We start from the raw sequence: 53,164 nt of genomic DNA on the forward strand, positions 1-53,164 counted from the left end.
ACCTTCGCCTATGACGAGAACGGCCCCAAGGGCCTCGCCGGTGGCAAGAAGGTGGTGATCGTCTCCACCGCCGGTGGCATCCATGCCGGCCAGCCCAGCGGCCAGGCCCATGAGGCCTACCTGGTGCAGGTGCTGAACTTCCTCGGCATCACCGACATCGAGATCGTCCGTGCCGAAGGCCTGGCCTACGGTGAAGACCCCCGCGCCAACGCCATCAAGGGCGCCCAGCAGCGCATCGGCGAGCTGTTCGTCGCCGCCTGAGCCCGCTGAAAACACGAAGCCCCGCATGTGCGGGGCTTCGTCGTTTCTGAAGGCTTGTCGTCAGCGGCGGACCTGTTTCAGCGTCTCGGCGATGAGGAAGGCCAGCTCCAGCGACTGGTCGGCGTTCAGGCGCGGGTCGCAGTGGGTGTGGTAGCGGTCGGAGAGGCCGTCCTCGGTGATCGGACGGGCGCCGCCGATGCATTCGGTGACGTTCTGCCCGGTCATCTCGATGTGGATGCCGCCGGCATGGCTGCCCTCGGCCTGGTGCACCTGGAAGAACTGCTTCACCTCGGAAAGGATGATGGCGAAGTCGCGGGTCTTGTAGCCGCTGGAGGCCTTGATGGTGTTGCCGTGCATCGGGTCCGAGCTCCACAGCACCTTGCGGCCTTCGGCCTGCACGGTGCGGATCAGCCGCGGCAGGTGCTCGCCGACCTTCTCGGCCCCCATGCGCACGATGAGGTTGAGTCGGCCCGGGTCGTTGTCCGGGTTGAGGATGTCGATCAGGCGGATCAGGTCTTCGCTCGGCATGCTCGGGCCGACCTTGACGCCGATGGGGTTGCCGACGCCGCGCAGGAACTCGACGTGGGCGCCGTCCAGCTGGCGGGTGCGGTCGCCGATCCAGAGCATGTGGGCGGAGCAGTCGTACCAGCCGCCGGTGAGGCTGTCGCGGCGCACGAAGGCCTGTTCGTAGTTCAGCAGCAGCGCTTCGTGGGCGGTGAAGAAGCTCGCCTCGCGCAGTTGCGGGGCGCTGTCCAGGCCGCAGGCGCGCATGAAGGCCAGGGTCTCGTCGATGCGGTCGGCGAGCTGGCTGTACTTCTCCGTCAGCGCCGAGTTGGCGATGAAGTCGAGGTTCCACTGGTGCACCTGGTGCACGTCGGCGAAGCCGCCCTGAGCGAAGGCGCGCAGCAGGTTGAGGCTGGCGGTGGACTGGTGGTAGGCCTGCAGCAGGCGCTCCGGGTCCGGTGCGCGGCTGGCGGCGTCGAAGCCGATGCCGTTGACGATGTCGCCCCGGTAGGCGGGCAGGGTGACGCCGCCGATGGTCTCGTCATCGGCCGAGCGCGGCTTGGCGAACTGGCCGGCCATGCGCCCCACCTTCACCACCGGGCAGCCGGCGGCGAAGGTCATGACGATGGCCATCTGCAGCAGCACCTTGAAGGTGTCGCGGATCTTCGCGGCGGAGAACTCGGCGAAGCTCTCCGCGCAATCGCCCCCTTGGAGGAGGAAGGCGCGGCCTTCGGTGACTTCGCTGAACTGGCGGCGCAGCTCGCGTGCCTCGCCGGCGAACACCAGGGGCGGGTAGCTGGCCAGGGTCTGCTCGACCTGGGCCAGGCGCGCGGCGTCCGGGTAGGTCGGCTGTTGCAGGATCGGCTTGGTTCTCCAGCTTTCCGGGCTCCAGTCTGCGCTGGACGACAAGTTGCTCATCAGGGTCTCGATCAGGGCTGTGTGGCGGATGGCGCATGGTAACCGAAAGGCCTCGCGCTGCCAGCGCTTCAGGCACGCCAGGCGAGCAGCACGCCGCAGAGGCACAGCAAGAGGTGGATGGCGGTGCGGAAGTACCGTTCGGCCACGCGGTGGTGCAGCCACTCGCCCGCCAGCACGCCGATGGCCAGCAGCGGCAGGTAGAGCGCCAGGTGGGGCAGGGCGGGCACCAGGCGGCCGTCCACCAGGAAGGCCAGGCTGAGCAGGCCGTTGAGGCCGAGCCAGACGCAGGCGAGGGTGGCCCGCAGGCGCGCCTTGCCCAGGGGTGTCGCGGCCAGCGCGTAGACCAGCAACGGGCCACCCGAGGCGAACAGGCCGTGGCAGAGGCCGCCGGCGCCGATCTGCAGGCGGGTCATCCAGAGGGGCGTGCGGCCCCGGGGACGCTCGTGCCTCTGCCGCCACAGCTCGCGCAGGGCGAACCCGAGGATCAGCACGCCGAAGCCCCGCTTCAGCGCGCCGCCATCGAGCCAGGGCAGCAGGGCGTAGCCGAGCAGGGTGCCGACGAGCATGGCCGGCAGGATGCCGCCCAGCAGCAGCGGCCAGTCCGCCAGGTGCCGGTAGCGCCAGGCGAGGTAGCCGCTCATCAGCAGGTTCAGCGGCACCAGCACCGGCAGCAACCGGTCGATCGGCAGCAGCAGGGCGCCGAGGGACAGGGCGACCACCGTGCTGCCGAAGCCGGTGACGGCTTCCAGGCCATAGGCGAAGAGGATGAACAGGCCCAGCCAGAGCCAGGCATCGCCGGCCACCTCAGGCCAGCGCGGGGGCGTCGGCGGGCTGTTCGCGCAGGTCGCGGCGCAGCTCGTCGATATGCCGCTTCACGCGGCTGCGGTAGCTGTCCTTGTGCACGTAGTAGGCCATGCGCTCCAGCTCCAGGTAGGCGTAGCCGCCATCCAGGCGCTGCCCGGCGCGCTCGGCCTTGAGGCGACGCAAGCCTGCGGCCGAGGCGCTGCCGGCCCGGCACTGGCGGATGAACAGCGCCACCAGCTCGGCCTGCTCGGCGCGGCCCTGCCAGCCGAGGCCCGACGCTTCCACCATGCCCATCATGAACAGGTCGTCGTACTGCGGATGGAAGATGTTCAGGTACAGCTGCGGGGCCCCGGCGCGCTCGGGCCAGTTCAGCTCCTCGCGGGCGATGAAGGGGTAGTCCAGCTTGTAGCCCGTGGCCTGGAGGATGAGGTCGTAGTCCGCCCGGCTGCCGTCGCAGAACACCACCTGGCGGCCTTCGACGCTGGCCAGGTCGGGCCGCGCCCTGATGTCCCCGTGGCCGAGGTGGTGCAGCACCAGGGAGTTCACCACCGGGTGGGATTCGTAGAGGCGGTAGTCCGGGTCGGGCAGGCCGTAGTCGGAGGGCTTGCCGATGAGGGCGCGGATCAGGGCGCCGTCGATGCGCTGCTTGAGCGGGCGTGGCAGCTTCACCGCGCCGCCGAAGGTGTCGATGGGGCGGCCGAGGAGGAACTTGGGCAGGAAGTAGTAGCCACGGCGTACCGAGATGTCGACCGAGCGGGCGCGGTGCACGGCATCGACGGCGATGTCGCAGGCCGAGTTGCCGCAGCCGATCACCAGCACGCGCTTGCCCTCGAACAGCGCCGGGGAGCGGTAGTCGGCCGAATGCAGCAGCTCGCCGTCGAAGCGGCCGGGCAGCTCCGGCTGGTTGGGCGCATGCAGGGTGCCGTTGGCGATGAGCACGCCATCCACCTGCCATTCGCGGCGTTCGCCGTTGCGCTCGCTGGTGAGCTTCCAGCCCTTGTCCTGGCGCTCCAGCGACTGGACGCGGGTACCGAACTGGTAGTGCTCGCGCAGGCCGAAATGCCCGGCGTAATCGCGGAAGTAGCGACGCATCTCGCTGTGGTGCGGGTAGGGCGCCACGTCGTCGGCCATCGGGAATTCGCTGAACTCGGTGGTGCGCTTGGAGGAGATCAGGTGCGCGGACTCGTACATGGTGCTGTGGGGGTTGTCGATGTCCCAGAGCCCGCCCACGTCATCGTGCAATTCGAAGCCGACGAAGGGGATTCCATGCTTCTGCAACTGGCGGGCCGCGCAAAGGCCCATGGGGCCGGCGCCGATGATGGCGTACATGAGTGGGATGCACCTCTTGGCTGTTATTCTTCTCGGGTTTTTTCGGGCAGCGGCTGGCGGGTCCTGCGGCGTGCCCGGATTATGGCGAGGTGAGGGCACCTCGCTTCAATGGCAAACGGCGCCTTTGTGGCGTGCTCCTGGTGCGAAATGTCACGGGGGCGGATTGGGGAGTGGTGATGCGCGAGGAGCGTTTGCTGGCGGAGGTGCATGACGAGTTCGGCGTCATCCGCGTGCTGGAAGTGGGTGAGTACCGGTTTCTCGAATTCGGCGAGGCGGTGGAGCAGAGCTGCGTCTTCACGGCCGATCCTTCCTGGCTGGAGTACGACTACACCCGTGCCATGCTGCTGGGCGCGCTGTGCCACGAGTACCCGGAGAGCGCACTGTTCCTCGGCCTGGGAGCCGGCACCCTGACCCAGGCGTGCATGAAGTTCCTGCCGCTGGACGATGTGGAAGTGGTCGAGCTGCGTCCCGAGGTGCCGCGCCTGGCCATGGAATACCTCGGCCTCGACGACGACCCGCGCCTCACGGTGCGCATCGGCGATGCCCTGGATTTGCTGGACAGCGCCGAGACCGCCGACCTGATCTTCGTCGATCTCTACACCGACACCGGCCCCGGCGTCGGCCACCTCGCCTGGCGCTTCCTGGAAAACTGCCAGAAGCGCCTCAACCCCGGTGGCTGGCTGGTGATCAACCAGTGGGCCGGCAACGACGGTCGTCCGCTGGGCGCTGCCCTGCTGCGCGGGTTGTACCACCGGCATTACTGGGAGTGCCCGGTGAAGGAGGGCAACGTCATCCTCATCGTCCCCGCCGATCTCGAGCAGACGCTGGACATCGAGGCCCTGGCCGCCCGCTGCGACGCCTTGGCGCCGCGCCTGGGCTACTCGCTGCAACCCCTGCTGGATGTGCTGCGCCCGGCGACCTGATCGCCCGGGTCGATCTCGACCGTCTTCGCGAAACCTTCCAGTGCCTGGGCGGCTTCGTGCGGCCTGGCTTGCAGCAGGCCGTGCGGGGCCTCCAGCCGCAGGCAGCGAAAGTCCCCTGGATACCCTTCGATGAGCCGGACAGCATCCGCTGGCACCAGCCGATCCTCCGCCGCCTGCAGGTACAGCAGCGGCACCTGGATTCGCTGCAGCTGCCCGGCGGCATCCACATCCAGCACCGCGCGCAGCCGGGCCTGCAGGGTCGCCGATGGCAACGGCGCCAGTGCGTCGGCCAGTGCCTGGTCAAGGGCCGGGGTGGCGAACCGGCCCAGCAGCAACCGGCTCAACAGGGCGCGGGGAGCCAGCCGGGGAGACACAAGCGGCAGCAGGCCGCTCAACCACGCGAGGCCCGGGCGAGGGTTGCGGACGAAGGTGCAGCAGAGCACCAGGCCCAGCAGCCCGGCGGGGCGTTCGGCCGCGAGGCTGACGGCGATGGGCCCGGAGAAGGATTCGCCGAGCAGGATGAACGGCCTGCCAACGGGCAGTTGCTGCCGGACTTGCTCCATCAATGGCGCATAGCCCAGTGGTTGCTCCGGCGGATAGCGCACGACCTGCGTGTGCAGGTCGTTGCCCAGTGCGTGGATCAGGGGAGCGAACAGCTTGCCGCTGCCGTCCATGCCCGGCAGCAGCACCAGCGTGATTCCCGACAGCTTCAGCGCCCCTTGAACTCGCCCGGGCGGCGTTCGAGCATCGCCCGGACGCCTTCCTGGGCATCTTCGGAGCCCAGCAGGCGCTTGGCGACCACCGACAGGTTGCGGGCGGCCGCCTCTTCGCCTTCGCTCACCGTCTGGCGCGCGGACGCGAGGGTGGCCTGGATGCCGAGGGGGGCCTGGGCGGCAACCCGTTCGGCCAGCCAGAGCGCACGGGGCATCAGCTCTTCACTGGCCAGTACCTCTTGCACCAGGCCCAGGCGATAGGCCTCGTGGGCGTCGAACTCGTCGCCGGTGAGCAGCCAGCGCATGGCATTGCCCCAGCCGGCGGCCTGGTGCAGGCGCAAGGTGGCACCGGCGAACGGGAAGATGCCGCGCTGCACCTCCATTTGCGCGAAACGGGTGTTGCTGGCGCAGAGGTTGATGTCGGCGGCCAGCATCAGCTCGATGCCGATGGTGAAGCAGTAGCCCTGTACGGCCAGGATCAGTGGCTTGGAAAGGCGCTCGCCACCGAAGGTGCCCCAGGGGTCGACCGCGCCCTGCGGCAATTGCCAGCCGTTCCTGAAGGTCTCGGCGACGTTGGCCAGGTCCAGCCCCGCGGTGAAGTGCTCGCCATGGGCGAAGACCAGCGCGCAGCGCGCGTCGTCATCGCGCTCGTATTCGCCCAGTGCCGTGACCAGGTCATCGAGCATCGCCTGGTCGAAGGCATTGCGCTTGGCGGTACGGTCCAGTCCGAGCAGCAGGACGTGGCCGCGTTTTTCACGGCTAACGCGGCCAGGGGTGGCTTGGGTCATGGGTGTGTCCTTTGGCGTAGAGGGGCGGGGGCTTGGAGGATATAGCCGGGGCGTCGGTCGTTGTCCACGAGGGAATGACCGTCCGGCGGCGTTGATGACGAACATGTGAAAAACACGCGCGACGGTCAGCTTTTTCCGGTATGATTCGCGCCGGCCATAACCGGCCCCGTTCAGGAACTGCATTTTTCGAGGCATTCGCCTTCGGCTGCACCGTCCGCTTCGCGGACTACCCTTGACGTTACATCCATATCAATAAGCAACTCGCAAATTCTCTCCCAGGCTGCCAGGGTGACCCACAAGGTCTTTCGGCATATGCAGCTCTGGGATTTGGGTCTTTGCGGATGCACATGAGGCAGACCCATGACCCAGGATATCGGCGGATTCGCCGCGCTCGGACTTCATCCCAACGTTCTCGCAGCCATCTCGGCTGTTGGCTATGAAGAGCCATCTCCCATCCAGGCCCAGTCGATTCCGGTGATCCTCGCCGGCCACGACATGATTGGCCAGGCCCAGACCGGTACCGGCAAGACAGCAGCCTTCGCGCTGCCCATCCTCTCCCGTATCGATCCGGCCAAACGCGAGCCGCAGGCGCTGATCCTGGCACCGACCCGCGAGCTCGCACTGCAAGTCGCCACCGCTTTCGAAACCTACGCCAAGCAGATGCCCGGCCTGAACGTGGTCGCCGTCTATGGCGGCGCGCCCATGGGCCCGCAGCTCAAGGCCCTGCGCCAGGGCGCCCAGGTGATCGTGGCCACCCCCGGCCGCCTGTGCGACCACCTGCGCCGTGACGAGCAGATGCTCGCCACCGTGCAGCAACTGGTCCTGGACGAAGCGGACGAAATGCTCAAGCTCGGCTTCATGGACGACCTGGAAGTGATCTTCCAGGCCCTGCCGGAAAGCCGTCAGAGCGTGCTGTTCTCCGCCACCCTGCCGCCGTCGATCCGTTCGATCGCCGAGCGTCACCTGAAAGAGCCGCAGCACGTCAAGATCGCCGCCAAGACCCAGACCGTGGCCCGCATCGAGCAGGCTCACCTGATGGTCCACGCCGACCAGAAGGTCGGTGCCGTGCTGCGCCTGCTGGAAGTCGAGGAATTCGACGCCCTGATCGCCTTCGTGCGCACCAAGCAGGCCACCCTGGACCTGGCCTCCGCCCTGGAAGCCAAGGGCTACAAGGCCGCTGCGCTGAACGGCGACATCGCCCAGAACCAGCGTGAGCGCGTGATCGAGTCCCTCAAGGACGGCCGCCTGGACATCGTCGTCGCCACCGACGTCGCTGCCCGTGGTATCGACGTGCCGCGCATCACCCACGTGGTGAACGTGGACATGCCGTACGACCCCGAGTCCTACGTGCACCGTATCGGCCGTACCGGCCGTGCCGGTCGCGATGGTCGTGCGCTGCTGCTGGTCACCCCGCGCGAGCGTCGCATGCTGCAGGTGATCGAGCGCGTGACCAACCAGAAGGTCGCCGAAGTCCGTCTGCCCAACGCCCAGCAGGTGCTGGACGCGCGCATCAAGAAGCTGACCGCCAGCCTCGCGCCCCTGGTGGCCGATGCCGAGGCCAGCCATGGCGAATTGCTGGATCGCCTGATCGCCGACATCGGCTGCAGCCCGCGTGCCCTGGCCGCGGCGCTGCTGCGCAAGGCCACCAACGGCCAGGCGCTGAACCTCGCCGACGTCGAGCGTGAGCAGCCGCTGGTGCCGAGCGCCTCCCAGCCGCGCGAGCGTCGCGAGCGTGATGGCGAGCGCAGCAGTGAGCGTAGCGAGTACCGCGAGCGTCGTGCTCCGCTGCCGCTGACCGAAGGCCGCGTGCGTTGCCGCACCGCGCTGGGAACTCGCGACGGCATCGCCGCGAAGAACCTGCTCGGCGCCATCCTCAACGAGGGTGGCCTGGCACGTGACGCCATCGGTCGCATCCAGATCCGCGAGACCTTCAGCCTGATCGAGTTGCCGGAAGACGGTCTTGATCGCCTGCTGGGCAAGCTCAAGGACACCCGCGTCGCGGGCAAGTCCCTGAAGCTGCGCCGCTATCGCGAAGACTGATCAGCGCCTGACGAAAAAGCCCCGCAATAGCGGGGCTTTTTTATGGGCGGTGGTTGGGTGGTTGGCTCTGTCTGTGGCGATTCGAGCTAAGGACCCGACAGGATGGGCTCGTGCCGTAGGGTGTGCCGTGCGCACCGCCGCACGGTGCTTCCGGCGAGCACCAGGTGTGCGCAGCACACCCTACGTCCGCAGCTAGTGGCGGCTGCATGAGCCGAGATCCCCAAAAAGCCAGGGGGAGGGTGTCTGCTTGACCAAAGCTACAGGGCCGCCCTCGGTGCGCCCGGGGCCTCAACCGAACCTGTAGATATCCATCCCCAGCGCGCCGAGGGTGAAGCCGCTGTGCTCCACCTTGAAATCACCGCCGGCGCCCCGGGCGAAGTACAGCGGCAGCAGGTGTTCGTCGCTGGGGTGGCTGCGGCGGGCGTGGGGTGCCAGGGCGCGGTAGTCGTGCAGGGCTTCCTCCTCGCAAGTCTCCAGGCGCTCGACCATCCAGTTGCGGAATTCCAGGGCCCAGGGCGTGATCACCTCCGGTCCGGCGCGCCAGTTCAGCTCGCCCAGGTTGTGGGTGATGCTGCCGGAGCCGATCAGCAGCACGCCGCGTTCGCGCAGGGCGGCCAGTGCGCGACCGACGCGGGTCTGGAAGGCTGGGCCGAGACGGCTGGGCAGGGACAGCTGCAGCACCGGGATATCCGCCTCGGGGTACATCAGCGACAGCGGAACCCAGACGCCATGGTCCATCGGGCGCTGCGTGTCGATGGCGGCGTCCAGGCCGTGTTCGCGCAGCAGTCGCTGCACATCGGCGGCCAGCGCCGGGGCGCCGTGGGCCGGGTACTGCACTGCGTAGAGTTCGGGCGGGAAGCCGTAGAAGTCGTGCCAGGTTTCCAGCTGTGTGCCTCCGCTGATCGCCAGGCGTTCGCTTTCCCAGTGGGCCGAGACCACCAGGATCGCTTCCGGTCGCGGCAGCTCGCGGGCCAGGCGTGCGAGCGCGGGGCCGCTGGCACCGGGTTCGAGGGCGAGCATCGGGGAGCCGTGGGAGATGAAAAGACTGGGTAGCATCGGGCACTTCCTCCGTTAGGATGAGCGCCATATTCGGGGCTGGACGTATCGACATCCAGCATAAATTCTTGAGTGTTCCTATCGAATCGGCAGGTGGATTGTGCACGAGAGTTTCTGGCAGGACAGATGGGCCAACGACCAGATCGGTTTTCATCTGGATGAGGTCAACCCTTACCTGCAGCAGTATTGGTCGTCGCTGGGCCTGGCCCAGGGCTCGCGGGTGCTGGTGCCGCTGTGCGGCAAGAGCCTGGACCTGGTCTGGCTGGCTGCACGGGGCCATCGGGTGCTGGGTGTGGAGCTGGCAGAGAAGGCGGTGACGGACTTCTTCGAAGAGCAGGGCCTGGTGCCCGAGGTGAGCGAGGAGGGTGCCTTGCGCCGTTACCGCGCGGGCGGCATCGACATCCTCCAGGGGGATTTCTTCGCCCTGGATGCGCAGGAGGTCGCGGACTGTGGCGGGCTCTACGACCGCGCCGCGCTCATCGCCCTGCCGCCGGAGATGCGCGAGCGCTATGTGGCGCATCTGGGCACGATTCTCCCGGCTCGCTGCGAAGGGCTGATGGTGACCCTGGAATATGACCAGCAGCGCCTCGACGGCCCGCCGTTCTCGGTGTCGGAGGCGGAGGTGCGCCAGCGCTTCGAGCCCCTCTGGAGCGTGGCGCTGCTGGAGCGCCAGGACGTGCTGGAGAAGAACTGGAAGTTCGCCTCCCGTGGGCTGGACGCGCTGTTCGAGCCGGTGTTCCGCTTGCACCGGTCCTAGCGGTTTATTGCGGGCATGAAAAAGGCGGCCGATTGGCCGCCTTTTTCGTGGGGCGTGAATCAGCCGCGGCGGCGCAGGGCCTCGATGCGGTCTTCCAGGGGCGGGTGGCTCATCAGCAGGCCGGCGAGGCCGTTCTTCAGGCCGCCGTTGATGCCGAAGGCGGTGAGGCTGTCGGGCATCTGCACCGGCACGCCCTGTTCCGCACGCAGGCGCTGCAGGGCACCGATCATGGCGTTGGTGCCGGCCAGTTGGGCACCGGCTTCGTCGGCGCGGTATTCGCGTTTGCGCGAGAACCACATGACGATGATGCTGGCGAGGATGCCCAGGACCAGTTCGGCGAAGATGGTCGCCACGAAGTAACCGATACCGTGGCCTTCCTCGTTCTTCAGGATCACCTTGTCGACGAAGTTGCCGAAGATGCGCGCGAAGAACATCACGAAGGTGTTCACCACGCCCTGCACCAGCGCCAGGGTGACCATGTCACCGTTGGCCACGTGGCCGATCTCGTGGGCCAGCACGGCTTTCACCTCATCGGGCGAGAAGCGCTCCAGCAGGCCCTGGCTCACGGCGACCAGGGCGTCGTTGCGGTTCCAGCCGGTGGCGAAGGCGTTGGCCTCGTAGGCGGGGAAGATGCCGACTTCCGGCATCTTGATGCCGGCTTCGCGGGAAAGTTGCTCCACGGTCTGCAGCAGCCACTGCTCGTGGCGGGTGCGGGGTTGGGTGATGATTTCGGTGCCGGTGCTCATCTTCGCCATCCATTTGGAGATGAACAGCGAGACCAGGGAGCCGGCGAAGCCGAATACGGCACAGAACACCAGCAGGCTGCCGTAATTCTGGCCAGTGAAGCGGTCTACGCCCAGCAGTTTCAGGGTGATGCTGGCGATCACCAGGACTGCGAGGTTGGTGGCCACGAACAACAGGATGCGCATCATGGTTAAAGCGGTCTCCTCAGGGAAAGACGGTGTAATGCGGGGTTATATAAGGTGCGCCAGATGCCTATTCAACCTGGGCTCTATTTCAAACTGTGTCGCCTGTCGTGCCGCCGGCCCCGACGAAGAGCAGCCGGGTGAGGCGGGCGGTGCGTTCGCCGTTGCGGCTGGCCAGGGCCTCGCGCAGCTGGTGGGCGAGGGTGGCGTGGACGCGGCGTACGCTGGGGGGCAGTTCATCGTCGCTGCGCACGGCATGGGGCAGGGTGCGGGACAGGCGCAGGAAGCCCTTCTCGCTGAGTACGGCCTGGTCCAGCGCCTCGTAGCGAATGGTGCTTTCGTAGCGGATGTAGCCCTCCTCGGCCAGCCAGATCAGGGCGCCCAGGCAGCCCTGGTGGCGTTTGCTGGGGAGGCCGAACTCGTCGGGCTCCTCGTGGCCGATGAGGTCCTCGATATAGAGGGCGACCTTGCGCGGAAAGGCTTGGTAGAGCATCAGCATGCCCGCCGCGCAGTCCTTGTAGAAATCGTCGATCTGCAGGTCCATGGTCACAGCGCCCTGGCGATCAGTGAGGTGGGGAGCAGCGGCAGCAGGCGGCCGATCAGGGCCCAGGGCCAGCCGGGCACATAGGCGCTGCGAGTGCGTTTCTCGATGTGTCGGGCGATCAGTTCGGCGCCGCGCTCGACACCGATGAGGAAGGGGCGGGGGCCGGCATCCTGGTTGATCGGCGTGTCGATGTAGCCGGGCAGGATGAGAGTGGTGTCGATGGGGCTGCGGTGCAGCTCCAGCTCCAGCGATTCCATGTAGCTGATCAGCCCGGCCTTGCTCGCCGAGTAGCCGGCGGTGGCGGGCAGCCCGCGCTTGCCGGCCACCGAAGCGATGGCGACGAGGTGGCCGTGGCCCTGTTCGCGGAACAGCTCGGTGGCGGCATCCAGGCAGGCGATGGCGCCGAGCAGGTTGGTCTCCAGGGTCTGTCGGTAGCGCTCGAAGCGGCCGCTGCCGGCCTTGCCCGCCAGGCCAATGCCGGCGTTGGCGATCAGCCCGTCGAGGCCGCCCAGGGCATTCTGCGCCAGGCCTACGGCGTCCTTGCACGCGGCATGGTCGGTGACGTCCAGCGGCAGCACGACGAGGGTGCGGCCGTACTGGCTGCGCAGTTCCTCGGCCAACTGCTGCAGGGTCTCCTCGCGGCGTGCGGCGAGGGCTAGGTCATACCCCTGGCTGGCGAGGCGCCGGGCCAGGGCCATGCCGATGCCGGAGCTGGCACCGGTGAGCAGGTAGCGTCTGGCCTGGCCCATGCTGGCGTTCCTTACTGGCGATAGGACTTGAGGAAGTTGCCGATGCGGCCGATGGCCTGCTCCAGGTCGTCGACGCGGGGCAGGGTGACCACGCGGAAGTGGTCCGGCCACGGCCAGTTGAAGGCGGTGCCCTGGACGATCAGCAGTTTCTCGGAGAGCAGCAGGTCGAGGACGAACTTCTCGTCGTTGACGATGGGGCAGACCTTCGGGTCGATGCGCGGGAAGGCGTAGAGCGCGCCCATGGGCTTGACGCAGCTGACGCCGGGAATGTCGTTGAGCAGTTCCCAGGTGCGGTTGCGCTGTTCCAGCAGGCGGCCGTTGGGCAGGACCAGGTCGTTGATGCTCTGGTAGCCGCCGAGGGCGGTCTGGATGGCGTGCTGGCTCGGCACGTTGGCGCACAGGCGCATGTTGGCGAGGATGTCGATGCCTTCGATGTAGCTCTGCGCGCGCTGCTTGGGCCCGGAGATGGCGACCCAGCCGGAGCGGAAGCCGGCCACGCGGTAGGACTTGGACAGGCCGTTGAAGGTCAGGCAGAGCACGTCCGGCGCCAGGGAGGCGGTGGAGATGTGCACGGCTTCGTCGTAGAGGATCTTGTCGTAGATCTCGTCGGAGAACAGCACCAGGTTGTGCTGGCGGGCCAGTTCGACCATCCCCTCCAGCAGCTCCCTGGAGTACACGGCGCCGGTGGGGTTGTTGGGGTTGATGATCACCATGGCCTTGGTGTTCGGGGTGATCTTGGCCTTGATGTCTTCGAGGTCGGGGAACCAGTCGGCCTGCTCGTCGCACAGGTAATGCACCGGCTTGCCGCCGGCCAGGCTCACGGCGGCGGTCCACAGCGGGTAGTCGGGCGCCGGGATCAGCACCTCGTCACCGTTGTTGAGCAGCGCCTGCATGCACATGACGATCAGCTCGGACACGCCGTTGCCGAGGTAGATGTCCTCGATGCCGATGCCGTCCACCTGCTTCTGCTGGTAGTACTGCATCACCGCCTTGCGTGCGCTGAACAGCCCCTTGGAGTCGCTGTAGCCCTGGGCGGTCGGCAGGTTGCGGATCACGTCCTGGAGGATTTCCTCGGGGGCTTCGAAACCGAACGGCGCCGGGTTGCCGATGTTCAGCTTGAGGATGCGGTGGCCTTCCTCTTCCAGGCGTTTGGCGTGCTTGAGCACGGGCCCGCGGATGTCGTAGCAGACGTTGGCGAGCTTGTTCGATTTGCTGACCTGCATGGTGGTTCGTGTCCCGATCTGAGGAAACTGCGCCTTGGCAGCCTGTAACGCCGCTGCCAGACTGGCGTCTAAAGCCACGCATGATACGTGCGGCCCGATGACCGGAAAAGGTACTGGTCGGGCTTTTTTCCGTAGCCGAGGTGACCCATGGAAAAGCTGGACAAACCCCTTGAATCCTGGCGTGAAGAGCTGAGCGAAACCCAGTTCCACGTCTGTCGCCTGGGGGGCACCGAACGTCCCTTCACCGGTGAGTACAACGGCACCAAGACGCCGGGCATCTACCATTGCTCCTGCTGCGGCGCGGCGCTGTTCGACTCCGATGCCAAGTACGACTCCGGCAGTGGCTGGCCGAGCTATTTCCAGCCGGTGGACGGCAGTGCGATCGAGGAGAAGGAGGACTTCAGCCACGGCATGCACCGTATCGAGGTGCGCTGCGCCCGTTGCGAAGCGCACCTGGGCCATGTGTTCCCGGATGGCCCGCGCCCGACCGGCCTGCGCTACTGCATCAATTCGGTGTCGCTGAAGCTGGTTCCTCGCGAAGCCTGATCGAGTGGGCCCGCCCGATGCGCGGGCCTTTTTCATTGCAATTAAATTGCACGCAATTCAATTGCGAGCTATTTTGTCGCCGTCATCCCCCAATCGCAGGCACATCACATGAGCGCGAAGCTTTTCGATATCCCCGTCACCACCATCAAGGGCGAGCAGAAGACGCTGGCCGATTTCGGCGGCAAGGCCGTGCTGGTGGTCAACACCGCGAGCAAGTGCGGCTTCACCCCGCAGTACAAGGGCCTTGAGAGCATCTGGCAGCAATACAAGGACAAGGGCCTGGTGGTGCTCGGCTTCCCCTGCAACCAGTTCGGCAAGCAGGAGCCGGGTGACGAGGGCGCCATCTCCGAGTTCTGCGAGCTGAACTTCGGCGTCAGCTTCCCGCTGTTCAAGAAGATCGACGTCAACGGTGCCGACGCCCACCCGCTCTATGTCGAGCTGAAGAACCGCGCGCCGGGCCTCCTGGGCAGCAAGGGCATCAAGTGGAACTTCACCAAGTTCCTGATCGATGGCGAAGGTCGCCAGGTGAAGCGTTTCGCGCCGACCACCAAGCCGGAAGAACTCACCGCCGAGATCGAAGCGCTGCTGAAATGACCCTGCCCGAATCGCCCGAAGCCGAACTGCTGCTGGACAACCAGCTGTGCTTCAAGCTCTACGCCGCCTCGCGCGCCGTGATCCGCGGCTACCGGCCCCTGCTCGAACAGCTGGGCCTGACCTACCCGCAGTACCTGGTCATGCTGGTGCTCTGGGAATGGCATGCCGCGTCGCCTGAGCAGCCTACGGTTAAAGCCCTGGGCGAGCGTCTGATGCTGGACTCCGGCACCCTGACGCCGCTGCTCAAGCGCCTCGAGCAGCTCGGCCATGTACTGCGCCGTCGCGCGGCCCATGACGAGCGCGAGGTGCACCTGGGCTTGAGCGAATCCGGCGTCGCGCTGCGCGAGCAGGTGCCGGCGCTGCGCGCGGAGCTGATCTGCAGCAGCGGTCTGGACCTCAACGAGATGGTGGAGCTGCGCAGCCGGTTGTCCGAACTGCTCGGGCGCTTCACTGGGTTGGCTGGGTAGCCGGCAGCCAGTTGTCCAGCAGGGCGACCAGCTCTTCCCGGCGGAAGGGCTTGGCCAGGTAGTCGTCCATGCCGGCGGCGCGGCAACGTTCGCGTTCGTCCGGCAGGGCATTGGCGGTCAGTGCGACGATGGGCAGGCCCGGCCAGTTGCCGCTCTGGCGGATACGCCGGGTGGCCTCGTAGCCATCCATGATCGGCATGTTGCAGTCCATCAGAACCAGGTCCACGGGCTCTTCGGCGAGCATCTGCAGGGCCTCGCCCCCGTGGGCGGCGATCAGCACCTCGCAGCCCAGCTTGCCGAGCATGCCCTTGGCCACCAGTTGGTTCACCGCGTTGTCTTCCACCAGCAGCACGCGGGCCGAGCGCGCCAGGCGCTGCTTCGGTGTGGGTGCGGGGGCGGGTTCGTCCGGCTGGGCCTGCAGGCTGCGGCGCAGTGCCTGGTAAAGCGCCGAGCGGGCCAGCGGTCGGGCCAGCTGCTGCAGGGGCGCGAGCGGGGCGGCCTGTTCGCCCTGGATGAAGTTGCCGTAGCCGGTGATCAGCAGGATCGGCGCCGTGCTTTCGCCGCGCAGGCGCTGCAGTTGTTCCGGCGAGTCGGTGATGACCTGGTCGAACACCTGGCCCGCCAGGCTGGTATCGACATCGCGTCGCTGGTAGTTGATGCCCCAGGCCGGCAGCCAGGTCTTCAGCAATTCGGCCAGGCCGCTGCCTGCGGCGCACAGGGCGATGACGCGCCCCTGCAGCGCCGGTGCCGGCGTGGCGTCGGCATGGCTGGCCAGCGGCAGCTCGGCACTGAACAGGCTGCCGATGCCTTCTTCCGAGCGCACGTGCAGCTTGCCGTTCATGGCCTCGCAGAGGCGCCGGGTGAGGGCGAGACCGAGCCCGGTGCCGCCGAACTGGCGGGTGATGCCGGCGCCAGCCTGGGCGAAGGGCTGGAACAGCTTGGGCATGGCCTCGCTGGAGATGCCGATGCCGGTGTCGCGCACGCTGACGGTCACGCCCTCGGCCGTGGGCGTGACGCGCAGGTCGACGCGGCCGAAGCGGGTGAACTTGAGGGCGTTGGACAGCAGGTTGCTGACGATCTGCCGGACCCGCGTCGGGTCGCCGACCACTAGCGAAGGCATGCGCGGGTCGATCAGGCAGCTCAGTTCCACGCCGGGTGCGGCGTTCTGCGAGAGCAGGCTGGCGGTGTCTTCCACCAGCACGCCGAGGTCGAAGGGGATGGCCTCCAGCTCCAGTTGGCCGGCCTCGAACTTGGACAGGTCGAGGATGTCGTTGAGCAGCTCGACCAGCACGTTGCCCGAGTCGTGGGCGATGGTCAGCTGTTGGCGCTGCTCGGGGTTCAGGGGGCTGTCCAGGGTCAGCGAGAGCATGCCGAGCAGGCCGTTGAGCGGGGTGCGGATCTCATGGCTCATGTTGGCCAGGAAGGTGGCACGGGCCTGGGCGGTTTCAATGGCGTGGGTGCGGGCCATGTCCAGTTCCTGGTTGGACTGGCTGAGGCGGCTGTTGGTGGCTTTGAGCTCGGCGGTACGCGCCGAGACGATGTTCTCCAGCTCGGCGAGGTACTGGGTCAGGCGATCCTCGGCATCGCGGCGCTGTTCCATCTCGGCGAAGAGGTTGGCCAACTGGCGGTTGATCACATCCACCAGCACGCCGATCTCGTCCTGTTCATGGCCGGGCGGGCAGGGCAGGCGGTTGTCCACCGGATTGCGCGAGTCACCTTCGCTGAGGGCGCGGATCAGGCCCACCAGGGGCTTGGTGAGCATGCTGTAGAAGAGCACCAGGAGGATCAGCGACAGCAACAGGCTGCGGACGAAGCCCGACAGCAGGGTGAGCATGGAGCGGCGCAGGAAGTGGTTGCCGAAGGCGAAGGTGTCCACCTCCAGGCGCAGCAGGCCGAGGGTCTCCGAGGGGGCGTGGGCGATGTACAGCGGGTCCTGGAAGTCGCGACGCTCGCCGAACAGGAAGTCGCTGAAGATGCGGTAGTCGCTCTCGGTGCGCGGGCGGTTGACGCTGGCGAGCACGGTGCCGCTGTTGTCGATGATCTCGGCGCGGATCACCGCCGGCGAGCGCAGCAGTCCCAGCACCAGTTCCTGGGCCAGTTCGGCGTCGATGTTGTAGGCGATGCGGGCAGCGGGATTGTGGCTGATTTCCAGCAGGGCATTGATCTCGCGCTCCAGCGAGGCGTTCTCGCTGGCGTAGTCGATGCCGACCTGGATGATGCTGAGGAGTGTCCCGAGTACGAACGCCACCAGCACGGTGATGCTGGCCTGCTTGAACGACAGGCGTTGGGTCAGCGGGATATCCATGGGCGAGAAGATTTGGCCTTGTTCCGTGGGCCTGCCAAGCATAGCCTATCCCGCCTGCCGACAGCCCGGCTCTCCGAGCTCAATCAAGGAGTTTATTGTGGATTCCCGTTTGAATGCCTTCCTCGAACGCGCCGATGCCGTGCTCGCGCGCCTGGAGCCCCTGCTGCCTGCCCTGCGCCCCGAGATCGACTGGAGCGACTGCCTCGCCGCGCGCTGGCACCGCGAGGGGCGTGGCGGCTACCTGCAGCCGCTGGAAGTCAGCCTCGACCTCAACCTCACCGACCTGATCGGCGTCGATGCCCAGCGTGAGCAGTTGGCGCGCAATACCCGCCAGTTCGTCGATGGCCTGCCCGCCAACCATGCGCTGCTGTGGGGCGCCCGGGGCACCGGCAAGTCGTCCCTGGTGCGCGCGCTGCTGGCCGCCCACGCGGGCGTCGGCCTGCGCCTGATCGAGATCGAGCGTGATCATCTCGCCGACCTGCCGCGCGTGGTCGAGCTGGTGGCCAAGCTGCCGCAACGCTTCGTGATGTTCTGCGACGACCTCTCCTTCGAGTCCGGTGAAGGTGACTACCGCGTGCTCAAGAGCGTGCTCGACGGCTCGCTCGAGCGTGCACCGGACAACGTGCTGCTCTACGCCACCTCCAACCGCCGCCACCTGGTGCCGGAGAAGGAGAGCGACAACGAGCACTGGCAGATGGTCGGCGGCGAGCTGCACCCCAATGAGGCGGTGGAAGACAAGATCGCCCTGTCCGACCGCTTCGGCCTCTGGCTGTCCTTCTACCCCTTCACCCAGGAGCACTTCCTCGCCGTGGTGCGCCACTGGATCGAGTCCCTGGCCCCCGCCGGGCTGGCCTGGGAGTGGAACGAGGAGCTGGAGAAGGCGGCCATCCGCTGGGCCCTTGGGCGCGGCAACCGCAATGGCCGTTGCGCCTATCAATTCGCCCGCCAATGGGTTGGCCGGGCGCTGCTGGAGACCTCCCCATGATCGACCTGCAACAAGCCGGCGCCGGCCTGGAGGGCTACGCCCTGCTGGCGGCCCAACTGGAGTCGCTGCTCGCCGACGAGCGCGATTTCATCGCCAATGCCTCGCAGTTTTCCGCCTTCCTCTATAACGAGCTGCCCGAACTGAACTGGGCCGGCTTCTACCTGAACAAACAGGAAGAACTGGTGCTCGGCCCCTTCCAGGGCAAGGTCGCCTGCGTGCGCATCCCCTTCACCCGGGGCGTCTGTGGTGCTGCGGCACGCACCCGCGAGACCCAGCGTGTCGAGGACGTGCATGCCTTCCCCGGCCACATCGCCTGCGACAGCGCGTCCAACAGCGAACTGGTGGTGCCCCTGGTCAAGGACGGCAGGCTGATCGGCGTGCTCGACCTCGACAGCCCGAGCATCGGCCGCTTCAAGGAGCAGGACCAGGCCGGCATCGAGCACCTGGCGGCGATTTTCCTGCGCCTGACCGATTGCTGATCGACGCGGTTCCACTTGTGCGAAGCCCGGCTCAGGCCGGGCTTTTTCTTGATGGCGCGCCAAGGAAAAGCCCGGCAATCGCCGGGCTTCTCAGGGGGAGCAGGGCAGTCAGGCCTTGCCGCTGAGCTTCGCCAAGGTGCGCTGCTCGCCAGGCAGAACCGTCTGCACCGATTCCCGCGCGCGGATGCGCTGGTAGTGCGCCGCCAGGGCCGGCCAGCGGCCGCTGTCCAGCAGCTCGGTGCCGTGCTCCATGTTGATCAGCTGGCAGCACAGGGCCAGGTCCGCCAGGGTGAGCTCGGCGCCGACGAAGTACTCGGCATCGCCCAGGGTCTTTTCCAGATAGTCGAAATGCTGCGGCAGCTTGTCCTGCAGCGCCGCCTGCACGGCCGCCTCGTCACAGGGCTGGCCCATGGTCGGCTTGAGCGCGCGGTTGCGGAACACGCAGAAGGTGGTCAGCGGTGCCAACTCGTAATCGGCGTACTTCTCCAGCCAGCGCACCCGGGCGCGCTGCTCGGCGTCGCGGCCATAGAGCGGCGGCAGGTCGGCGTGCTTGTCCTCCAGGTACTGGCAGATGACGCTGGAGTCGGCGAGGGTGAAGTCACCGTCGCGCATCGCCGGGATGCGCCCCAGCGGGTTCAGTTCGCGATACCAGGCGGGCTGGCCGAAGGGCGTGATGATCTCGAGCTGGTAGTCGATGCCCTTTTCAAGGAGGAAGAGGCGCACCTTGCGCACGAAGGGGGAGAGCGGGGCGCCGTAGAGGGTGATGCTCATCGTGGGGGTCCTTGTCTGAGCGGAGCCTGTCAGTCGTAGATGTTCTTCTTCTTCCAGGTGTCTTCATCGTCCAGGGATTTCAGCGCTTCGCCGAGCTCGCTGGGTTCGTCGGCGGCCGGCTGCTTGTCCAGGGCCAGGGCATTGGCGCGGGCCAACTGGTTCTGCAACTGCTGCAGCTGGTTCTGGTAGCGGGCGGGGTCCGGCTGTTTCTGCAGGTACTGCACGCCGCGTTCGAAGGCCAGGCGTGCCTGGCGTGGCTGGCCTTCCTGCAGGGCCTGGAGGCCGAGGTTGGTGAAGAACTCGATATGCAGTTGCACCAGCATTGCGCGGATCTCGTTGACCCAGCGCTTGGCATCGTTCACCGGCATGAACCCGTCCTTGGCGGAGCGGGTCAGTTGGCCGTGCAGGGTTTCCAGCTGGAAGCGGATCTCCTTGGCCTGGGCTTCATTGGCGATCTTCAGGGGCGCGTTGCGGATCGGCATCGCCTCGCCCTGGGCCACCAGGCCGCGCAGTTCCTCGGCCTTGACCTTGAGCTGCGCATTGCCCTTGTCCAGCGGCAGCAGCCGCTCGCAGAACAGCAGTTGCAGGCGGGTCAGCTGCAGTTTCAGTTCAGGCGTCATGAACTGGCCGGGCAGGCTGTCGGAGAGGGCGCTGGTACGGCGCAGCCTGTCGTTGAGGTCGGCGCGCAGGCGCGCTTTCTCCAACTTGCTGGCTTCTACCATGTGGTTGGCGTAGCCGATGATCAGCAGTACGACCAGGCCGGCTATCACCATCAGGGTGATCACGAGTGGCGACATCTTTATACAGCTCCCGTGTGCGTTTTCTGCGGGAGTGTAGAGGGTTGGCCACCCTGCTGATAGCTCCGTGTCAGTTTTTGACCTGAACCCTTTGATTTTAAAAGTTTTTTGCCGAAGGGTTGACGGGTGTTAAAACGCTCCCTAGAATGCGCGCCACTTCGACGCGAAGCCTGAGGGCAAAAGCGACGAAGGCCGGAAGAAAGCGTTAAAGCTGTTGTAAGCTCCGGGCCGCGTCCCCTTCGTCTAGTGGCCTAGGACACCGCCCTTTCACGGCGGTAACAGGGGTTCGAGTCCCCTAGGGGACGCCACTTTCTGGCGTTACGTTGTAGTTGCAATGCGGGAATAGCTCAGTTGGTAGAGCACGACCTTGCCAAGGTCGGGGTCGCGAGTTCGAGTCTCGTTTCCCGCTCCAGATTTTCAAGCAATGCTTGTTGAGTGTTGTTTGTCCCCTTCGTCTAGTGGCCTAGGACACCGCCCTTTCACGGCGGTAACAGGGGTTCGAGTCCCCTAGGGGACGCCAGTTTCACGCGGGAATAGCTCAGTTGGTAGAGCACGACCTTGCCAAGGTCGGGGTCGCGAGTTCGAGTCTCGTTTCCCGCTCCAGTTTCACAAGCGATGCTTGCCAGGTTTTACCTGTCCCCTTCGTCTAGTGGCCTAGGACACCGCCCTTTCACGGCGGTAACAGGGGTTCGAGTCCCCTAGGGGACGCCATTTTCATGCGGGAATAGCTCAGTTGGTAGAGCACGACCTTGCCAAGGTCGGGGTCGCGAGTTCGAGTCTCGTTTCCCGCTCCAGTAAAACGAAAACGCCGCTCATACGAGCGGCGTTTTCGTTTGTGCGTCTTTTGCCCTCAGAGCCCGGCAGCCACCTTGGCGCGGGCTTCTTCGGGCAGCCAGTTCTTCCAGACATCGGGATGGGCGCGCAGGTAGTCACGCGCAGCGTCGCGAGGTGGCTGGCGTTTCTCGCTCATGGTTGCCAGTGCCTGGTTCAGGCCGTCGATGGGCAGGTCCACCTTGGCGAACATCTCCACCAGGTGCGGGTAGCGCTGGCGGAAGGGGGCGGATACGCCGATCGCCAGGCGCGCCGGCAATGAGCGGGTGCCACGCGGGTTGGGGTTGCTGGCGTCGGCCAGGGTCTTCCAGGCCTCGGCATCGAAGGGCGGCTCCTCCAGCTTGATCAGCTTGTAGCGGCCAAGCAGGGGCGTCGGCGACCAGTAGTAGAACAGCACCGGCTGGCCACGGCGGATGGCGGAGACGATTTCCGCGTCCAGGGCCGCTCCTGAGCCGGTGCGGAAGTTCACGTAGCTGCCTTCGAGCCCATAGGCCTTGAGCTTCTGGCTGTTGACCGTCTCGGAGGTCCAGCCGGTGGGGCTGTTGAGGAAGCGCCCCTTGTCCGGCGCTTCCGGGTCGCGGAACAGCGCCTTGTAGCGCGGCAGGTCCTGCACCGAGCGCAACCCCGGTGCCGCCGCCTCGATGCCCCGCCCGGCGTCGCCCTCCACCACATAGGCCGGCACCCACCAGCCTTCGTCGGCGTTCTTGACGATGTCGCCCAAGGCGAACACCTTGCCCTCCTGCTCGGCTTTGACCCACACCGGGCTGCGCCCCGGCCATTCCTCGCCTATGACCTGGATGTCGTCCTGGGCCAGCGCGGTTTCCAGGCTGACGGTGCTGCCGGGCAGGGTGTCCGTCGGGTAGCCGTAGCCCTTCTCGACCACCAGGCGGAGGATCTCGGTGATCAGGCTGCCGCTTTCCCATGTCAGGTCGCCGAAGTGGATCGGCTCGTGCGGGTCCGTCGTTGCGCCCTGGGCCAGCAACGCGCCGGCGAGCAGGGCGCCGCCCAGCAGGTGCTTGATCGATCGCATGGGGTTCTCCAATCGCTTGAGGGGGCGCATCGCCCGCCGCTACGGGAACGAAGGTTAGACGGCCCGGGCCCTGTGCGCCTGTGCGGCTTTCGTCATGCAACGGTCACCTCGTCGACATGAATCGGTCGTCATCGGGCCCTAGACTTGTGCCTACACATCGTGCTCCTGATTCACTTGCGGCCGCCTTCGGGCGGCCTTTTCTTTGCCTGTCAGCTGCCGAGCAAGGCCTCGGCCAGGCGCGCAGCGGGCGGGGGCAGGGCATCGAAGCGCCGTGCGCAGAGGTGCAGCTGGCGGGTGGCCCAGGCATCGGCCAGGGGCAGGGTGCGCAGCGCATGGCGATCCCGGGCGCGGTCCAGGGCGGCTTCGGGCACCAGGGCGATGCCCACGCCACGGGCCACCAGGCCCAGCACCGCGTCGAAATCGCTGACCCGCAGGCGCAGGTCCAGGTGGCGACCGGCTTTCAGGGCCTTGCCGGCGATGTGCTGCTGCAGCGGGTTGTCCCGGCCCAGGCCGATGAAGGCACGGTCGAGCAACTGCTCGAAGTGCAGCGGCTGGCCGTGATCGAGGCTCGCGTCGTCCAGGCGCGTCACCAGCACCAGGCGGTCGATGCGCAAGGGGCGTGCTTCCAGGGCGGCCAGGTCGGTGTTGTCGGCCAGGACCCCGAGGTCCGCCTGGCCCCGGCTGAGCGCTTCGACGATGGCATGGCTGGGCCTTTCCTCGATATCCAGGTCGATCTGCGGGTGCGCCAGCAAAAAGTCACCCAGCACGCCAGGCAGGTGCTCGGCCAGGGCGGCGGTGTTGCCCAGCAGTCGGACCCGCGCGCGCAGGCCGCTGGCGAAATCGCCCAGTTCGTCGACCATCAGCTCCAGCTGGTGCATCACCGAACGGGCGTGATGGGCCAGGGCGCGGCCTGCCGGCGTGGGGCTGACCCCATGGCGCTGGCGCTCGAACAGCGGTATGCCGAGGCTTTCCTCCAGCCCCTTGAGGCGCGCACTGGCCGAGGCCAGGGCCAGGTGGCTGCGTTCGGCGCCGCGGGTGATGCTGCCGGCGTCGAGGATGTCGAGGAACAGCTTCAAGTCGATCAGGTCGTAGCGCATCGTGCTCTTCCAGGCTTCGTCCAGGGCGTAGCCTGGGCTCGGGAATCACAGATTCAGCCCTGGCGCGACATCGCGCAAGCTGGCGCCATCCTCCTTATCGGTATCCGCCATGCTGCTGCTCTTCTGCTTCTTGGTTTTCCTGCTTGCCGGCCTGGTCAAGGGCGTGCTCGGCATGGGCCTGCCCACCGTGGCCATGGGCCTGCTGGCGGTGGCGATGACGCCGGGCGAGGCGTCGGCACTGCTGCTCGTGCCTTCGCTTCTGACCAACCTCTGGCAGCTGTTCGGCGGGCCGGCGCTGCTGCCGCTGCTGCGTCGCCTGTGGCCGCTGCTGCTGGCGCTGGCCCTGGGCACCCTGGTGACCACGCGCTGGCTGGTCGAATCGGCCAGCCCCTGGATTCCCGCAGCGCTCGGCGCCTGCCTGCTGGCCTATGGCGGGCTTGGGCTGTTGGCCTTTCACGCGCCGACACCGCAGCGGCGGGAGGGCGCCTGGTCGGCACTGGTGGGGCTGCTCACCGGTCTGGTGACGGGCCTTACGGGCGTCTTCGTGGTCCCCGCCGTGCCTTACCTGCAGGCGCTGGGCCTGCCCCGCGAGGTGCTGATCCAGGCGCTCGGGCTGTCCTTCATCGTCGCCACCCTGGCCCTGGGGCTCGGCCTGTTCCTCCATGGCGGCCCCCCGGGGCTAGACCTTGGCCTCACCTGGCTGATGCTGCTGCCGGCCCTGCTGGGCCTGGAAATCGGCCGGCGCATCCGCAGGCGCCTGAGCGAGCGCCTGTTCCGCCGGCTGTTCTTCCTCGGCCTGCTGGCCCTGGGGGCGCACTCGCTGCTGCGCGGGGCGTTGCTTCTGGCCGGCTGAGTCGCCGGGGCGTTATGCTCGGCGCCTCCCGACCCCCGAGTCCCCGCCATGCTCCATAGCCGACAGGCCTATCTCGGCCGCCTGGAAGTCGCCAGCAACAGCGGCGCCGGCCACGCCTTCGCCAAGCACAGCCATGACGAGTGCGTCATCGGCGTGAACCTTCTGGGCGAGGAGCAGGTGTGGCTGGATCGGCGCAGCTTCCGTGCCGGTGCGGGCGACATCACCCTCTACAACCCGGGGCAGATCCAGGGCGGCGGGGTGAAGGAGGGCGAGCCCTGGCGCTATGTCGGCCTCTACGTGAGCGCCGAGCAGCTGGCCGATGACCTGGGCCTGGCTCGGGTGGAATTCCAACGCGCCTGCATCCACCAGCCCGACCTCGCCGCCAGCCTGGCCGACGCGGTGGAGCGGGCGCTGGGCGGCGACGCCCTGGTGCGCGAACGCGCGGAGGAGCATCTGCTGCTGTGGCTCGGGCACCTGGTGCAGCGCAGCGCCGGGCCCCTGCCGGATACGGCGGCGGTGGGCGCGGGGCCGATGGCGCGGGTGCAGGAACTGCTGGCCGAGCGGCTGCAGGACAGCCCGAGCCTCGATGAGCTGGCCGCCGAGCTGGGCCTGTGCAAGTTCCACCTGTTGCGCAGCTTCCAGAAGCACACCGGCCTCAGTCCCCGGCAATGGGCCATGCAGCTGCGCACCCGTCGCGCCCGTGGGTTGCTGCGTGCCGGCTGGTCGGCCACCGATACGGCCCATGCCCTGGGCTTCGCCGACCAGAGCCACCTCAACCGCCACTTCCGCGCTGCCTACGGCATCACCCCCGGCGAGCTGAAGCGCCTGCTCAACGCCTGAGTGCAATCCTGTCCAAGTCCGCCGGCGGGGACGCGGGCAGAATGCCCCCATCCGTCCCGTTCATCGCTTGAGGTTTCCATGCTCCTGCTGTTCTGCTCGGCCTTCGCCTTCGGCGTGGTCTTCTGCCTGTCTCCCGGTGCCGTGCTCGCCGAAACCCTGCGTCGTGGCCTGCTGCACGGCTTCCGCCCGGCGCTGCTGGTGCAGTTCGGCTCCCTGGTGGGCGATGCGGTCTGGGCGGTGCTGGGCCTGGCGGGCCTGACCCTGTTGCTCGGCCAGGAGCAGGTGCGCGTGCCGCTGACCCTGGCCTGCGCGGCCTACCTGGCCTGGCTCGGGCTGCGCAGCCTGCGCGATGCCTGGCAGCTGCCGGAGGAGGGAGGCGCCACCGAGCACGAGGGGCGCGGTGCGCTGCTTACCGGCGCGGCGATCTCGCTGACCAACCCGAAGAACATCGTCTACTGGGGCGCCCTGGGTACGGCGATGGCGGGAATGATCGGCGGTGCGCCGGACATGGCCCAGACCGGCGTGTTCTTCGCCGGCTTCATGACGGCCTCGCTGGCCTGCTGCTTCCTCTGCGCGGCGCTGGTGGACTGGCTGCGGCGCAACAGCTCGCCGACCTGGCACCGGGTCAGCCACGGGTTGTGCGGGGTGTTGCTGCTGGTGATGGCGGCGCTGGCCCTGCGCGGGCTGGCCTGAAGAGGCGCGGGCCCGGGTGGGCCCGCGTCGGGAGGGGTCAGAGCACCCGGCCGCGGCACTCGCCGAAGCCGATGCGGACACGGCCTTCGCCTTCGCACCAGGCGCGCAGGATCACCTCGTCGCCACTTTCCAGGAAGGTGCGCTGCTCGCCGCTGGCCAGCGACAACGGCTGCTTGCCGCCGAAGGTGCTCTCCAGCAGGCTGCCGAAGGCGTCGGCCTCGGGGCCGGACAGGGTGCCGGAGCCGAACAGGTCGCCCGGCTGCAGCTTGCAGCCGCCCACTGCGTGGTGCGCCACCAGTTGGGCCACGGTCCAGTACATGTGCTGGGTGTTGCTCAGGGCCAGGCGCTGCGGCTGCTGGCCGCGTTCGCGCATGGCGGCGGTCTGCAGCAGCACCTCCAGCCTGATGTCGAAGGCGCCACGGGCCTGGTCGTTGGCGTCCAGCAGGTAGGGCAGCGGTTGCGGGTCGCCTTCCGGGCGCGCGGGCTGGGCGGTACGGAAGGGCTCCAGGGCCTCGGCCGTCACCACCCAGGGCGAGACCGTGGTCGCGAAGTTCTTCGCCAGGAAGGGGCCCAGCGGCTGGTATTCCCAGGCCTGCAGGTCGCGTGCGGACCAGTCGTTGAGCAGGCAGTAGCCGGCGATGTGCTGCTCCGCCTCGCCAATGGCGATGGCCTCGCCCATGGCATTGCCCTGGCCGATCCAGATGCCCAGTTCCAGTTCGTAGTCCAGGCGCTTGCTGGGGCCGAAGTTCGGTACTTCGGCGCCCGGCGGCAGGGTCTGGCCATTGGGGCGGTGCACCGGGGTGCCGGAGACGCACACGGTGGACGCGCGGCCGTGGTAGCCGATGGGCACGTACTTGTAGTTGGGCAGCAGCGGGTTGTCCGGGCGGAACAGGCGACCGACGTTGTTGGCGTGGTGGATGCCCACGTAGAAGTCGGTGTAGTCGCCGATGCGTGCCGGCAGGTGCAGCTGGCAGTCGGCGGCGGCCGGTAGCAGCTCGGCGCCGAGGGCTTCGAGGCGCGCCTGGGCGGGGCTGCCTTCGGCGAGCAGCTCCTGCAGCTGGCGGCGCAGGGCGCGGCGGGCGTCGGCGCCGAGGGCGAAGAAGGCGTTGAGGTCTTCCCCGGCGGCGACGCGCGCGGCGTCCGCCGCTTCACCTTCGAACAGGCCGGTGGTGGTGGCGACCTTGAGGTCGAGAATCTGCTCGCCGATGGCCACGCCACCACGCGGGGTGCCGCCCACCGGGCTGAAGATGCCCAGGGGCAGGTTCTGCAGGGGGAAGTCGGGGTGGCCGTTGGCGGAGGCTATCCAGCTGCGGCGTTGGTCTATCTGGGTCATCGGTCAGTTCCTGCCATTGAAGGTCTTGGCCATGCCGTTCCAGCAGGCGTCGTAGTCGTTCTGCAGCTGCGGGCATTCGAGGGCATGGCGGCTCGGCCGCAGCACGCGGCCGGTTTCGAACATGAACGCCATGGTGTGATCGAGCTTGTGCGGCTTGAGTTCCGCGTTGATGGCGGCGCTGGTGCTGGCGTTGTCCGGGCCGTGGGCGCTCATGCAGTTGTGCAGCGAGGCACCGCCAGGGGTGAAGCCGCCGGCCTTGGCGTCGTAGGCGCCCTGGATCAGGCCCATGAACTCGTTCATCAGGTTGCGGTGGAACCACGGCGGGCGGAAGGTCTTCTCGGCCACCATCCAGCGCGGCGGGAAGATCACGAAGTCGACGTTGGCCATGCCGGGGGTGTCGCTGGGTGAGGTCAGCACGGTGAAGATCGACGGGTCCGGGTGGTCGTAGCTGACCGTGCCGATGGTGTTGAACAGGCGCAGGTCGTACTTGTAGGGCACGTTGTTGCCATGCCAGGCGACCACGTCCAGGGGCGAGTGGTCCAGCTCGGTGGCCCAGAGCTCGCCGAGGAACTTCTGCACCAGGGTCACGGGGGCGTCGATGTCCTCGAAATGCGCCACCGGGGCGAGGAAGTCACGCGGGTTGGCCAGGCCGTTGCTGCCGATGGGGCCGAGGTCGGGAATGCGCAGTGCGACGCCATGGTTCTCGCAGATGTAGCCCCGGGCGCTCTCATCCAGCAGCTCGACGCGGAACTTCATGCCACGCGGGATCACCGCGATCTCCAGGGGCTCCACGTCCAGCAGGCCCAGCTCGGTGGCCAGGCGCAGGCGGCCCTGTTCGGGGACGATCAGCCATTCGCCATCGGCGTTGAAGAACACGCGCTGCATGGAGGTGTTGGCGCGGTAGATGTGCACGCTGACACCGGACGCCTGCTCGGGGTCGGCGGTGGCGGCGATGGTCAGCAGGCCGTCGATGAAATCGGTGCGCTCGGCGGGGATGTCGTGGGCGTCCCAGCGCAGGCGGTTGGGTTCGACCGGACCCAGCTGGCGGCCGGGAATCTGCCGCTCCAGGCGCTGGAAGCGCGGGTGCGCGGCGGACGGGCGGATGCGGTACAGCCAGGTACGGCGGGCCTCGGCGCGGGGCACGGTGAAGGCGGTGCCGGAGAACTGCTCGGCATAGAGCCCGTAAGGCGCGCGCTGGGGCGAGTTCTGCCCGCTGGGCAGGGCGCCCGGCAGCGCTTCGCTGGTGAACTGGTTGTTGAAGCCGGATTGGTAGGCGAGGGGCAGCGAGGAGCTCATGAGAACCTCTGTGTTTTTTGTAATTGAATTACGGATAACGTAATTTGAAAGCCTGAGGGGGTCAAGCTATAACAGCGCCTCCATTGCCAACCGAGGTAGTAGATGGCCATCCAACGGGACGACGCCGAGGCGCCCAAGCGGCAGAAGGTGCAGGCGGCCGAAGTCGGCACCGACATTCTCAAGGGGCTCGCCGAACTGGCGCCGGCCACTTCCCTGTCACGCCTGGCGGAGCATGTCGGCATGCCGGCGGCCAAGGTCCACCGCTACCTGCAGGCGCTGATCGCCAGCGGCTTCGCCGAACAGGACGCCGCCACCAACCATTACGGCCTGGGACGTGAGGCGCTGTTCGTCGGCCTCGCCGCCATCGGCCGGCTGGATGTGGTGCGGGCCGCCACGCCGCAGCTGTCGGAGCTGCGCGATGCGCTCAACGAAACCTGCTTCCTCGCCGTCTGGGGCAACAAGGGGCCCACCGTGGTGCATGTCGAGCAACCGCTGCGCGCGGTGACCCTGGTCACCCGCGTGGGCTCCGTGCTGCCGCTGCTGGGCTCCTCCACCGGCCTGGTATTCGCCAGCTACCTGCCCGACGCCGAGACGGCGCCGCTGCGCGAGGAGGAGGCGAACCTGCCCGGCGTGCCCGATGCCAAGGCGCTGCGCAAGCAGATCGCCGAGATCCGCGCCAGCGGCCTGCACCACGTGCATGGGCTGCTGATGCCGGGGGTGAACGCGCTCTCCGCACCGGTGTTCGCTGTGGGTCAGCAGATCGCCGGGGTGGTCACCGTGGTCGGCGCCGCCAGCGGCTTCCAGGCCGAAGCCAGCGGCCGCGCGGCGCAGTTGCTGAAGCAGGCGGCCGAATCCATCACCGCGCGCATGGCGGGCATTCGTCCGGCTTGAGCATCTGCCCTGTTCAGTCCGTAGGATGGGTAGAGCGAAGCGAAACCCATGCGGTTGGCGCTGTGCGGTGGTAGTTCGCGGAGCTCGAGGGATGCCGCCCTACCCATCCTGGAGTCGCGGGTGATGCCCATGAAAAAGCCCGCTGATGCGGGCTTTTTCGTTGCGGCGGTGACTCACTCGGTGGCGAGCACGCCCCGGCGGATCTGGTCGCGTTCGATGGATTCGAACAGCGCCTTGAAGTTGCCCTCGCCGAAGCCATCGTCGCCCTTGCGCTGGATGAACTCGAAGAACACCGGGCCCATCAGGGTTTCCGAAAAGATCTGCAGCAGCAGGCGACGGTCGTTCGCATCGGCGGAGCCGTCGAGCAGGATGCCGCGGCTCTGCAGCTGCTCCACCGGCTCGCCGTGGTTGGGGATGCGCCCTTCGAGCATCTCGTAGTAGGTGGTCGGCGGGGCGGTCATGAAGCGCATGCCCAGGGCCTTGAGGTTGTCCCAGGTGCTGATCAGGTCGTCGGTGAGGAAGGCCACGTGCTGGATGCCCTCGCCGTTGAACTGCATGAGGAATTCCTCGATCTGCCCGGCGCCCTTGGAGGATTCCTCGTTGAGCGGGATGCGGATCATGCCGTCCGGCGCGGTCATGGCCTTGGAGGTCAGGCCGGTGTACTCGCCCTTGATGTCGAAGTAGCGGATCTCGCGGAAGTTGAACAGCTTCTCGTAGAAGTCCGCCCAGTAGGCCATGCGGCCGCGGTACACGTTGTGGGTGAGGTGGTCGATGATCTTCAGCCCCGCGCCCTTGGGGTTGCGGTCCACGCCCTCGATGAACTCGAAGTCGATGTCGTAGATGGACGAGCCCTCGCCGAAGCGGTCGATCAGGTACAGCGGCGCGCCGCCGATGCCCTTGATCGCCGGCAGGCGCAACTCCATCGGGCCGGTGGGGATCTCGATCGGCTGGGCGCCCAGCTCCAGGGCACGGGCGTAGGCCTGGTGCGCGTTCTTCACGCGGAAGGCCATGCCGCATACGGACGGGCCGTGTTCGGCGGCGAAATAGGACGCGAGGCTCTTGGGCTCGTTGTTGAGGATCAGGTTGATCTCGCCCTGGCGATACAGGTGCACGTCCTTGGAGCGGTGGGTAGCCACCTTGGTGAAGCCCATGCTGGCGAAGATCGGTTCCAGCAGGTTCGGCACGGGTGATGCCAGCTCGATGAATTCGAAGCCCATCAGGCCCATGGGGTTTTCAAAGATGTCGGCCATGTTCTGGCTCCTTGCAGTGGCGCGCGGCGGCGCCTGAATCGGATGAAAGTCGGTACGGCGGCGATTCAGGCGTGCGAGGGCGGCGCGCAGGAGACTCCGCGCACGCTGCGGGCGAGAAAATCGCCGATGGTGACTTTGAAACCGAGGGTCTGCATGTGCGCTCCTCAGGCCGGCTTGTCGGCCTGGGCGTCCGGGTGGGCGGTGCGGAAGGCCGGGTGCTCCAGGGCCAGGCGCTCGACCCTGAGAATACGCGGGTAGGGCGCCAGGTCCACGGCAAAGCGTCGGGCGGCGTAGAGCTGGGGCAGCAGATAGACGTCCGCCAGGCCCGGCTGGGCGCCGAAGCAGAAACCGTCGTCACCGATCAGTGCCTCGACGGCGGCCAGGCCTTCGTTGATCCAGTGGCCGATCCAGGCGCTCACGCCGTCCTCGTCGGTGCCCATCTTGCGCAGGCGGTTGAGCACCGCGACGTTGTGCAGCGGGTGGATATCGCAGCCGATCAGCGCGGCGACCTGGCGCTGGCGTGCACGCTGCAGCGCATCGCCCGGCAGCAGGGGCGGCTGCGGGTGGGTCTCTTCGAGGTATTCGATGATGGCGGGTGACTGGATCAGTACCTCGCCGGAGTCGGTGCGCAGGGCGGGGACGCGGCCCTGGGGGTTGATCGCGCGGTACGCCGGCTGGTGGTGCTCGCCGCCGTCGCGGATCAGGTTGACCGGTACGTGCCGGACCTCCAGCCCCTTCAGCGCGAGCGCGATGCGTACGCGGTAGGACGACGTGGAGCGGTAGTAGGTGTACAGGTCCATGGCAGGCACTCGCAGGGCAGCGCGTCGGTCGGCAGGCTCACCGCTGACGCTGTTGTTTTCATAATCTATTTACACTCTGCGTAATTTTTGACGCTGCGGCAAGTCCGGCGTTCGAATAATCCGCTCGCCTGGGGCATCCGGACGTTCGAGTCCCCAGGCGGGCGGGATGTTCCGCCGCCGCTCAGCGACAGGGCGCCAGCCTCGTGCGCGCGCCTGCGGGGCTGAGCACCGGCGGCCCGTGCCGGGTCGCGGCGGCTGTCATTCCGGCTGGTAGTCCAGGGAACGTCGGGACGACTCCGGCAGTGCCAGGCCACCGGCCAGCGCCAGCAGCGCAATGGCGATCAGGTAGAGGGCCGGTGACAGGCGGTCGCCGGTCTGCTCGATCAGCCAGGTCGCCACCAGCGGTGCGGTGCCCCCGAAGACCGTGTACGCCAGGTTGTAGGTGAATGCCGAGGCGGTGTAGCGCACCTGCGTCGGGAACTGTTCGGACAGCAGCACGGCCGTCACCACGCCACAGATCACCGCCCCCACCGCCAGCAGCATCGCCCCTAGCGCCGCGGCCAGCAGGCTGCCCGACGCGGCCAGCACGAAGGCGGGGTAGACCGCGACGATCAGGCAGGCGCACCCCGTGACGATGGTGCGCCGACGCCCCACCCAGTCCGAATAGCGCCCCACCAGCGGGCACAGCAAGGCGGCGAACAGCAGGGCCATCAGGCTGGCGAGCAGGGCGGTCGGCCGCGAGGCACCGCCGACCACCTGCATGTAGGTGGTGAGGTAGGTGGTGAAGGTATAGAACGACAGCGCCGTGGCGGAAATGAAGGCCGACAGGCAGAGGATGGTGCGGCCATGCTCCTGCAGGGTTTCCTTCAACGGCGAGTGGGCGGCCTGCGGGGCCGCCGCCAGGGCACGGAACGCCGGCGACTCGTCCAGGTGCAGGCGCATGTACAGGCCGATCAGCCCCAGGGGAGCCGCGACCAGGAAGGGCACGCGCCAGCCCCAGCCCTGCATCTGGGCCTCGGACAGCAGCAGCCCCATGCCGAACACGATGCCTGCGGCGGCGGCGAAGGCCATGAACGTCGACACCGGGACGAAGCTGCCGTACCGGGCCTTCTGCTCGGGAGGCGCGTGCTCCATGACGAACGCGCAGGCGCCGGCGTACTCCCCGCCGGCGGAAAAGCCCTGGATGCAGCGGGCCAGGGCCAGCAACAGCGGGGCGAGCAGGCCGATGGAGGCATAGGTCGGCAAGAGGCCGATCAGCGTGGTGGCCGCGGCCATCAGCAACACCGTGATGGCCAGGATGCGCTTGCGCCCGACCTTGTCCCCGAGGATGCCGAAGACGATCCCGCCCAGCGGGCGCAGGGCGAATGACACGGCAAACACGGCGAAGGTCTGCAGCAGCGCGAGGGAGGCATTGCCCGGTGGGAAGAACAGGCTGGCGAGGGTCACCGCGAGGAAGCCGTACACGGCAAAGTCGAACCATTCGACGAAGTTGCCGATGGCCGAGGCGGCGATGACCTTGCGCAAGGTCGCCGGATCGACGGATGAGGTGGCGTGGGAAATATCCTGGATGGTCATGGTCGCTCCGAGCCTTCCGGTGGTCACGGACGCATCCAGCCTGGGCCTTGGCGTCCTCCTGCCGGCAACCTACCGAGCCTGCCCGCGACCTGGCCCCCCGGATGCGACCCGCAGCCAGCCGACAGCGACACCGGCGCGACCCTGCCCGGTTCCTGCCGCAGCCGGTGCGACCGGGCCGATGGCGGGCATTTCCGTGCCTGCACCCGCAGGGGCACAAGCACGGAACTGCCGGCTTGGGGCCCGGCGCAGGCCGGGCTCAGGCACCGCCCCGGAAGCAGGAGACGCCCCAGGCGGTGAGCTTGAAGGGCAGGTGGTAGTGCTGCCCCGTATCGGCGATGCCGAAGCGGTAGACCAGCAGGTCGAGGAAGGCCGGCTCGGGTAGGACCATGCCCTGGGCGCGGTAGAAGTCCGCCACCTGCAGGCTGACTTCGTAGACACCTGCGCTGCAGCGCCCGGCTTCGCCGGCCAGCCCGGCGAGCAGGCCGTCAGCGCCGATGCGCCCGGCGTGGATCAGCTCGCGACGCTCGCCTTCCAGGCGCTCCACCTGCAGCTCCAGCCCTTCGGCGACGCAGCCACGGGCGACGTCCACGACATGGATGGAAAGGCCCTTCACGTCCAGAAGCCCTCGTGGGGCGCCGCCGCTTCGTGTTCCAGCATCGGCCCCAGCACCGTGACCTGGCGCTGGCCCCGGGCGAACACCTCGCGGCAGGGCAGGGAGAAGGTCGGGTTCTCCGGGTGGGCCCCGGTCAGCCCCAGCAGCGCGTGCTCCGAGAGGGCATAGACCACCCGCCCGACACCGGTCCAGTACACCGCACCGGCGCACATGCAGCAGGGCTCGGCACTGGTGTAGAGGGTGCATCCGGCCAGCTCCTCCGGGCCCAGCAGGCGCGCGGCCTCGGCCACCGCCACCAGTTCGGCGTGCTGGGTCGGGTCGCCTTCAGGTGGCATCGAGTTGTTGCCGGCACGGGCGATCACCTTGCCGTCGCGGTCGGCCACCAGGGCGGCGAAGGGATGGCGGCCGCGCTGGCGCGATTCCCGGGAAAGGCGGATGGACTCGCGCAGCAGCTCCAGGTCGAGCTCGGTGACCCCGGCAGGGACCAGTTGGGTGAAGGTCATGGGTGACTCCTTGGCAGTGGGTGCGCAGGGCGCGGGAAATCAGTCGGCGAGGTCGGTCGCACCTTGGGCGTGCGGCTCGCTGTGCGCGCGGCCGTTGAGCAGCAGGTTGAGGACGATGGCGGTGATGGCGCCGAGGAAGATGCCGCTCTCCAGCACCAGCTTCAGGGCGCCATGGGCATGGGCGAAGAGGGCGGGGAAGGACATCGGCAGCACGCCGACGCTCACCGAGACGGCGACCACGATGGCGTTGCGCGTGCCTTCGAAGCGCACCCGCGACAGCTCCTGGATGCCCGCCACGGTCGTCATGCCGAACATCACGATGGCGCCGCCGCCGAGCACCGGCGTCGGCACGGCAGCGATCAGCGCGCCGAGCTTGGGGAACAGGCCCATCAGCACCATGATCCCGCCGGCCGCGGCCACCACGAAGCGGCTCTTGACCTGCGACAGGGCGATCAGCCCGGTGTTCTGGGTGAAGGCGTTGTAGGGGAAGCTGTTGAACAGCCCGCCGATCACCGTCGACAGGCCGTCCGCGCGGAAGGCGTTGCCCAGGGTGCGTGCATCGATCGACCTGCCGGTGAGCTGGCCGATGGCGAGGCAGTTGCCGGTGGTCTCGGCCATGATCACCAGCATCGCCAGGGTCATGATCAGGATCGGCGTCAGCGAGAACTGCGGCGCGCCGAAGGCCATGGGGGCGGAGAGTTCGAACCAGGCCGCCTCGCCGACACGGCTGAAGTCGGTCATGCCGCATGCCGCCGCCAGCAGGCTGCCCAGCAGCAGGCCGATGAGCACGGCGAGGTTGCCGATGAAGCCGGAAAAGCGCGCGTACACCACCAGGGTGATGGCCACCGTGGCCAGGCCAAGCAAGAGGTTGGCCGGGGCGCCGAAATCTGCCGCGCCGGGGTTGCCGCCGCCGAGCCAGATGGCGGCGGCAGGCATCAGCGAGATGCCGATGGTGGTGATCAGGCTGCCGATCACCACCGGTGGGAAGAAGCGCAACAGGCGGCTGAACACCGGCGCCAGGGCGATGGTGATGGCACCGGCGGCGATCACCGCGCCGAACACCTGGGGCAGGCCGAACTCCTTACCGATCATGATCATCGGCGCCAGGGCGATGAACGAGCAGGCCTGTACCAGCGGCAGGCGCGCGCCGAATTTCCAGAAGCCCAGGGTCTGGACCAGCGTGGCGATGCCGGAGGTGAGCAGGTTGGCGTTGATCAGCAGGACGATCTGCGCATTGCTCAGGCCCAGGGCGCTGCCGAGGATCAGCGGCACCGCCACGGCGCCGGCGTAGAGCACCAGCACGTGTTGCAGGCCATAGGTGAGGAGCTGTCGCACCGGCAGAAGCTGGTCGACGGGATGGGGCGTGGGGTGGCTCATGGGGGCGTTCTCCTGAAGGTGCAACGTTTCTTGTTATGGGATTCGGGTTGCCCAGCGTTTCGAGGAGGCAGTGCTGGCTCGCCCGCATCTTCAGGGGCTTGTTGGCGATGGATCAAATGAATAACCATCGTCTTCATCGATGGTTGGAGGGTGGTGCGATGCGGTTTTCTCTCGATCAGCTGCAGGTGTTCGTCGCCGTGGTGCAGGCCGGGTCCTTCTCGGCGGCGGCGCGGCACCTTGGGCGCACCCAGTCCACCGTCAGCGCCGCCATCGCCAACCTGGAGGCCGACCTGGGCGTCGAGCTGTTCGACCGCTCCACGCGCATTCCCGGCCTCACCGCCGCTGGCCAGAAACTGCAGCTGGAGGCCGAGGCCGTGCTGGAGCGCTGCCTGGCGTTGCAGGGCCATGCCGACAGCCTGGCGGGTGAGACCGAAGCCCACCTCACCCTCGCCATCGAGGTGCCCTACAGCACGGTCATGCCGGTGCTGTGCGAGTTCGAGCAGGCCTTTCCCCATGTCGACCTGATCGTCCGCCACCCGCACAGCGGCGATGTCGCCGGCATGCTCCAGCGCGGCGAGGTGGAACTGGGCATCGCCTTCTCCCAGCCGGAATACCCGCGCGAACTGGAGTTCCAGCAGATGGGCAAGCTGGTGATGGTCCACGTCACCCACCCCGGACATCCGCTGGCCCAACGCGGCGAGGTCGGCTTCGCCGACCTGCACGCCCACCGCCGCCTGGCCTTCAGCGCCCACGCCAGCAAGCTGCCCAGCAGCGAATACCTGCGCGCCACGCGCCTGTGGCAGGCGGAGAGCTACATGGCCCTGGTGGAAATGGTCCGCGCCGGCCTCGGCTGGGCGACCCTGCCGCGCCAGCTCGTGCGCCGCGAGCTGGCCGCCGGCGAGCTGGTGGAGCTGCAGCTCGCCGCCTACCCCTTCACCGACTGGCTGGTGGGCGTCGACCTGCTCTGGCAGCGCCGCCACGGGCGCGGCCAGGCGCAACGCTGGCTGCGCGAGCGGCTGATGCGCAACAAGGTGTTCGAGCTGGACAGCCAGGGCCGGGCGACGACCCTGTGAAGTGCGTGGCAGCCCGGTTCAGCGAGGGGCGCGGGTGCGGTGGGCGTCCCGGGCTGAAGCCCGGGCTACGGGGCTCGCGCCGTGCGATCAGACCACTGCTTCAAAGCGGTTCCCCAGCCGAGCTGCCCGCAATCCCCTCGATCATCGCCTTGACCGCCGCCTCGCTGTCCACCGAGGCGGGCGCGGAGACGCGGAACTTGAGCATGCTGTCGCCCAGCTCGAACAGGTAGAGCGAGGAGCGGATCGGTTGCACTTCGCCGGCGAAGGGCTCGACGAATTCGAAGTCCGCGCGCAGGCCGGTGATGGCCTGGCCCCGGTAGTCCAGGGTCACCGGTTGCTCGCCGACCAGCTTGCCGGTCTTGTGGAGGGCGAGGATTTCCTGCTTCTGCTGTTGCTGGTGGTTGAGCACCAGTTGGTGCCGGGCTGCTGCGCTGACATCCGCCGGTGAGCCGAACGAGCTGCCCTGCGGCGCCGGGTAGACATAGGCGTTGAGGATGACGGGCTGGGCGATCAGCTCGGAGTTGTAGGCCACCATGATGTGCCGGGCCTGCTCGTCGAAGCGCAGGATCCGGGTGCGGAGGAAGATGCCGGAGGTGGTCGGGAAGACGATGCCGGTGCCGTCGTGCCGGTAAGGGCCGGCGGCCGGGATGTCCTGGGGCAGGAACGGGCTGCTCTGGCCGGTCTGGCAGCCCGACAGGCCGAGGGCCAGCAGCAGGGCGATCAGGTATTTCAATGGGACGCTCCTTGTCGGGACGCCTCGGCGGGAGGGCGTCGGGCGGCAGAAATTAGCGTTTGGCCTGTGGGCTGTCCATGGCGGGTCGTGCTTATCGCGGCGTGCCGTCCACCCCCGCCTGCAACTCCAGCAACGGCACCGGCTTCGCGCCCTCGGGTGGGGTGAATACGAAGTCGGTGGGGCCGACCATGGGCAGGGTGTCCCACTGGTAAGTCACGCTGTGGCGCGGGCGCTCGGGTTGGTCGAGGCGGGTCAGCACCCTCTTGCAGGGCAAGGGCTCGTCGCCCTGGCGCAGCCAAAGCTGCCAGTCCAGCCCTGGCTGGCGGTAGGCGTAGTGTTCGCAGCTCTGGTCGCCGACCTGCTCGGTGCCGACATGCAGGGCGCTGCCAATGCCCACCCGCTGGGCGGTGTCCGGGCCCCAGTGGATGAGATCGGCCAGCGGCAGCTGGATGCCGTAGCGCTCGCCCAGCAGGGCCAGCAGTTCCTCCTGGCTGGTGGGTGCCACCTCCCGGCCGAAGTAGCCCTGGCGGCTGTCGTAGAGGGTGAACTGCTGGCCGTCGTAGAACAGGCTGCGCTGGTAATCGGGGCTCGTCATCTGCACGCGCAGCTTGTCCGGCGCGCTCACCAGCAGTTGGGTGCGGGCATGCACCACCAGCGCCTGGCCGTTTTCCAGCAACTGGTCGCTGTCGCTTTCGGCGTCTATGGCGTACTGCTGCAGGCCGCGCAGGTATTCGCCCATCCTCACCAGGGCGGCGAGGGCGCCGGGGTCGGGGGCGTCTTCCTCGGCGGCCAGGGCGGTGCAGGTGACGAGGGCGAGGGCCAGGACGAGCAAGGGGCGCTGGAGAGAGGCGGGCATGGCGGGTGACCTCGGTGCGAGGCTGTCGATGGTCGTTAGGTTCCAGGGCCGCGGAGTTGGTTCCGGCCGGCGGTTCGGCGGCGGCTGGCTAAGCTGTCCCGATCATCGATGAAGGAGCACGGCATGACCGCAAGGGAGATCCACAAGGTCCGCACACCCAGCCTCGCGCTGGCCTATGAAGAGCATGGCGCCGGGGACCAGGTGGTGATCCTGCTCCACGGTTTCCCCTATTCGCCGCGCGCCTACGATGCCGTGGCGCCGGCCCTGGCCGCGCAGGGAATGCGGGTGCTGGTGCCGTACCTGCGAGGCTACGGCTCCGGCCGTTTTCTTTCCGGCGACACCCCGCGCTCCGGCCAGCAGGCGGCCCTGGGACGTGACCTGCTGGACTTCATGGACGCGCTGGCGATCCCGCGCGCGACCCTGGTGGGCTACGACTGGGGCGGGCGCGCGGCGTGCATCGTCGCCGCGCTCTGGCCGCAGCGGGTGAGGGCGCTGGTGACGGGGGACGGCTACAACATCCAGGACATCGCCGCCTCGGGCATGCCGGCAGCCCCGGAGCAGGAGTTCCGCTACTGGTATCAGTTCTACTTCCACACGCCGCGCGGGCAACTGGGGCTGGAGGCGAACCGCCGTGCACTGTGCCGCCTGCTCTGGCAGCTGTGGTCACCCACCTGGCGCTTCGACGAGACGACCTACGCCGCGACGGCGGAGGCCTTCGACAACCCGGACTTCGTCGAGGTGGTGATCCACTCCTACCGCCATCGCTATGGCTACGCCCCGGGCGACCCGGCGCTGGAGTCCATCGAGCGGCAGCTGGCGGCGCAGCCGGCCATCGGAGTGCCGAGCCTCTCCCTTTGCGGCCTGGACGACGGCGTCGGCCCGCCACCGGAGGAAGACGAGGACGCTGCGCATTTCACCGGCCCCTACCAGCGCCGGCTGCTGCCCGGCGTCGGCCACAACATCCCCCAGGAGGCGCCGGATGATGTGGTCGCTGCGGTGCTGGAGCTGTTGCGACGCTAGGTTGGCCGCGAACGGAATATTGCAACCTGGCCGCAGGAGACTGTCCGTATCCACGTCCCAGGAGCAGCCAACCGTGACCATCCACTTCTTCTCGCCATGCCACCTTCTGGTGGCCGCGCTCATCGGCCTGCTGGGCCTGCCGCAGGCCCTGGCCGATACCTGGCACGAGGCCGTGCCCAACGCGCGTCTGGTGGGCAGCGGCGCCTTCAGCGCCTACGGCTTCCACATCTACGACGCCAGGCTGTGGGCCACCGAGGCGGGGCTTGGCGAGGACCGTCCCTTCGCCCTGGAGCTCACCTACCGGCGCTCCATCAGCCGCGAAACCCTGGTGGAGGCCAGCCTCGACGACCTGCAACGGCTCGGCGGCGAGGCGGTGGATGCGGCCAGGCTGAGCGCCTGGCAGGCGGAGATGGAGCGTGCCTTCGTCGATGTCGCGCCCGGGCAGCGCATCACCGGCGTCTACCTGCCCGGCGTCGGTGGGCGCCTCTATGTGGACGGGCGCCCGCCCCACGAGGTTCGCGACCCGCTGTTCGCGCGGACCTTCTTCGGCATCTGGCTGGATGCCCGCACCCAGGACCCGGAGCTGCGCGAGCAGTTGCTCGGCGGCCTGCGCCCACCCTTCGAGCCCGGTGCGGCGGTGGCCACCGAGTGCTGCAGGGTGCAGCCCTAGCGGCCGGTCAGCGCATGCCCAGCCGGCTGTCCAGCGACCAGGCGCCCGCGCCGCGCCCGACGAGCAGCAGCAGGAGGCCGGCCCAGCTGAGGTGGGTGGACCAGGCATCGGGGTAGACGAACACCTGGATCACCAGCGTCATGCCCAGCAGCGCCAGGGCCGAGAGGCGGGTGCACAGGCCCAGCACCAGCAGCAACGGGAACAGGTGCTCGGCATAGGTGGCCAGGTGTGCGGCCAGCTCCGGCGGCAGCAGGGGCAGGGCGTATTCGCTGCGGAACAGCTCGTAGGTGCTGTCGGTGATGGTCAGCAACCCCTCCACCTTGGTGCGTCCGGAGAGGAAGAACACCCCGGCGATGCCCAGGCGTGCCACCAGCAACAGCAACGCATCGGGGAGCAGGGCGTGCAGGCGCGCAGCCAGGCTGCGCGGGGCCACGGGGCCGGCCGTGATCGGGTGGGCATGCGGGGTATCCATGGGGCGGTGCTCCGGTCAGGTGTCGCTTGCGGCGAGCAGTGAGGTGAAGGCGCCGGCCGCCAGCAGGCGGCCGAGCAGGTCGATGAAATCGAGAGCCGGTTCGGCGGCCAGGGCCAGGCCACTGGCCTGGTCCAGCGACTGGCCCTGGGCGCAGGCGTCGAGGAAGGCGCAGCCTCCCGGGCCCAGTGCCTGCCAGGTCACCTGGCCGCCGCTGCGGCCCAGCAGGGCGCCTTCGCCGCGCCACTCCAGGGTGTCGGGCAGGGGCTGCTCCTCGCGCTGGTGGCGCCAGATGCTGTAGGCCGGCATGTCGGTGCACCAGAACCAGCGCAGTGCCGGTCTCGGGCGCAGGCACAGGGCGCCCAGTGCTTCAGGGGCGAGGTCGGCGATATCGCCGAGCGCGAGCGATGGCCGCTCCGCTGCGGCGAAGACCTCCACCCAGAGACGGTCCAGCCGCGCCACCGCGCCCAGGTAGGGCAGCTCGCGGGCCGGCTCGAAGGCCTCGAGGAAGTCGGCGAAACCCTGGCCGTACTCCAGCAACTGCACAGAGGTCGGCGGCGATTGGCGTGCGTACAGCGCCGCCGCGGCACCGAACCAGTCGACGCCCACCAGGCGCTCCACAGCCGGGAAGTTGGCCCGCAGGGCGTCCACGCAGCCCTTCGCCAGGGTATTGCGGTAGAGGTCGAAACCGGCCTGGCGGGCAAGCTCGGCCACCAGTCGGCTTTCCGCGCTGTCGCTGGCCAGGGGAGCGCCACGGGCCGCCGCGATGAAGGCGTCCTGGAAGGCGCCGAGGGACAGCGTCATGGCCGCACCTCCCAGCCATCCAGCACGGCCTGGGCGATGTCGCGCTCGGCCAGCAGCTCGGCGAACGGGGGGATGTGGTCGTCGCGCTCGATCAGGGTCGGGCGCGGGCCGATGCGTCCGATCAGGCGCCGGTAAAGGGCCCACACGGCCTCGTCGATGGGCGCGTCGTGGGAATCCACCAGCAGCCCGCTACCGCCCCCGTCGTGGCTGTGCCCGGCCAGGTGCAGCTCGAGGATGGCCTCGGCGGGGAAGGCGTCCACGTAGCCGACCGGGTCGAAATCCAGGTTGTGCGCGCTCACCTGCACGTTGTTCAGGTCCAGCAGCAACCCGCAGCCGCTGCGCCGGCTGAGTTCGGCGAGGAAGTCCATCTCCGGGTACCGGTGGCCGTCCATGCGCAGGTAGTGGCTGGGGTTTTCGATGGCGATGCGCCGCCCCAGGGCGTCCTGGGTACGGGCGATGTTGTCGGTGATGCGGACCAGCGCCGCCTCGGTACGGGGGAAGGGCAGCAGGTCCGGGTTGTAGGCACCGCGCCAGGTGGACCAGGCGAGGTGCTCGGATATGAGGGCCGGCCGTACCCGGTCCGCCAGGGCGCGCAGGCGCCGCAGGTGGGCCGGGTCGGGCGGGCAATCCGCCGCCAGGGACAGCGAAACCCCGTGCAGCGACAGCGGGTGGCGTGCGCCTATGGCCTGCAACCAGTCCAGGCGCGGGCCGCCGTCGACCATGTAGTTCTCCGGGTGCACTTCGAACCACAAGCCCGTTGCCGTGCAGGCGTGGGCCTGTTCGTAGTGCTCGGGCTTGAGGCCCAGTCCGGCGCCCAGCGGCGCGTGGCGTTGCATGGTCGACGGCCGTCGGTCAGGACTTGATCGGGGTCAGCGAGCCCATGCCGTTGGGCGTCTTGATCGAGGTGCAGGTGCCGGCGGGTACGTTCTTCCAGGCGTCGCCCTGGTAGTCCTTCTTCGAGGTGCCCGCGCAGCTGGTGCCGGCGCCGGCCTTGCAGTCGTTCTGCCCGGCCATGGCCACGCCGTAGCACTTCTCCATGGCGCCGGGCTTGGCGTCGGCGGCGACGGCACCACCGGCGAGGGTGGCGAGGGCGAGGGCGGCGGCGGTGAGGGCGATGTTGTTCATGTCGTATCTCCAGATTCCATTGAGGGTGGCGACCGGTGTTTCACCGGTGGCTCGATGGGTAATTCGCCGGCACTTCGCATCCGGTTACAGCCTGCCGAAATTTTTTTGAGATTTTTTTCGCCGCGCCCTAACGTGTGTCGCCCGAAGCGCGGCGGATGCCGACGGCGGGAGAATTTCATCCGGGGTGTAACCAGGACGGTCGATGAAGCGAACTAGTGACCAAGAGGCGCTCGAAGCACGGGAAGCCGGATTGCAAGCCCTGCTGCTCAAGGGGCTGGCGGGTGAGGCGGCCGCGTACCGGGATTTTCTCGGCCAGCTCGGCGCGCACCTGCGGGCCTTCCTGATGCGTCGCCTGCGGCAGCCGAGCGATTGCGAGGACCTGGTGCAGGAGGTGCTGCTGGCCGTGCACAACGCCCGCCACACCTACCGTGCCGACCAGCCGGTGACGGCCTGGGTACAGGCCATCGCGCGCTACAAGCTGGCCGACCACTTCCGCGCCCGTGGCCGGCGCGAGGCATTGCACGACCCGCTGGACGAGGAAGGCCTGTTCGACGAGGCCGACGCGCAGCCAGGCGAGGCCAGTCGTGACCTGGGGCGCTTGCTGGAGCGGCTGCCCGACAAGCAGCGCCTGCCGATCATCCACGTGAAGCTGGAAGGCCTTTCGGTGGAGGAAACTGCCCGGCTCACCGGGCTTTCCAGTTCTGCCGTCAAGGTCGGCATACACCGCGGGCTCAAGGTGCTCGCGGACATGATTCGAGGTAAGTGATGAAGACCGATGACCTGATTACGATGCTCGCCAGCGACAACCCGACGGTGCCGCTGCTCCATTCGACCCAGCGTTTCGTCCTGGCGCTCGGCTGCGGCCTGTTGGGGGCGCTGCTGCTCATGGCCTGTTTCTTCGGCGCGCGCAAGGACCTGGCCGAGGTGGCCGCCACTCCCCTGTTCTGGGCCAAGGTGGCGTTGCCGGCGGCCTTGGTGCTGGGCGCGCTATGGGCCGCCGGCCGGCTGGCGCGGCCTGGCGTGGCGGTGGGCTCGCGCTGGGCGGCCATCGCCGCGCCCGTGATGCTGGTGTGGGGGGCGAGCCTGGTGCTGCTGGCGGCGCTGCCCGCCGGGGACAGGCTGGCGGTCGTGCTCGGCAGTACGTGGCGGACCTGCCCGCTGAACATCGCCCTGCTCTCGGTACCGGCCTTCATCGCGGTGAACTGGGCTCTTCGCGGCCTCGCACCCACCCGGCTGCGCCTCGCCGGGGCCGCCGGCGGCCTGCTCGCCGGAGCGCTGGCGACGCTGGTCTACTGCCTGCACTGCCCGGAAATGGCGGTGCCGTTCTGGGGTGTCTGGTACGTGCTGGGCATGGCGCTGCCGACCCTGGCCGGCTGGCTGCTGGGGCCGCGCCTGCTGCGCTGGTGAGCCGGCACAGCCGGGCTTGCTCTCCGGCTTCGCCCTGGTGCAGGCTGCGCCGTCCCCTTTCGCAGCCTTCCGGAGCCCTGCCATGTCCGTCGATCACCGCCGTCCCGTTCCGCTGGCCAAGGCCTATCGCCTGATCAACCACGGCCCCACCGTGCTGGTCAGCGCCGCCCACGAGGGCAAGCGCAACGTCATGGCGGCCGCCTGGGCGATGGCCCTGGATTTCGAGCCGCCCAAGGTCTCCGTGGTGCTCGACAAGTCCACCTGGACCCGCCGCCTGCTGGAAGCCTCCGGCAGCTTCGTGCTCAATGTGCCGGCGCGCTGCCAGGTCGACCTGGTGCAGACGGTCGGTTCCAGCTCCGGGCAGACCCTCGACGAGGCGGGGCGCGACAAGTTCGACGCCTATGGCATCGCCACCTTCCCCGGCGCACAGGTGCCGGCGCCGCTGGTGGAAGGTTGCGTGGCCTGGCTGGAATGCCGCCTGCTGCCAGAGCCGCACATCCAGGAGCGCTATGACCTGTTCCTCGGCGAAGTGGTGGCCGCCTGGGCCGATGCGCGGGTGTTCAGCGACGGCCGCTGGCATTTCGAGGGGCATGACGAACTGCGCACCCTGCACCATGTGGCGGGCGGGCATTACCTGGTGATAGGCGAGGGCGTCGGCGGGAAGGAGTTGCCGCTCAAGGGGTGAGGGCTTCCCGTTAGGTGTGGGAGCGGTTTCAACCGCGAAAGACGTTGCGCAGGCACTCGGCTGCGAATGGCCAGGTAGCCCATTCGCGAATGAATTGGCTCTGTCTGCGTTAAGTGTTGCTAGAAGAATTGAGCACAGCTGATTGCCGAGCTCTGGTGATGTTTCTGGTTTCGCCCCCCCCCGGGCGAGTCTCTTTTGGCGGTCGTCGGGGTGCCGAACCACCCAAAAGAAACCAAAAGGGCTTGCCCCATCATCCGGCCCCGGCTTCGCCGGGGTTCCCTCACTCCATCGTCGTTACTCGCTACGCTCGCCCTTCGGGCCGCACTGAAGTGCGTTCGCCGCAAGCGTCGTCTGGGGGCCGGCGCGATGTGCCATCCATGGCCTGGCGCGCCTCTCGCGGCATCCATGCCGCTCGTCCCCCGGCGCAACGACTGCGTTCGGCCTCCTGGAGGGGCGTTGGCGGCTGCTCCAACTTTCTTCGTCCAGCGCATCGCCACGTGGTGCGCACGGGCTTTCGTAGGATGGTGTAGAGCGAAGCGAAACCCATGCGGTGGGGGTGGCACGAACCCTTGGGCGCCCGGAAAGGGCCGAGCTTGAGGGCTTGCATTAAAACCACAACAGCTAACGCCGACAGAGCCAATGAATTCGCTCCCGCAAGGGGAGACGCCCCACCCGTGAGGGCGGGGCGCTTGCATCACTCGGCGGCTGCGGCCGGGGCGCTTTCCTCGGGCTGGACGGGGATGAAGTCCAGCTGCAGGCGCTCATGGCTCCAGGCGCGGGTGGCGTTGGTCAGCTCGAGGTCATCGTTCAGCTTGCGGCCGTAGGAGGGGATGATCGCCTTCAGGCGGGTCTGCCAGGCGTCGCTCTTCATCTTCTCGGGGAAGGTCTTCTCCAGCACGCTGAGCATGATCGGCGCGGCGGTGGAAGCACCCGGGGAGGCGCCCAGCAGCGCGGCGATGGAGCCGTCGGCGGCACTCACCACTTCGGTGCCGAACTGCAGCACGCCGCCCTTCTCGGCGTCCTTCTTGATCACCTGCACGCGCTGGCCGGCCTGGATCAGCTCCCAGTCGGCGTCCCGGGCATCGGGGAAGTACTCGCGCAGGGCGTTCATGCGGTCGTCCTGGTCGAGCATGAGCTGGCCGATCAGGTACTGGCTGAGGTCCATGTTGTCGATGCCGGCGTTGGTCATCGGGCCGATGTTGCCGGTGGTGATGGCGCTGAACATGTCCATGTGCGAGCCGTTCTTGAGGAACTTGGTGGAGAAGGTGGCGAAGGGGCCGAACAGCAGCACCTCCTGGCCATCGACCACGCGGGTGTCCAGGTGCGGCACCGACATGGGCGGCGAGCCGACCGAGGCCTTGCCGTAGAGCTTGGCGTGGTGGCGCGCGACGATGTCCGGGTTGCGGGTCATCAGGAAGGAGCCGCCCACCGGGAAGCCGGCGTAGCCGTCGGCCTCGGGGATGCCGGATTTCTGCAGCAGCTTGAGGGCACCGCCGCCGGCACCGATGAACACGAAGCGGGCATTGACCGCGCGCTCCTCGCCACCCTTGGCCAGGTCGGCGACCACCACTTTCCAGGTGCCGTCTTCGTTGCGCACGATGTCGCGCACTTCATGGCCGAGGTTGAGCTTGAAGTTGGGCGACTCGGACAGCGAGCCGAACAGCTGGCGGGTGATCTCGCCGAAGTTGACGTCGGTGCCGATGGGCATGCGGGTGGCGGCGATCTTCTGGTCCTGGGCGCGGTTCTCCATCACCAGGGGCACCCACTGGGCGATCTGCGCGTGGTCCTCGCTGTACTGCATGCCGCGGAACAGCGGGCTGTGCTGCAGGGCCGCGTGGCGCTTCTTCAGGTAGGCGACGTTGTCGTCGCCCCAGACGAAGCTCATGTGCGGCACGGTGTTGATGAAGGCGCGGGGGTTCTTCAGCACGCCCTGGTCGATCTGGTAGGCCCAGAACTGCTTGGAGATCTCGAAGGATTCATTGATCGCCACGGCCTTGCTGATGTCGATGCCGCCGTCGGCGGTCTCGGGGGTGTAGTTCAGCTCGCAGAAGGCGGAGTGGCCGGTGCCGGCGTTGTTCAGGGCGTTGGAGCTTTCCTCGGCGACCTGGTCCAGGCGCTCGAAGGTCTCGATCGTCCAGTCGGGCTCCAGCTCGTGCAGGTAGGTGCCGAGGCTGGCGCTCATGATGCCGCCGCCGATCAGCAGCACGTCCAGGGGTTTCTCGGAGGAGTCGGGCTGGGAGCAGCCCATGACGCTCAGGCACAGGAGCGCCAGCAGTAGTTTCTTCATATACCAACCGTCCAGATTTCGAGCATGGCCTGCCGCCCCGGGGGCACGCGGATCGACGGTTCCCGGCCAGGGTGGCGGGAGTGACGTCTTCCTGGGCTGGCGGCCCTGCATTCTTCGTGGCCGGGGCGTGTGCGGCGCCCCGGTCAGGCGCCTCGGCGCCCTGCATCCGGTAGCTGTTCGCCACCGTGGGCGGCCAGTAGAGCAAGGAGCGTGCCTGCAGGCCGCAAGCCAGGCGCTGCGCGGCTCATGGCAGCCGGGAGGCTGCTTGTAGTGGCGGGAGTCCGCCATTACAGGGGGTGGGAGCGGAGGCTCTGGGCGGAATTTCGCCCGTCCGGCCGTGGCCGGGCGCCGCGCGTGCGCCGTACCAACAATCTGCGATCGCAGGCATTGTTCAGCCCCGGGTGCGCGGGTCCACGTAGTAGGTCACCTGCTGGCGCGGGTCGAGGTACTCCAGGGCCTCCGGCGGAACCTGGGCGGGGCGGACGCTGCGGGCGATGGCGATCGACGCGTCGTGCTCGAGGTTGGCGATCAGCGCTTCCTCCTTCGGCACCTTGGGGTCGAAGAGGATCAGCGTCGGCTTCAGCGGCAGCGTCGGGTGCATGCCCAGCACCAGGCCGTAGCGATCGTCCTGCAACTGCACCAGGCTGCCCGGCGGGTAGACGCCCATGCAGCGGATGAAGGCCTTGAGCATCACCTCGTCGAAGCGCTGGCGGTACTGCCCGTACATGCGCGACAGGGCCTCGTGGGGGCTGAGGCCGTCGCGCGGGTTGAGCGGGTTGCACAGGTTGTCGAAGTGGTTGGTGATGCACACCACCCGGCTCAGGCGGCCGATGCCGGCCTCGTGCAGCTGCCGGGGGTAGCCGCTGCCGTCGCAGTGCTCGTGGTGCTCGTGGATGATCCGCTGCACCTCGTCGTCGAGCATCAGCTGCTGGCTGCGGCGCAGGCCGAAGTCGGTGTGCATCTGCAGCAGTTGCTGCTCGGGGCGGGTCAGCGGCTCGGGCTTGAGCAGCACCTTGCTGGGCACGTCCATCTTGCCGATGTCGTGGAGCAGGGCGCCGAGGCCGAGGCTGTGGCAGGCCTCGCTGTCGTAGCCGAGCTGGCGGCCGAGCATCACCGACAGCACGGTGACGTTCAGCGAGTGGAAGTAGGCGTCTTCGGCGGGCTTGCCGTTGATGCTGTGCAGGGCGGCGCCATCTTCGCCGAGTACCGAGGCCACCAGGTCGCCGACCACCTGGCCGGCCTGCTTCAAGGCTTCTTCGGGCTGGCTGCGCAGGGTCTGGTTGAGCTGCTTCACCTGCTGGCTGGCGTGGATGAACTTGCGGTCCACCTCCGCCAGGCGCTTGCGCAGCTTGCTGAGCTTGACCACCCGTTCCTGGCGGGCGATGTCCTCGGGGCTGGGCGCGGGCGCTGCGGGTTCCTGGGAGGCCGGCGGGGCTTCGGGTTCCAGGTCCAGGGGCTCGCAATCACTGCGTGCCGGGTCGTAGCGCAGGCGCTTGAGGCCCAGCTCGCGCAGCGCCCTGATCTGCGCTTCATCCTTGATCTTGAAGTTGCTGAAGGTGAAATCGTGCTCCCACCAGCCCAGTTCGAGCTGGATGTAGAGGCCGACGCAAAGCTGGTCCGGCGTGATGTAGGAGGGGGCTGCGGTCATTCCGTTGCTCGGGTACTGGCTAAGTGATGGCAGTCTAGCGGTTTGCCTCCGCCGGGGCAGCCCCGTCGCACGTTGGGCGATGGGCACCAAAAACATGCAGGATTGCACCGGATTATGGCGCGGGCATGGCTCGATCCTTCCCTGTCTCGTTCCAATGGCCCGGTTTCACGGGGTTCAGCATAGTTGGTCCGCGGGTTGCAGGGCTGCCGCCACAACTTGGATACAAGATGGAGCCCTCCGATGCAGACCCCCGACCGGCAACCCCAAGGCTGGACCCTCGATGACTGGCGCGATGCCTACGCCAGCGAGCGGATCACCCCGCAGATCCTCTTCGAATGGCTGCAGGGCCTGCGTGGCGAGGACCCCGCCTGGATCGTGCTGGCCAGCGATGCGCAGCTCGCTGAGCGGCTGGCGACCCTGGCGACGCAGCTGGCGGCCGTTGGCGGCGATCGCAGCCGTCTGCCGCTGTACGGGGTGCCCTTCGCCATCAAGGACAACATCGACGCCGCCGGCTGGCGCACCAGCGCGGCCTGCCCCGCGTTCGCCTACCTGGCCGAAGAGGACGCCACCGTGGTCGCGCGCCTGCAGGCGGCCGGGGCGGTGCTGGTCGGCAAGACCAACCTCGACCAGTTCGCCACCGGCCTGGTGGGCACCCGCTCGCCCTTCGGCGCGGTGCCCAACGCCTTCGATGCCGATTACGTCAGCGGCGGGTCCAGCTCCGGGTCCGCCTCGGTGGTGGCGCGGGGCCTGGTGGCGTTCTCCCTCGGCACCGACACCGCCGGTTCCGGCCGGGTGCCGGCCGGTTTCAACAATATCGTCGGCCTCAAGCCGACAAAGGGCTGGCTCTCCACCCACGGGCTGGTGCCGGCGTGCCGCACCCTGGACTGCATCTCGGTGTTCGCCCTGACGGTGGCGGACGCCGAATGCGTCGCCGATATCGCCGGCGGTTTCGATGCGGCGGACGCCTATTCGCGGCGCAACCCCCAGCGCGCGCCGGTGGCCATCGGTGCCAGGCCGCGCCTGGCGGTGCCGCAGCCGTTGGAGTTCTTCGGCGATACCGGCAACCAGGCGGTGTTCGAGCGTGCCCTGGAGCACCTGGCCGGGCTCGGGGCGGAGCTGGTGCCCATCGACTTCACACCCTTCCGCGAGCTGGCCGAGCAGCTCTACCAGGGGGCCTGGGTGGCCGAGCGCACCGTGGCGCTGGCGGGGATGCTGGAGCGCGCCCCGGAAGCGATCAACCCGGTGGTGCGCGGTATCGTCGCCAACGGCCTGGGCTACAGCGCCTGCGACGCCTACCGCGCGGAATACCGCCGCGCCGAACTGGCGCGGTGCATCGAGCGGGCCCTGGAGGGCTTCGACGCGCTGGTGGTGCCCACCTCGCCGACCCTGCGCACGCTGGCGCAGATGGAGGCGGAACCGGTGCTCTACAACAGCCAGTTCGGCACCTACACCAACTTCACCAACCTCGCCGACCTCAGCGCCCTGGCGCTGCCGGCGGGGTTCCGCGACGACGGCTTGCCGGCCGGCATCACCCTGATCGCCCCGGCCTGGCACGACCGGGCCCTGGCGTCCCTGGGCAAGCGCTGGCAGGCGAGCCTCGGCCTGCCCCTGGGCGCCACCGGTCGCCCCCTGGCGCCTGCCGCCGCGGCCACCCAGGCGCCCGGCAGCGTGCGCGTGGCGGTGGTGGGCGCGCACCTCACCGGCATGCCGCTGAATGCCCAGCTCACCACCCGCGACGCGGTGCTGGTGGAGCAGACGCTGACCGCACCGACCTACCGCCTCCACGCGCTGCCCGGCTCGGTGCCTCCCAAACCGGGGCTGGCTCGCGCCGCCGAAGGCGCGTCGATCATCGTCGAGCTGTGGGACATCCCCCTGGCGCGCTTCGGCGAGTTCGTCGCCGAGATCCCGCCGCCGCTGGGCATCGGCAACCTGCAGCTGGAGGACGGGCGCTGGGTCAAGGGTTTCATCTGCGAGCCCTGGGCGCTGGCCGACGCCGAGGACATCACCGCCTTCGGTGGCTGGCGCGCCTACATCGCCAGCCGCACGCCGGCCTGAGGCGCGTGGAGGTTGCGCAAGGGCGCGCCGGTCGCCCGCAAAGCCTGGTGGACGGCATCTACCAGCGGCTCAAGGAGGACATCTCCGAATTCCGCCTGTTGCCCGGCGACCGCTTCAGCGAAGGCGAGGTGGCCGGGCGCATGGCGGCCAGCCGTACACCGGTGCGCCAGGCCCTGTACCGGCTCGAGCGCGAGGGCTACCTGGAGGTGCATTTCCGCAGCGGCTGGCAGGTCAGGCCCTTCGACTTCGAGCGCTTCGAGGCGCTCTACGATCTGCGCATCGTCCTCGAACTGGCAGCGGTGGAGCGCCTGTGCCGGCGTGCCGGCGAGCGGCCGGGCCCGCTGGCCGGGCTCTGCCGCACCTGGCAGGTGGAGGAGGGCGAGCGCCTGGTCGATGGCCGTGCGGTGGCGGAGCTCGACGAGGCCTTCCACTGCCAGCTGGTGGCCGCCGCCGGCAATGCCGAGATGGCCCGCGTGCACCGCGAACTGAGCGAGCGCATCCGCATCGTCCGGCGCCTGGATTTCACCCAGGCGCAGCGGGTGGCGGCGACCTACGAGGAGCACGGGCAGATCCTCGCCGCCATGCTCGACGGGCGTTGCGCGGCGGCGCAGCAGCTACTGCGCGAGCACGTGGAGCGGAGCAAGGCACAGGTGCGCGGCATCACCCAGCAGCGCCTGTGGGCGGCCCGCCAGCGCGAGGCGGCGGCCGGTCAGGACAGGATGACGTAGTCGCTGCGCTGGGTGATGCCCCGGTGCTCGCCCTCGACCAGCTGCACGTAGCGGCCGTCCACCTGGTCGATGGGGATGCAGTCGTCCACGTCCAGCAGGGCGTCGGTGTGGGGCTTGTCCCAGTTCGCCAGCATGCGTCGCTTGCCCTTCTCCTTGGCTTCGGCCTTGTCCCGCGCCACCACCAGCAGGTAGCGGTGGGCTTCGCCGAAGGCACCGGGCTCGTAGCCGCCGAGGTTGATGAAGAACAGTCGCGGTGCGCCGGCGGCGGGAGCGCTGGCCCCCAGGCTGACGCGGTAGCCGTCGACGCCTTCGATGGCCATCCAGGAGTCGATGTGCAGGCCGGCGGGGCTGCCGAACCATTCCTGGCGCAATTGCGGGTGGGTTTCCTCGATGGTGTCGGCGAAGGCGAACACCACGTCATGGACTTCGATCTTGGCCCGGGGGTGTTTGCCCCCGAGCATCACGACGAACAGCATTATCGGTCCTGGCAGGTCGGTCGGGCCCGGCATCCTGTGCCGGGCGGGGTCGCCATGTTAAGGCGCCGCCGCGTCCAGGTGGTAGCGCCGTCCGGCGCCTGGACGAAGGGTCGGCTCAGGCGCAGGGGGCGTTGCGGGTGGCCAGCCCGGCGACGGCGTCGGCGAGCTGCTGCTGGGTGAAGGGCTTGGACAGGCGCGGCAGGTCCAGGCGCACGCCGGCCGGCAGTTCGGCGTAGCCCGAGACCATCAGCACCGGCAGGCCGGGGCGTCGCGAGCGCACCTCCAGCGCCAGCTGTGCGCCGGTCATGTGGGGCATGGCGTGGTCGGTCACCAGCAGGTCGAAGGCCTCGCGCTCCAGCAGTTCCAGGGCCTCCTGCCCGGAGTGGGCCGTGAGCACGCGATGGCCGAGGTCCTCGAGCATCTCGGCGGTGTTGGTCAGCACCAGGTCGTCATCGTCCACGGCGAGGATCGACAGGCCGCCGGTGCGCGAGTCGTCCAGCGGCTCGCAGGTGTCGGGCGGTGGCATCGGTGCGGCCTCGTGCGGCCACGCCTGTGCCGGCAGCCAGATCTCCGCCGTGGTGCCGTGCCCGGGCGTGCTGCGCAGGCGCAGGAAGCCGCCGGACTGTTCGGCGAAGCCGTGGACCATGGACAGGCCGAGGCCGGTGCCCTTGCCGACGCCCTTGGTGGTGAAGAAGGGCTCGGTGGCGCGCTTGAGGGTGGCCTCGTCCATGCCTTCGCCGCTGTCGGTCACGGCCAGGCACAGGTAGCGCCCGGGCGTGAGGCCGTCGCCCGGCGGCGCGGTTTCCTCGCGGGCGGCGATGGAGATGCGGCCCTGGCCGCCCATGGCATCGCGCGCGTTGACGGCGAGGTTGAGCAGGGCGGACTCCAGCTGGTTGGGGTCGGTCTCCACCGCTGGCAGTTGCAGCGGGAACAGGGTTTCCACGGCGATGGTGGAGCCCAGCGCGCTCTGCAGCAGGTCGGTCATGTCCTCCACCAGCTGGCGCAGGTCGATGCGCTCGCGGCGCAGCTCCTGGCGCCGGGCGAAGGCGAGCATGCGCGTGGTCAGCGAGGCGCCGCGCTCGGCGGCGGCGCGGGCGTTGTCCAGCAGGCGCAGCAGCGGCGCCTCGTGGGGCATGCGCCGCCGCAGCAGTTCCAGGCTGCCGAGCACCGCCATCAGCAGGTTGTTGAAGTCATGGGCGATGCCGCCGGTGAGGTTGCCGATGGCCTCCATCTTCTGCACCTGCTGCAGGGCCTGCTCGGCCTTGACCCGCGCGGTCTTCTCCACCGCCTCGGGCACCATGGCGACCACCTCGCCGGTGTCGCTGAGCACCGGGCGCAGGGAGAAGTCGAACAGCCGGGTACCGCCGGGCAGCTCAAGGGCCATGCCGAGGTTGGCGGTGGCGCCGGTGGCGACCCGCTGCACCGCCGCGCGGATGGTTTCGGGCATGCCGGGGGTGCCGGTGAACCAGGGGGTTTCCCAGAACGGCTGGCCGGCCACTTCCTCCAGGCTGGCGTCGATGCCGGCCAGGGCGGTGGCGTTGAAGTGCAGCACCTCGCCACTGGCGGCGATCAGCCCCTGGTAGAGGTGCGAGGTCTCGAAGATGGTGCGGATGCTGGCCTCGCTCTGGGCCAGGGCGGCGGTGCGCTCGTCCACCTTGGCTTCCAGT

54 protein-coding genes and 6 tRNA genes (2 of these 60 running past the window's edge) are annotated in these 53,164 nt (G+C 68.3%); 27 read left to right on the forward strand and 33 right to left on the reverse strand.

All coding sequences use genetic code 11. The features are described 5' to 3' along the window. Positions 1-261 carry the 3' end of an FMN-dependent NADH-azoreductase gene (locus ACYJSS_RS21310; protein ID WP_111260379.1) on the forward strand. It extends 348 nt beyond the left edge of the window, so only the last 261 of its 609 coding nucleotides appear in the window; the start codon falls outside the window, past its left edge; the stop codon is at positions 259-261. 60 nt (positions 262-321) lie between these two features. On the opposite strand, the gene ACYJSS_RS21315 is transcribed toward ACYJSS_RS21310, so the two are convergent. The 3 genes from ACYJSS_RS21315 to ACYJSS_RS21325 form a co-directional block, all read right to left on the reverse strand. Continuing rightward, on the reverse strand, positions 322-1,683 hold the full coding sequence (locus ACYJSS_RS21315; RefSeq protein ID WP_111260378.1) for a class II 3-deoxy-7-phosphoheptulonate synthase: 1,362 nt from the start codon (positions 1,681-1,683) through the stop codon (positions 322-324). 68 nt (positions 1,684-1,751) lie between these two features. Beyond that, positions 1,752-2,486 (reverse strand): sulfite exporter TauE/SafE family protein, encoded by a 735-nt coding sequence (locus ACYJSS_RS21320; RefSeq protein WP_111260377.1) that lies wholly within the window; start codon positions 2,484-2,486, stop codon positions 1,752-1,754. A gap of 1 nt (position 2,487) precedes the next feature. Continuing rightward, positions 2,488-3,816, reverse strand: coding sequence for a flavin-containing monooxygenase (locus ACYJSS_RS21325; protein WP_111260376.1), 1,329 nt, complete (start codon positions 3,814-3,816; stop codon positions 2,488-2,490). A 176-nt stretch (positions 3,817-3,992) separates the two neighbouring features. On the opposite strand from ACYJSS_RS21325, the gene ACYJSS_RS21330 reads away from it, so the two are divergent. Continuing rightward, positions 3,993-4,739 (forward strand): spermidine synthase, encoded by a 747-nt coding sequence (locus ACYJSS_RS21330; RefSeq protein ID WP_111260375.1) that lies wholly within the window; start codon positions 3,993-3,995, stop codon positions 4,737-4,739. On the opposite strand, the gene ACYJSS_RS21335 is transcribed toward ACYJSS_RS21330, so the two are convergent. Together ACYJSS_RS21335 and ACYJSS_RS21340 are read right to left on the reverse strand one after the other, a co-directional pair. Further along, positions 4,694-5,428, reverse strand: coding sequence for an alpha/beta fold hydrolase (locus ACYJSS_RS21335; protein ID WP_236204983.1), 735 nt, complete (start codon positions 5,426-5,428; stop codon positions 4,694-4,696). The genes ACYJSS_RS21330 and ACYJSS_RS21335 overlap by 46 nt on opposite strands. Before the next feature lie 20 nt (positions 5,429-5,448). Then, on the reverse strand, positions 5,449-6,240 hold the full coding sequence (locus ACYJSS_RS21340; RefSeq protein ID WP_111260374.1) for a crotonase/enoyl-CoA hydratase family protein: 792 nt from the start codon (positions 6,238-6,240) through the stop codon (positions 5,449-5,451). Between the two features lie 360 nt (positions 6,241-6,600). Between ACYJSS_RS21340 and ACYJSS_RS21345 the strand changes: the two genes are divergently transcribed. Beyond that, positions 6,601-8,280, forward strand: coding sequence for a DEAD/DEAH box helicase (locus ACYJSS_RS21345; protein WP_111260373.1), 1,680 nt, complete (start codon positions 6,601-6,603; stop codon positions 8,278-8,280). A 288-nt stretch (positions 8,281-8,568) separates the two neighbouring features. Here the strand turns inward: ACYJSS_RS21345 and ACYJSS_RS21350 are convergent, their stop codons facing one another. Further along, positions 8,569-9,336 carry a DODA-type extradiol aromatic ring-opening family dioxygenase gene (locus ACYJSS_RS21350; RefSeq protein ID WP_111260372.1) on the reverse strand — a complete coding sequence of 256 codons (768 nt, stop codon included), beginning with the start codon at positions 9,334-9,336 and terminating at the stop codon, positions 8,569-8,571. Between the two features lie 100 nt (positions 9,337-9,436). Here ACYJSS_RS21350 and ACYJSS_RS21355 point away from each other — a divergent pair, with 100 nt between their 5' ends. Beyond that, positions 9,437-10,093 carry a thiopurine S-methyltransferase gene (locus ACYJSS_RS21355; protein ID WP_111260371.1) on the forward strand — a complete coding sequence of 219 codons (657 nt, stop codon included), beginning with the start codon at positions 9,437-9,439 and terminating at the stop codon, positions 10,091-10,093. Between the two features lie 59 nt (positions 10,094-10,152). Here the strand turns inward: ACYJSS_RS21355 and htpX are convergent, their stop codons facing one another. From htpX to ACYJSS_RS21375, 4 genes are all read right to left on the reverse strand, one after another. Continuing rightward, positions 10,153-11,025: a protease HtpX gene (gene htpX, locus ACYJSS_RS21360; RefSeq protein WP_021217366.1), complete on the reverse strand. Its 873-nt coding sequence runs from the start codon at positions 11,023-11,025 to the stop codon at positions 10,153-10,155. Positions 11,026-11,110: 85 nt separating this feature from the next. Beyond that, a complete protein-coding gene (locus ACYJSS_RS21365; protein ID WP_111260370.1) occupies positions 11,111-11,563 on the reverse strand; it encodes a hypothetical protein in 453 nt (150 codons plus the stop codon). Positions 11,564-11,565: 2 nt separating this feature from the next. Continuing rightward, positions 11,566-12,312 carry an SDR family NAD(P)-dependent oxidoreductase gene (locus ACYJSS_RS21370; RefSeq protein ID WP_111260369.1) on the reverse strand — a complete coding sequence of 249 codons (747 nt, stop codon included), beginning with the start codon at positions 12,310-12,312 and terminating at the stop codon, positions 11,566-11,568. Between the two features lie 11 nt (positions 12,313-12,323). Then, the gene (locus tag ACYJSS_RS21375; RefSeq protein ID WP_111260368.1) at positions 12,324-13,535 is read right to left on the reverse strand and encodes a pyridoxal phosphate-dependent aminotransferase; all 1,212 of its coding nucleotides are present in this window, start codon (positions 13,533-13,535) and stop codon (positions 12,324-12,326) included. A gap of 147 nt (positions 13,536-13,682) precedes the next feature. Between ACYJSS_RS21375 and msrB the strand changes: the two genes are divergently transcribed. From msrB to ACYJSS_RS21390, 3 genes are all read left to right on the forward strand, one after another. After that, on the forward strand, positions 13,683-14,081 hold the full coding sequence (msrB, locus tag ACYJSS_RS21380; protein ID WP_111260367.1) for a peptide-methionine (R)-S-oxide reductase MsrB: 399 nt from the start codon (positions 13,683-13,685) through the stop codon (positions 14,079-14,081). 108 nt (positions 14,082-14,189) lie between these two features. Next, the gene (locus tag ACYJSS_RS21385; RefSeq protein WP_111260366.1) at positions 14,190-14,675 is read left to right on the forward strand and encodes a glutathione peroxidase; all 486 of its coding nucleotides are present in this window, start codon (positions 14,190-14,192) and stop codon (positions 14,673-14,675) included. Continuing rightward, positions 14,672-15,142, forward strand: coding sequence for a MarR family winged helix-turn-helix transcriptional regulator (locus ACYJSS_RS21390; RefSeq protein ID WP_111260365.1), 471 nt, complete (start codon positions 14,672-14,674; stop codon positions 15,140-15,142). Before ACYJSS_RS21385 ends, ACYJSS_RS21390 begins: the two co-directional genes overlap by 4 nt. Here ACYJSS_RS21390 and ACYJSS_RS21395 read toward each other — a convergent pair. Beyond that, entirely contained in the window at positions 15,123-17,489 is a 2,367-nt protein-coding gene (locus ACYJSS_RS21395) for an ATP-binding protein (protein ID WP_236206818.1), read from the reverse strand. The two genes, ACYJSS_RS21390 and ACYJSS_RS21395, sit on opposite strands and share 20 nt — an antisense overlap. 55 nt (positions 17,490-17,544) lie before the next feature. Here ACYJSS_RS21395 and ACYJSS_RS21400 point away from each other — a divergent pair, with 55 nt between their 5' ends. Both ACYJSS_RS21400 and ACYJSS_RS21405 read left to right on the forward strand, forming a co-directional pair. Next, the gene (locus tag ACYJSS_RS21400; RefSeq protein WP_111260363.1) at positions 17,545-18,432 is read left to right on the forward strand and encodes an ATP-binding protein; all 888 of its coding nucleotides are present in this window, start codon (positions 17,545-17,547) and stop codon (positions 18,430-18,432) included. Then, positions 18,429-18,911, forward strand: coding sequence for a GAF domain-containing protein (locus ACYJSS_RS21405; RefSeq protein ID WP_111260362.1), 483 nt, complete (start codon positions 18,429-18,431; stop codon positions 18,909-18,911). The genes ACYJSS_RS21400 and ACYJSS_RS21405 overlap by 4 nt, the downstream gene beginning before the upstream one ends. Positions 18,912-19,019: 108 nt before the next feature. On the opposite strand, the gene ACYJSS_RS21410 is transcribed toward ACYJSS_RS21405, so the two are convergent. Next, positions 19,020-19,682: a glutathione S-transferase family protein gene (locus ACYJSS_RS21410; protein ID WP_111260361.1), complete on the reverse strand. Its 663-nt coding sequence runs from the start codon at positions 19,680-19,682 to the stop codon at positions 19,020-19,022. Between the two features lie 29 nt (positions 19,683-19,711). Continuing rightward, positions 19,712-20,479 (reverse strand): hypothetical protein, encoded by a 768-nt coding sequence (locus ACYJSS_RS21415; RefSeq protein ID WP_111260360.1) that lies wholly within the window; start codon positions 20,477-20,479, stop codon positions 19,712-19,714. Between the two features lie 232 nt (positions 20,480-20,711). Here ACYJSS_RS21415 and ACYJSS_RS21420 point away from each other — a divergent pair. The 6 genes from ACYJSS_RS21420 (at position 20,712) to ACYJSS_RS21445 (ending at position 21,273) form a co-directional block, all read left to right on the forward strand. After that, a tRNA-Glu gene (locus ACYJSS_RS21420) sits at positions 20,712-20,787 on the forward strand. Positions 20,788-20,815: 28 nt separating this feature from the next. Further along, a tRNA-Gly gene (locus tag ACYJSS_RS21425) sits at positions 20,816-20,891 on the forward strand. 32 nt (positions 20,892-20,923) lie between these two features. Next, a tRNA-Glu gene (locus tag ACYJSS_RS21430) sits at positions 20,924-20,999 on the forward strand. Between the two features lie 7 nt (positions 21,000-21,006). After that, a tRNA-Gly gene (locus ACYJSS_RS21435) sits at positions 21,007-21,082 on the forward strand. A 32-nt stretch (positions 21,083-21,114) separates the two neighbouring features. Continuing rightward, positions 21,115-21,190: transfer RNA gene (locus tag ACYJSS_RS21440), tRNA-Glu, on the forward strand. Positions 21,191-21,197: 7 nt separating this feature from the next. Further along, positions 21,198-21,273: transfer RNA gene (locus tag ACYJSS_RS21445), tRNA-Gly, on the forward strand. A 56-nt stretch (positions 21,274-21,329) separates the two neighbouring features. On the opposite strand, the gene ACYJSS_RS21450 is transcribed toward ACYJSS_RS21445, so the two are convergent. Next, complete coding sequence (locus ACYJSS_RS21450) at positions 21,330-22,340, reverse strand: ABC transporter substrate-binding protein (protein ID WP_111260359.1); 1,011 nt, start codon at positions 22,338-22,340, stop codon at positions 21,330-21,332. Between the two features lie 209 nt (positions 22,341-22,549). Then, positions 22,550-23,437, reverse strand: a complete 888-nt coding sequence (locus ACYJSS_RS21455; protein WP_111260358.1) for a LysR substrate-binding domain-containing protein — start codon at positions 23,435-23,437, stop codon at positions 22,550-22,552. Between the two features lie 109 nt (positions 23,438-23,546). Between ACYJSS_RS21455 and ACYJSS_RS21460 the strand changes: the two genes are divergently transcribed. The 3 genes from ACYJSS_RS21460 (at position 23,547) to ACYJSS_RS21470 (ending at position 25,823) form a co-directional block, all read left to right on the forward strand. Then, the gene (locus ACYJSS_RS21460) at positions 23,547-24,290 is read left to right on the forward strand and encodes a TSUP family transporter (RefSeq protein WP_111260357.1); all 744 of its coding nucleotides are present in this window, start codon (positions 23,547-23,549) and stop codon (positions 24,288-24,290) included. A gap of 48 nt (positions 24,291-24,338) precedes the next feature. Next, positions 24,339-25,130, forward strand: a complete 792-nt coding sequence (locus tag ACYJSS_RS21465) for an AraC family transcriptional regulator (RefSeq protein ID WP_111260356.1) — start codon at positions 24,339-24,341, stop codon at positions 25,128-25,130. A gap of 78 nt (positions 25,131-25,208) precedes the next feature. Next, positions 25,209-25,823 carry a LysE family transporter gene (locus ACYJSS_RS21470; RefSeq protein WP_111260355.1) on the forward strand — a complete coding sequence of 205 codons (615 nt, stop codon included), beginning with the start codon at positions 25,209-25,211 and terminating at the stop codon, positions 25,821-25,823. A gap of 37 nt (positions 25,824-25,860) precedes the next feature. Here ACYJSS_RS21470 and fahA read toward each other — a convergent pair whose 3' ends face one another. Next, complete coding sequence (fahA, locus tag ACYJSS_RS21475) at positions 25,861-27,156, reverse strand: fumarylacetoacetase (RefSeq protein ID WP_111260354.1); 1,296 nt, start codon at positions 27,154-27,156, stop codon at positions 25,861-25,863. A 3-nt stretch (positions 27,157-27,159) separates the two neighbouring features. Continuing rightward, positions 27,160-28,452 (reverse strand): homogentisate 1,2-dioxygenase, encoded by a 1,293-nt coding sequence (hmgA, locus tag ACYJSS_RS21480; RefSeq protein WP_111260353.1) that lies wholly within the window; start codon positions 28,450-28,452, stop codon positions 27,160-27,162. Between the two features lie 102 nt (positions 28,453-28,554). Here hmgA and ACYJSS_RS21485 point away from each other — a divergent pair, with 102 nt between their 5' ends. After that, positions 28,555-29,343 (forward strand): IclR family transcriptional regulator, encoded by a 789-nt coding sequence (locus ACYJSS_RS21485; RefSeq protein ID WP_111260352.1) that lies wholly within the window; start codon positions 28,555-28,557, stop codon positions 29,341-29,343. 173 nt (positions 29,344-29,516) lie between these two features. Here ACYJSS_RS21485 and hppD read toward each other — a convergent pair whose 3' ends face one another. The 6 genes from hppD to ACYJSS_RS21515 form a co-directional block, all read right to left on the reverse strand. Further along, positions 29,517-30,593: a 4-hydroxyphenylpyruvate dioxygenase gene (gene hppD / locus ACYJSS_RS21490; RefSeq protein WP_111260351.1), complete on the reverse strand. Its 1,077-nt coding sequence runs from the start codon at positions 30,591-30,593 to the stop codon at positions 29,517-29,519. Positions 30,594-30,757: 164 nt separating this feature from the next. Next, positions 30,758-31,393 (reverse strand): maleylacetoacetate isomerase, encoded by a 636-nt coding sequence (maiA, locus tag ACYJSS_RS21495; RefSeq protein ID WP_236204985.1) that lies wholly within the window; start codon positions 31,391-31,393, stop codon positions 30,758-30,760. A 258-nt stretch (positions 31,394-31,651) separates the two neighbouring features. Then, complete coding sequence (locus ACYJSS_RS21500) at positions 31,652-32,968, reverse strand: MFS transporter (protein ID WP_236204986.1); 1,317 nt, start codon at positions 32,966-32,968, stop codon at positions 31,652-31,654. A 256-nt stretch (positions 32,969-33,224) separates the two neighbouring features. Next, positions 33,225-33,581, reverse strand: coding sequence for a hydroxyisourate hydrolase (locus tag ACYJSS_RS21505; RefSeq protein ID WP_236204987.1), 357 nt, complete (start codon positions 33,579-33,581; stop codon positions 33,225-33,227). Next, the gene (locus tag ACYJSS_RS21510; protein ID WP_111260347.1) at positions 33,578-34,084 is read right to left on the reverse strand and encodes a nucleoside deaminase; all 507 of its coding nucleotides are present in this window, start codon (positions 34,082-34,084) and stop codon (positions 33,578-33,580) included. The genes ACYJSS_RS21505 and ACYJSS_RS21510 overlap by 4 nt, the downstream gene beginning before the upstream one ends. Positions 34,085-34,123: 39 nt before the next feature. Continuing rightward, on the reverse strand, positions 34,124-35,461 hold the full coding sequence (locus ACYJSS_RS21515) for a nucleobase:cation symporter-2 family protein (RefSeq protein WP_236204988.1): 1,338 nt from the start codon (positions 35,459-35,461) through the stop codon (positions 34,124-34,126). A gap of 158 nt (positions 35,462-35,619) precedes the next feature. Between ACYJSS_RS21515 and ACYJSS_RS21520 the strand changes: the two genes are divergently transcribed. Further along, the gene (locus ACYJSS_RS21520; protein WP_111260345.1) at positions 35,620-36,534 is read left to right on the forward strand and encodes a LysR family transcriptional regulator; all 915 of its coding nucleotides are present in this window, start codon (positions 35,620-35,622) and stop codon (positions 36,532-36,534) included. A gap of 100 nt (positions 36,535-36,634) precedes the next feature. Here the strand turns inward: ACYJSS_RS21520 and ACYJSS_RS21525 are convergent, their stop codons facing one another. Continuing rightward, positions 36,635-37,267: a hypothetical protein gene (locus ACYJSS_RS21525; RefSeq protein ID WP_236204989.1), complete on the reverse strand. Its 633-nt coding sequence runs from the start codon at positions 37,265-37,267 to the stop codon at positions 36,635-36,637. Positions 37,268-37,358: 91 nt separating this feature from the next. Next, positions 37,359-38,123: a DUF2092 domain-containing protein gene (locus tag ACYJSS_RS21530; RefSeq protein WP_236204990.1), complete on the reverse strand. Its 765-nt coding sequence runs from the start codon at positions 38,121-38,123 to the stop codon at positions 37,359-37,361. A 123-nt stretch (positions 38,124-38,246) separates the two neighbouring features. Between ACYJSS_RS21530 and ACYJSS_RS21535 the strand changes: the two genes are divergently transcribed. Both ACYJSS_RS21535 and ACYJSS_RS21540 read left to right on the forward strand, forming a co-directional pair. After that, entirely contained in the window at positions 38,247-39,143 is an 897-nt protein-coding gene (locus ACYJSS_RS21535; protein WP_236204991.1) for an alpha/beta fold hydrolase, read from the forward strand. A gap of 73 nt (positions 39,144-39,216) precedes the next feature. Further along, entirely contained in the window at positions 39,217-39,813 is a 597-nt protein-coding gene (locus ACYJSS_RS21540) for a chalcone isomerase family protein (RefSeq protein WP_236204992.1), read from the forward strand. A gap of 7 nt (positions 39,814-39,820) precedes the next feature. Here the strand turns inward: ACYJSS_RS21540 and ACYJSS_RS21545 are convergent, their stop codons facing one another. Genes ACYJSS_RS21545 through ACYJSS_RS21560 form a run of 4 tightly spaced genes read right to left on the reverse strand, consistent with a single transcriptional unit; the run spans position 39,821 to position 42,211 of the window. After that, entirely contained in the window at positions 39,821-40,285 is a 465-nt protein-coding gene (locus tag ACYJSS_RS21545) for a DoxX family protein (protein ID WP_236204993.1), read from the reverse strand. 15 nt (positions 40,286-40,300) lie between these two features. Then, positions 40,301-41,086 (reverse strand): HvfC/BufC N-terminal domain-containing protein, encoded by a 786-nt coding sequence (locus tag ACYJSS_RS21550; protein WP_236204994.1) that lies wholly within the window; start codon positions 41,084-41,086, stop codon positions 40,301-40,303. Then, positions 41,083-41,922 carry an MNIO family bufferin maturase gene (bufB, locus tag ACYJSS_RS21555; protein ID WP_236204995.1) on the reverse strand — a complete coding sequence of 280 codons (840 nt, stop codon included), beginning with the start codon at positions 41,920-41,922 and terminating at the stop codon, positions 41,083-41,085. The genes ACYJSS_RS21550 and bufB overlap by 4 nt, the downstream gene beginning before the upstream one ends. Before the next feature lie 16 nt (positions 41,923-41,938). Then, the gene (locus ACYJSS_RS21560) at positions 41,939-42,211 is read right to left on the reverse strand and encodes a BufA1 family periplasmic bufferin-type metallophore (protein WP_021217973.1); all 273 of its coding nucleotides are present in this window, start codon (positions 42,209-42,211) and stop codon (positions 41,939-41,941) included. Positions 42,212-42,413: 202 nt separating this feature from the next. On the opposite strand from ACYJSS_RS21560, the gene ACYJSS_RS21565 reads away from it, so the two are divergent. The 3 genes from ACYJSS_RS21565 to ACYJSS_RS21575 all read left to right on the forward strand — a co-directional run bounded on the left by ACYJSS_RS21565 (position 42,414) and on the right by ACYJSS_RS21575 (position 44,303). Then, positions 42,414-42,977, forward strand: a complete 564-nt coding sequence (locus ACYJSS_RS21565; protein ID WP_111260338.1) for a sigma-70 family RNA polymerase sigma factor — start codon at positions 42,414-42,416, stop codon at positions 42,975-42,977. Then, a complete protein-coding gene (locus ACYJSS_RS21570; RefSeq protein ID WP_111260337.1) occupies positions 42,977-43,618 on the forward strand; it encodes a DUF1109 domain-containing protein in 642 nt (213 codons plus the stop codon). Before ACYJSS_RS21565 ends, ACYJSS_RS21570 begins: the two co-directional genes overlap by 1 nt. Before the next feature lie 82 nt (positions 43,619-43,700). Beyond that, positions 43,701-44,303: a flavin reductase family protein gene (locus ACYJSS_RS21575; RefSeq protein WP_111260336.1), complete on the forward strand. Its 603-nt coding sequence runs from the start codon at positions 43,701-43,703 to the stop codon at positions 44,301-44,303. Between the two features lie 694 nt (positions 44,304-44,997). On the opposite strand, the gene ACYJSS_RS21580 is transcribed toward ACYJSS_RS21575, so the two are convergent. Further along, a complete protein-coding gene (locus tag ACYJSS_RS21580; protein ID WP_111260335.1) occupies positions 44,998-46,590 on the reverse strand; it encodes a malate:quinone oxidoreductase in 1,593 nt (530 codons plus the stop codon). Between the two features lie 391 nt (positions 46,591-46,981). Then, complete coding sequence (locus tag ACYJSS_RS21585) at positions 46,982-48,238, reverse strand: HD-GYP domain-containing protein (RefSeq protein ID WP_111260334.1); 1,257 nt, start codon at positions 48,236-48,238, stop codon at positions 46,982-46,984. 240 nt (positions 48,239-48,478) lie between these two features. Here ACYJSS_RS21585 and atzF point away from each other — a divergent pair, with 240 nt between their 5' ends. Beyond that, positions 48,479-50,293 carry an allophanate hydrolase gene (gene atzF, locus ACYJSS_RS21590; RefSeq protein ID WP_111260333.1) on the forward strand — a complete coding sequence of 605 codons (1,815 nt, stop codon included), beginning with the start codon at positions 48,479-48,481 and terminating at the stop codon, positions 50,291-50,293. Next, on the forward strand, positions 50,290-51,021 hold the full coding sequence (locus tag ACYJSS_RS21595) for a GntR family transcriptional regulator (RefSeq protein WP_371921679.1): 732 nt from the start codon (positions 50,290-50,292) through the stop codon (positions 51,019-51,021). Before atzF ends, ACYJSS_RS21595 begins: the two co-directional genes overlap by 4 nt. On the opposite strand, the gene ACYJSS_RS21600 is transcribed toward ACYJSS_RS21595, so the two are convergent. Both ACYJSS_RS21600 and ACYJSS_RS21605 read right to left on the reverse strand, forming a co-directional pair. Beyond that, complete coding sequence (locus ACYJSS_RS21600; protein ID WP_111260331.1) at positions 51,003-51,497, reverse strand: DUF1543 domain-containing protein; 495 nt, start codon at positions 51,495-51,497, stop codon at positions 51,003-51,005. The two genes, ACYJSS_RS21595 and ACYJSS_RS21600, sit on opposite strands and share 19 nt — an antisense overlap. Positions 51,498-51,612: 115 nt before the next feature. Next, positions 51,613-53,164, reverse strand: partial view of a PAS domain-containing protein gene (locus ACYJSS_RS21605; RefSeq protein WP_111260330.1) — the 3' portion only. It continues 1,820 nt past the right edge of the window; 1,552 of the gene's 3,372 nt are visible here — the last part of the coding sequence; its start codon lies beyond the right edge, outside the window — the gene reads right to left on this strand; it ends in the stop codon at positions 51,613-51,615.

It is taken from the genome of Pseudomonas sp. No.21, assembly GCF_054558415.1.

What these genes read in the sequence shown, in the direction of transcription:
- ACYJSS_RS21315 (WP_111260378.1), bottom strand. Translation starts at nt 1,683, where the DNA reads ATGAGCAACTTGTCGTCCAGCGCAGACTGGAGCCCGGAAAGCTGGAGA.
- ACYJSS_RS21325 (WP_111260376.1), bottom strand. Translation starts at nt 3,816, where the DNA reads ATGTACGCCATCATCGGCGCCGGCCCCATGGGCCTTTGCGCGGCCCGC.
- ACYJSS_RS21330 (WP_111260375.1), top strand. Translation starts at nt 3,993, where the DNA reads ATGCGCGAGGAGCGTTTGCTGGCGGAGGTGCATGACGAGTTCGGCGTC.
- ACYJSS_RS21340 (WP_111260374.1), bottom strand. Translation starts at nt 6,240, where the DNA reads ATGACCCAAGCCACCCCTGGCCGCGTTAGCCGTGAAAAACGCGGCCAC.
- ACYJSS_RS21345 (WP_111260373.1), top strand. Translation starts at nt 6,601, where the DNA reads ATGACCCAGGATATCGGCGGATTCGCCGCGCTCGGACTTCATCCCAAC.
- ACYJSS_RS21350 (WP_111260372.1), bottom strand. Translation starts at nt 9,336, where the DNA reads ATGCTACCCAGTCTTTTCATCTCCCACGGCTCCCCGATGCTCGCCCTC.
- htpX (WP_021217366.1), bottom strand. Translation starts at nt 11,025, where the DNA reads ATGATGCGCATCCTGTTGTTCGTGGCCACCAACCTCGCAGTCCTGGTG.
- ACYJSS_RS21365 (WP_111260370.1), bottom strand. Translation starts at nt 11,563, where the DNA reads ATGGACCTGCAGATCGACGATTTCTACAAGGACTGCGCGGCGGGCATG.
- ACYJSS_RS21370 (WP_111260369.1), bottom strand. Translation starts at nt 12,312, where the DNA reads ATGGGCCAGGCCAGACGCTACCTGCTCACCGGTGCCAGCTCCGGCATC.
- ACYJSS_RS21375 (WP_111260368.1), bottom strand. Translation starts at nt 13,535, where the DNA reads ATGCAGGTCAGCAAATCGAACAAGCTCGCCAACGTCTGCTACGACATC.
- msrB (WP_111260367.1), top strand. Translation starts at nt 13,683, where the DNA reads ATGGAAAAGCTGGACAAACCCCTTGAATCCTGGCGTGAAGAGCTGAGC.
- ACYJSS_RS21385 (WP_111260366.1), top strand. Translation starts at nt 14,190, where the DNA reads ATGAGCGCGAAGCTTTTCGATATCCCCGTCACCACCATCAAGGGCGAG.
- ACYJSS_RS21390 (WP_111260365.1), top strand. Translation starts at nt 14,672, where the DNA reads ATGACCCTGCCCGAATCGCCCGAAGCCGAACTGCTGCTGGACAACCAG.
- ACYJSS_RS21395 (WP_236206818.1), bottom strand. Translation starts at nt 17,489, where the DNA reads ATGCTTGGCAGGCCCACGGAACAAGGCCAAATCTTCTCGCCCATGGAT.
- ACYJSS_RS21405 (WP_111260362.1), top strand. Translation starts at nt 18,429, where the DNA reads ATGATCGACCTGCAACAAGCCGGCGCCGGCCTGGAGGGCTACGCCCTG.
- ACYJSS_RS21410 (WP_111260361.1), bottom strand. Translation starts at nt 19,682, where the DNA reads ATGAGCATCACCCTCTACGGCGCCCCGCTCTCCCCCTTCGTGCGCAAG.
- ACYJSS_RS21415 (WP_111260360.1), bottom strand. Translation starts at nt 20,479, where the DNA reads ATGTCGCCACTCGTGATCACCCTGATGGTGATAGCCGGCCTGGTCGTA.
- ACYJSS_RS21450 (WP_111260359.1), bottom strand. Translation starts at nt 22,340, where the DNA reads ATGCGATCGATCAAGCACCTGCTGGGCGGCGCCCTGCTCGCCGGCGCG.
- ACYJSS_RS21455 (WP_111260358.1), bottom strand. Translation starts at nt 23,437, where the DNA reads ATGCGCTACGACCTGATCGACTTGAAGCTGTTCCTCGACATCCTCGAC.
- ACYJSS_RS21460 (WP_111260357.1), top strand. Translation starts at nt 23,547, where the DNA reads ATGCTGCTGCTCTTCTGCTTCTTGGTTTTCCTGCTTGCCGGCCTGGTC.
- ACYJSS_RS21465 (WP_111260356.1), top strand. Translation starts at nt 24,339, where the DNA reads ATGCTCCATAGCCGACAGGCCTATCTCGGCCGCCTGGAAGTCGCCAGC.
- ACYJSS_RS21470 (WP_111260355.1), top strand. Translation starts at nt 25,209, where the DNA reads ATGCTCCTGCTGTTCTGCTCGGCCTTCGCCTTCGGCGTGGTCTTCTGC.
- fahA (WP_111260354.1), bottom strand. Translation starts at nt 27,156, where the DNA reads ATGACCCAGATAGACCAACGCCGCAGCTGGATAGCCTCCGCCAACGGC.
- hmgA (WP_111260353.1), bottom strand. Translation starts at nt 28,452, where the DNA reads ATGAGCTCCTCGCTGCCCCTCGCCTACCAATCCGGCTTCAACAACCAG.
- ACYJSS_RS21485 (WP_111260352.1), top strand. Translation starts at nt 28,555, where the DNA reads ATGGCCATCCAACGGGACGACGCCGAGGCGCCCAAGCGGCAGAAGGTG.
- hppD (WP_111260351.1), bottom strand. Translation starts at nt 30,593, where the DNA reads ATGGCCGACATCTTTGAAAACCCCATGGGCCTGATGGGCTTCGAATTC.
- maiA (WP_236204985.1), bottom strand. Translation starts at nt 31,393, where the DNA reads ATGGACCTGTACACCTACTACCGCTCCACGTCGTCCTACCGCGTACGC.
- ACYJSS_RS21500 (WP_236204986.1), bottom strand. Translation starts at nt 32,968, where the DNA reads ATGACCATCCAGGATATTTCCCACGCCACCTCATCCGTCGATCCGGCG.
- ACYJSS_RS21510 (WP_111260347.1), bottom strand. Translation starts at nt 34,084, where the DNA reads ATGACCTTCACCCAACTGGTCCCTGCCGGGGTCACCGAGCTCGACCTG.
- ACYJSS_RS21515 (WP_236204988.1), bottom strand. Translation starts at nt 35,461, where the DNA reads ATGAGCCACCCCACGCCCCATCCCGTCGACCAGCTTCTGCCGGTGCGA.
- ACYJSS_RS21520 (WP_111260345.1), top strand. Translation starts at nt 35,620, where the DNA reads ATGCGGTTTTCTCTCGATCAGCTGCAGGTGTTCGTCGCCGTGGTGCAG.
- ACYJSS_RS21530 (WP_236204990.1), bottom strand. Translation starts at nt 38,123, where the DNA reads ATGCCCGCCTCTCTCCAGCGCCCCTTGCTCGTCCTGGCCCTCGCCCTC.
- ACYJSS_RS21535 (WP_236204991.1), top strand. Translation starts at nt 38,247, where the DNA reads ATGACCGCAAGGGAGATCCACAAGGTCCGCACACCCAGCCTCGCGCTG.
- ACYJSS_RS21545 (WP_236204993.1), bottom strand. Translation starts at nt 40,285, where the DNA reads ATGGATACCCCGCATGCCCACCCGATCACGGCCGGCCCCGTGGCCCCG.
- ACYJSS_RS21550 (WP_236204994.1), bottom strand. Translation starts at nt 41,086, where the DNA reads ATGACGCTGTCCCTCGGCGCCTTCCAGGACGCCTTCATCGCGGCGGCC.
- bufB (WP_236204995.1), bottom strand. Translation starts at nt 41,922, where the DNA reads ATGCAACGCCACGCGCCGCTGGGCGCCGGACTGGGCCTCAAGCCCGAG.
- ACYJSS_RS21560 (WP_021217973.1), bottom strand. Translation starts at nt 42,211, where the DNA reads ATGAACAACATCGCCCTCACCGCCGCCGCCCTCGCCCTCGCCACCCTC.
- ACYJSS_RS21565 (WP_111260338.1), top strand. Translation starts at nt 42,414, where the DNA reads ATGAAGCGAACTAGTGACCAAGAGGCGCTCGAAGCACGGGAAGCCGGA.
- ACYJSS_RS21570 (WP_111260337.1), top strand. Translation starts at nt 42,977, where the DNA reads ATGAAGACCGATGACCTGATTACGATGCTCGCCAGCGACAACCCGACG.
- ACYJSS_RS21575 (WP_111260336.1), top strand. Translation starts at nt 43,701, where the DNA reads ATGTCCGTCGATCACCGCCGTCCCGTTCCGCTGGCCAAGGCCTATCGC.
- ACYJSS_RS21580 (WP_111260335.1), bottom strand. Translation starts at nt 46,590, where the DNA reads ATGAAGAAACTACTGCTGGCGCTCCTGTGCCTGAGCGTCATGGGCTGC.
- ACYJSS_RS21585 (WP_111260334.1), bottom strand. Translation starts at nt 48,238, where the DNA reads ATGACCGCAGCCCCCTCCTACATCACGCCGGACCAGCTTTGCGTCGGC.
- atzF (WP_111260333.1), top strand. Translation starts at nt 48,479, where the DNA reads ATGCAGACCCCCGACCGGCAACCCCAAGGCTGGACCCTCGATGACTGG.
- ACYJSS_RS21600 (WP_111260331.1), bottom strand. Translation starts at nt 51,497, where the DNA reads ATGCTGTTCGTCGTGATGCTCGGGGGCAAACACCCCCGGGCCAAGATC.